The sequence below is a fragment of the Mucilaginibacter sp. P5_A4 genome (assembly GCF_056400605.1).
In genome coordinates this window covers 57,672-115,342 of record NZ_JBFUKX010000011.1, presented here as the reverse complement: position 1 = coordinate 115,342, position 57,671 = coordinate 57,672, and the positions used below count along the sequence as shown (strand labels likewise).

The 57,671-nt window shown below is 42.8% G+C and carries 47 protein-coding genes and 1 pseudogene (2 of these 48 cut by a window edge); 32 read left to right on the top strand and 16 right to left on the bottom strand.

The window, feature by feature from the left end; genetic code table 11:
* Together AC1DQW_RS09495 and AC1DQW_RS09490 are read left to right on the top strand one after the other, a co-directional pair.
* A protein-coding gene (locus AC1DQW_RS09495) for an RNA polymerase sigma factor (RefSeq protein ID WP_477453859.1) crosses the window boundary here: on the top strand, positions 1-408 show its final stretch. The gene continues 861 nt to the left of window position 1, outside the view; 408 of the gene's 1,269 nt are visible here — the last part of the coding sequence; the start codon falls outside the window, past its left edge; it ends in the stop codon at positions 406-408.
* 241 nt (positions 409-649) lie between these two features.
* A complete protein-coding gene (locus AC1DQW_RS09490; RefSeq protein ID WP_477453858.1) occupies positions 650-1,096 on the top strand; it encodes a DinB family protein in 447 nt (148 codons plus the stop codon).
* Positions 1,097-1,138: 42 nt separating this feature from the next.
* Here AC1DQW_RS09490 and AC1DQW_RS09485 read toward each other — a convergent pair whose 3' ends face one another.
* The 4 genes and pseudogenes from AC1DQW_RS09485 to AC1DQW_RS09470 form a co-directional block, all read right to left on the bottom strand.
* A complete protein-coding gene (locus AC1DQW_RS09485; protein ID WP_477453857.1) occupies positions 1,139-5,359 on the bottom strand; it encodes a hybrid sensor histidine kinase/response regulator in 4,221 nt (1,406 codons plus the stop codon).
* Positions 5,360-5,647: 288 nt separating this feature from the next.
* Positions 5,648-7,198, bottom strand: a complete 1,551-nt coding sequence (locus AC1DQW_RS09480) for an Rne/Rng family ribonuclease (RefSeq protein ID WP_477453856.1) — start codon at positions 7,196-7,198, stop codon at positions 5,648-5,650.
* Positions 7,199-7,429: 231 nt separating this feature from the next.
* Complete coding sequence (locus AC1DQW_RS09475) at positions 7,430-8,272, bottom strand: tetratricopeptide repeat protein (RefSeq protein WP_477453855.1); 843 nt, start codon at positions 8,270-8,272, stop codon at positions 7,430-7,432.
* Between the two features lie 8 nt (positions 8,273-8,280).
* Positions 8,281-8,607, bottom strand: a pseudogene (locus AC1DQW_RS09470) (HU family DNA-binding protein); the annotation flags it as partial.
* 407 nt (positions 8,608-9,014) lie between these two features.
* Here AC1DQW_RS09470 and mutY point away from each other — a divergent pair.
* From mutY to AC1DQW_RS09455, 3 genes are all read left to right on the top strand, one after another.
* The gene (gene mutY, locus AC1DQW_RS09465; RefSeq protein ID WP_477453854.1) at positions 9,015-10,061 is read left to right on the top strand and encodes an A/G-specific adenine glycosylase; all 1,047 of its coding nucleotides are present in this window, start codon (positions 9,015-9,017) and stop codon (positions 10,059-10,061) included.
* A gap of 23 nt (positions 10,062-10,084) precedes the next feature.
* Entirely contained in the window at positions 10,085-10,504 is a 420-nt protein-coding gene (locus AC1DQW_RS09460; RefSeq protein WP_477453853.1) for a single-stranded DNA-binding protein, read from the top strand.
* 140 nt (positions 10,505-10,644) lie between these two features.
* The gene (locus AC1DQW_RS09455) at positions 10,645-12,135 is read left to right on the top strand and encodes a serine hydrolase (protein ID WP_477453852.1); all 1,491 of its coding nucleotides are present in this window, start codon (positions 10,645-10,647) and stop codon (positions 12,133-12,135) included.
* A 491-nt stretch (positions 12,136-12,626) separates the two neighbouring features.
* On the opposite strand, the gene AC1DQW_RS09450 is transcribed toward AC1DQW_RS09455, so the two are convergent.
* Positions 12,627-14,810: a S9 family peptidase gene (locus AC1DQW_RS09450; protein WP_477453851.1), complete on the bottom strand. Its 2,184-nt coding sequence runs from the start codon at positions 14,808-14,810 to the stop codon at positions 12,627-12,629.
* A gap of 105 nt (positions 14,811-14,915) precedes the next feature.
* Here AC1DQW_RS09450 and AC1DQW_RS09445 point away from each other — a divergent pair, with 105 nt between their 5' ends.
* Positions 14,916-16,445 carry a serine hydrolase gene (locus AC1DQW_RS09445; protein ID WP_477453850.1) on the top strand — a complete coding sequence of 510 codons (1,530 nt, stop codon included), beginning with the start codon at positions 14,916-14,918 and terminating at the stop codon, positions 16,443-16,445.
* A 102-nt stretch (positions 16,446-16,547) separates the two neighbouring features.
* On the opposite strand, the gene AC1DQW_RS09440 is transcribed toward AC1DQW_RS09445, so the two are convergent.
* Positions 16,548-16,829, bottom strand: a complete 282-nt coding sequence (locus AC1DQW_RS09440; RefSeq protein WP_477403665.1) for a hypothetical protein — start codon at positions 16,827-16,829, stop codon at positions 16,548-16,550.
* A gap of 133 nt (positions 16,830-16,962) precedes the next feature.
* Between AC1DQW_RS09440 and AC1DQW_RS09435 the strand changes: the two genes are divergently transcribed.
* From AC1DQW_RS09435 to AC1DQW_RS09415, 5 genes are all read left to right on the top strand, one after another.
* Positions 16,963-17,256 carry a nucleotidyltransferase family protein gene (locus AC1DQW_RS09435; protein WP_477453849.1) on the top strand — a complete coding sequence of 98 codons (294 nt, stop codon included), beginning with the start codon at positions 16,963-16,965 and terminating at the stop codon, positions 17,254-17,256.
* A 19-nt stretch (positions 17,257-17,275) separates the two neighbouring features.
* Positions 17,276-17,593, top strand: coding sequence for a HepT-like ribonuclease domain-containing protein (locus AC1DQW_RS09430; RefSeq protein ID WP_477453848.1), 318 nt, complete (start codon positions 17,276-17,278; stop codon positions 17,591-17,593).
* 62 nt (positions 17,594-17,655) lie between these two features.
* The gene (locus tag AC1DQW_RS09425) at positions 17,656-19,527 is read left to right on the top strand and encodes a M61 family metallopeptidase (protein ID WP_477453847.1); all 1,872 of its coding nucleotides are present in this window, start codon (positions 17,656-17,658) and stop codon (positions 19,525-19,527) included.
* A gap of 2 nt (positions 19,528-19,529) precedes the next feature.
* Complete coding sequence (locus AC1DQW_RS09420) at positions 19,530-20,825, top strand: M20/M25/M40 family metallo-hydrolase (RefSeq protein WP_477453846.1); 1,296 nt, start codon at positions 19,530-19,532, stop codon at positions 20,823-20,825.
* An 81-nt stretch (positions 20,826-20,906) separates the two neighbouring features.
* Positions 20,907-21,431 (top strand): AAA family ATPase, encoded by a 525-nt coding sequence (locus tag AC1DQW_RS09415; protein WP_477453845.1) that lies wholly within the window; start codon positions 20,907-20,909, stop codon positions 21,429-21,431.
* Positions 21,432-21,487: 56 nt separating this feature from the next.
* Here the strand turns inward: AC1DQW_RS09415 and AC1DQW_RS09410 are convergent, their stop codons facing one another.
* Both AC1DQW_RS09410 and AC1DQW_RS09405 read right to left on the bottom strand, forming a co-directional pair.
* Positions 21,488-22,741 carry a peroxiredoxin family protein gene (locus AC1DQW_RS09410; RefSeq protein WP_477453844.1) on the bottom strand — a complete coding sequence of 418 codons (1,254 nt, stop codon included), beginning with the start codon at positions 22,739-22,741 and terminating at the stop codon, positions 21,488-21,490.
* A 60-nt stretch (positions 22,742-22,801) separates the two neighbouring features.
* Positions 22,802-23,941, bottom strand: coding sequence for an acyl-CoA dehydrogenase (locus tag AC1DQW_RS09405; protein ID WP_477453843.1), 1,140 nt, complete (start codon positions 23,939-23,941; stop codon positions 22,802-22,804).
* 400 nt (positions 23,942-24,341) lie between these two features.
* Here AC1DQW_RS09405 and AC1DQW_RS09400 point away from each other — a divergent pair, with 400 nt between their 5' ends.
* The 7 genes from AC1DQW_RS09400 to AC1DQW_RS09370 all read left to right on the top strand — a co-directional run bounded on the left by AC1DQW_RS09400 (position 24,342) and on the right by AC1DQW_RS09370 (position 30,532).
* Complete coding sequence (locus AC1DQW_RS09400; protein WP_477402731.1) at positions 24,342-24,584, top strand: helix-turn-helix domain-containing protein; 243 nt, start codon at positions 24,342-24,344, stop codon at positions 24,582-24,584.
* Between the two features lie 86 nt (positions 24,585-24,670).
* The gene (locus tag AC1DQW_RS09395) at positions 24,671-26,722 is read left to right on the top strand and encodes a M13 family metallopeptidase (protein ID WP_477453842.1); all 2,052 of its coding nucleotides are present in this window, start codon (positions 24,671-24,673) and stop codon (positions 26,720-26,722) included.
* Between the two features lie 612 nt (positions 26,723-27,334).
* Positions 27,335-27,631 carry a GIY-YIG nuclease family protein gene (locus AC1DQW_RS09390; protein WP_477453841.1) on the top strand — a complete coding sequence of 99 codons (297 nt, stop codon included), beginning with the start codon at positions 27,335-27,337 and terminating at the stop codon, positions 27,629-27,631.
* Positions 27,632-28,057: 426 nt separating this feature from the next.
* A complete protein-coding gene (locus tag AC1DQW_RS09385) occupies positions 28,058-28,711 on the top strand; it encodes a hypothetical protein (RefSeq protein WP_477453840.1) in 654 nt (217 codons plus the stop codon).
* A 425-nt stretch (positions 28,712-29,136) separates the two neighbouring features.
* On the top strand, positions 29,137-29,352 hold the full coding sequence (locus AC1DQW_RS09380) for a hypothetical protein (RefSeq protein ID WP_477402735.1): 216 nt from the start codon (positions 29,137-29,139) through the stop codon (positions 29,350-29,352).
* The gene (locus AC1DQW_RS09375) at positions 29,352-29,810 is read left to right on the top strand and encodes a type II toxin-antitoxin system VapC family toxin (protein ID WP_477453839.1); all 459 of its coding nucleotides are present in this window, start codon (positions 29,352-29,354) and stop codon (positions 29,808-29,810) included. Before AC1DQW_RS09380 ends, AC1DQW_RS09375 begins: the two co-directional genes overlap by 1 nt.
* Positions 29,811-30,208: 398 nt before the next feature.
* Entirely contained in the window at positions 30,209-30,532 is a 324-nt protein-coding gene (locus AC1DQW_RS09370; protein WP_477453838.1) for a GYD domain-containing protein, read from the top strand.
* 350 nt (positions 30,533-30,882) lie between these two features.
* Here AC1DQW_RS09370 and AC1DQW_RS09365 read toward each other — a convergent pair whose 3' ends face one another.
* Together AC1DQW_RS09365 and pdxA are read right to left on the bottom strand one after the other, a co-directional pair.
* Positions 30,883-32,067 carry a heparan-alpha-glucosaminide N-acetyltransferase domain-containing protein gene (locus tag AC1DQW_RS09365; protein WP_477402738.1) on the bottom strand — a complete coding sequence of 395 codons (1,185 nt, stop codon included), beginning with the start codon at positions 32,065-32,067 and terminating at the stop codon, positions 30,883-30,885.
* Positions 32,068-32,150: 83 nt separating this feature from the next.
* The gene (gene pdxA / locus AC1DQW_RS09360; RefSeq protein WP_477402739.1) at positions 32,151-33,206 is read right to left on the bottom strand and encodes a 4-hydroxythreonine-4-phosphate dehydrogenase PdxA; all 1,056 of its coding nucleotides are present in this window, start codon (positions 33,204-33,206) and stop codon (positions 32,151-32,153) included.
* Between the two features lie 413 nt (positions 33,207-33,619).
* On the opposite strand from pdxA, the gene rsmA reads away from it, so the two are divergent.
* The 9 genes from rsmA to AC1DQW_RS09315 all read left to right on the top strand — a co-directional run bounded on the left by rsmA (position 33,620) and on the right by AC1DQW_RS09315 (position 42,099).
* Positions 33,620-34,399, top strand: coding sequence for a 16S rRNA (adenine(1518)-N(6)/adenine(1519)-N(6))-dimethyltransferase RsmA (rsmA, locus tag AC1DQW_RS09355; RefSeq protein ID WP_477453837.1), 780 nt, complete (start codon positions 33,620-33,622; stop codon positions 34,397-34,399).
* A 284-nt stretch (positions 34,400-34,683) separates the two neighbouring features.
* Positions 34,684-35,433, top strand: coding sequence for a carboxypeptidase-like regulatory domain-containing protein (locus AC1DQW_RS09350; RefSeq protein ID WP_477453836.1), 750 nt, complete (start codon positions 34,684-34,686; stop codon positions 35,431-35,433).
* A 173-nt stretch (positions 35,434-35,606) separates the two neighbouring features.
* Complete coding sequence (locus tag AC1DQW_RS09345) at positions 35,607-36,506, top strand: helix-turn-helix domain-containing protein (RefSeq protein WP_477453835.1); 900 nt, start codon at positions 35,607-35,609, stop codon at positions 36,504-36,506.
* Between the two features lie 82 nt (positions 36,507-36,588).
* Positions 36,589-37,425 (top strand): SDR family NAD(P)-dependent oxidoreductase, encoded by an 837-nt coding sequence (locus AC1DQW_RS09340; RefSeq protein ID WP_477453834.1) that lies wholly within the window; start codon positions 36,589-36,591, stop codon positions 37,423-37,425.
* A gap of 136 nt (positions 37,426-37,561) precedes the next feature.
* Positions 37,562-38,401, top strand: a complete 840-nt coding sequence (locus AC1DQW_RS09335; RefSeq protein WP_477453833.1) for an oxidoreductase — start codon at positions 37,562-37,564, stop codon at positions 38,399-38,401.
* Positions 38,368-38,646, top strand: coding sequence for an Atu4866 domain-containing protein (locus tag AC1DQW_RS09330; protein WP_477401066.1), 279 nt, complete (start codon positions 38,368-38,370; stop codon positions 38,644-38,646). Before AC1DQW_RS09335 ends, AC1DQW_RS09330 begins: the two co-directional genes overlap by 34 nt.
* Positions 38,647-38,742: 96 nt before the next feature.
* On the top strand, positions 38,743-40,365 hold the full coding sequence (locus AC1DQW_RS09325) for an NADP-dependent glyceraldehyde-3-phosphate dehydrogenase (protein ID WP_477453832.1): 1,623 nt from the start codon (positions 38,743-38,745) through the stop codon (positions 40,363-40,365).
* A 189-nt stretch (positions 40,366-40,554) separates the two neighbouring features.
* Entirely contained in the window at positions 40,555-41,100 is a 546-nt protein-coding gene (locus tag AC1DQW_RS09320) for a peroxiredoxin (protein WP_477401062.1), read from the top strand.
* Between the two features lie 414 nt (positions 41,101-41,514).
* Positions 41,515-42,099: a carboxymuconolactone decarboxylase family protein gene (locus tag AC1DQW_RS09315; protein WP_477415752.1), complete on the top strand. Its 585-nt coding sequence runs from the start codon at positions 41,515-41,517 to the stop codon at positions 42,097-42,099.
* A gap of 262 nt (positions 42,100-42,361) precedes the next feature.
* Here AC1DQW_RS09315 and AC1DQW_RS09310 read toward each other — a convergent pair whose 3' ends face one another.
* Genes AC1DQW_RS09310 through AC1DQW_RS09295 form a run of 4 tightly spaced genes read right to left on the bottom strand, consistent with a single transcriptional unit; the run spans position 42,362 to position 47,002 of the window.
* Positions 42,362-43,912, bottom strand: coding sequence for a DHA2 family efflux MFS transporter permease subunit (locus AC1DQW_RS09310; protein WP_477453831.1), 1,551 nt, complete (start codon positions 43,910-43,912; stop codon positions 42,362-42,364).
* A gap of 4 nt (positions 43,913-43,916) precedes the next feature.
* Complete coding sequence (locus AC1DQW_RS09305) at positions 43,917-44,978, bottom strand: HlyD family secretion protein (protein WP_477453830.1); 1,062 nt, start codon at positions 44,976-44,978, stop codon at positions 43,917-43,919.
* A 19-nt stretch (positions 44,979-44,997) separates the two neighbouring features.
* The gene (locus tag AC1DQW_RS09300) at positions 44,998-46,371 is read right to left on the bottom strand and encodes a TolC family protein (RefSeq protein WP_477453829.1); all 1,374 of its coding nucleotides are present in this window, start codon (positions 46,369-46,371) and stop codon (positions 44,998-45,000) included.
* Entirely contained in the window at positions 46,355-47,002 is a 648-nt protein-coding gene (locus AC1DQW_RS09295) for a TetR/AcrR family transcriptional regulator (protein ID WP_477453828.1), read from the bottom strand. Before AC1DQW_RS09295 ends, AC1DQW_RS09300 begins: the two co-directional genes overlap by 17 nt.
* Before the next feature lie 562 nt (positions 47,003-47,564).
* Between AC1DQW_RS09295 and AC1DQW_RS09290 the strand changes: the two genes are divergently transcribed.
* The 3 genes from AC1DQW_RS09290 (at position 47,565) to AC1DQW_RS09280 (ending at position 52,190) form a co-directional block, all read left to right on the top strand.
* Positions 47,565-50,024 (top strand): PIG-L family deacetylase, encoded by a 2,460-nt coding sequence (locus AC1DQW_RS09290; protein ID WP_477453827.1) that lies wholly within the window; start codon positions 47,565-47,567, stop codon positions 50,022-50,024.
* Between the two features lie 165 nt (positions 50,025-50,189).
* Positions 50,190-50,381 carry a hypothetical protein gene (locus AC1DQW_RS09285; protein WP_477401054.1) on the top strand — a complete coding sequence of 64 codons (192 nt, stop codon included), beginning with the start codon at positions 50,190-50,192 and terminating at the stop codon, positions 50,379-50,381.
* A 108-nt stretch (positions 50,382-50,489) separates the two neighbouring features.
* On the top strand, positions 50,490-52,190 hold the full coding sequence (locus tag AC1DQW_RS09280) for a sodium:solute symporter family protein (RefSeq protein ID WP_477453826.1): 1,701 nt from the start codon (positions 50,490-50,492) through the stop codon (positions 52,188-52,190).
* 79 nt (positions 52,191-52,269) lie between these two features.
* Here AC1DQW_RS09280 and AC1DQW_RS09275 read toward each other — a convergent pair whose 3' ends face one another.
* Positions 52,270-53,118, bottom strand: a complete 849-nt coding sequence (locus tag AC1DQW_RS09275; RefSeq protein WP_477453825.1) for a DUF2911 domain-containing protein — start codon at positions 53,116-53,118, stop codon at positions 52,270-52,272.
* 202 nt (positions 53,119-53,320) lie between these two features.
* On the opposite strand from AC1DQW_RS09275, the gene AC1DQW_RS09270 reads away from it, so the two are divergent.
* Positions 53,321-54,508: a class I SAM-dependent rRNA methyltransferase gene (locus AC1DQW_RS09270; RefSeq protein ID WP_477453824.1), complete on the top strand. Its 1,188-nt coding sequence runs from the start codon at positions 53,321-53,323 to the stop codon at positions 54,506-54,508.
* A 220-nt stretch (positions 54,509-54,728) separates the two neighbouring features.
* On the opposite strand, the gene AC1DQW_RS09265 is transcribed toward AC1DQW_RS09270, so the two are convergent.
* The gene (locus AC1DQW_RS09265) at positions 54,729-57,020 is read right to left on the bottom strand and encodes a GH92 family glycosyl hydrolase (RefSeq protein WP_477453823.1); all 2,292 of its coding nucleotides are present in this window, start codon (positions 57,018-57,020) and stop codon (positions 54,729-54,731) included.
* A gap of 185 nt (positions 57,021-57,205) precedes the next feature.
* On the opposite strand from AC1DQW_RS09265, the gene AC1DQW_RS09260 reads away from it, so the two are divergent.
* Positions 57,206-57,671, top strand: the 5' portion of a protein-coding gene (locus tag AC1DQW_RS09260; RefSeq protein WP_477453822.1) for a LemA family protein. 113 nt of this gene lie beyond the right edge of the window; only the first 466 of its 579 coding nucleotides appear in the window; it begins with the start codon at positions 57,206-57,208; its stop codon lies beyond the right edge, outside the window.

Here is a 57,671-nt window from a genome sequence, read left to right as displayed (position 1 = left end):
CAGGGAAGGCATTTTTTAGACCTTTCGGCTCAGGGAAACGAATTGAGCTCGTACCATTTAGAAGCAAAAATTGCTTCCTGGCATTGCATAAAAGAAGATACTGAAGAAAAATGGGAAGATATTTTACAACTGTATAACCAGTTGTTGCTGGTTAACTATTCGCCAGGGGTTGCGCTTAACCGTACTTTTGCCCTATACAAGGCCAATGGCTGGCAGGCTGCATTAGCCGAGGCCGAAAAGCTAAAGCTGGAAAGCAATCATTTTTACTTTGTACTACTTGGCGAGCTTTACAGCAACGTTGATCATGAAACAGCGAAGCTTCATTTTCAAAAAGCTTTTGCCTTAGCCAAAACGCATACCGAGAAACAAAGCATCCAAAAGAAAATTGATACATTAATGATCTTTTAATTTAATGCCCTACCGATGTTATTGCCATAGGGTTAGGGGGTATTGAGATTTAGCCATTGCATTATCCCACAACACAAAGGCTTGCAATAAAGAGTTGCCTGGCGCTTTTTAATTCGATCTTTGTCGCATTTAACCCCTGCATTTGTCATGGCTTAAGCTATCTTTATTAGTGTTTAACAGTTAATTTTGATTAACAACGGAAGCAACATTAATTGACCTAAATTTTTATTATTTAAGCCAAATGAAAACCATATTTGACCAAACAACCAGGGAGGAATTGATTAACAGGATCAGTGCGCTTAACGAAACCAGCACGGCTCAATGGGGCAAAATGAATGTTTACCAGATGCTGAAACATTGTACCCTGTGGGAAGAAATGATGTTAGGTAAACAAAAATATGAACGGGCGTTTTTGGGCCGTTTGTTTGGTAGAATGGCTTTGCCGGATTTTGTAAAAGATGAAACGCCGATAAAGCGAAATCTACCTACCCTTGTACAACTTAAGGTAAAAGAGCCCAGTGGCAATGTAACAGCTGAAAGGAAGAAATGGATGGCCCTGCTGGAAGAATACGCTCATCTTTCAAACAATGAAGTTATTCACTCTTTTTTTGGTAAACTCACTAAAGAGCAGGTTGGGTATTTAGTTTATAAGCATACCGATCATCATTTAAGACAATTTGGCGGTTAGGTTATGGCGTTTTATAAAAAACTTACTGCCCGTTTATACTTATTATTCTTCTTTAATGTTTTTGTTTTTATTGTACATCTCGGCCAGCGATAACAATAACCGTTCAAGGTCTAATGGTTTCGACAGATAGCCATTCATGCCTGCCTTAAAACAATAGTCTTTATCTTCGGTAAGTGCATTGGCCGTCATGGCCAGGATCATTGGTTTGGCCCCGTATATCTTCCTGATCAGCCGCGTTGCTTCCAATCCGTCAATATTTGGCATTTGGATATCCATTAAAATCAATTCATATTTTTTGCTGCTCATCATATCCATTACCTCCTTGCCATCATTTGCAAGATCGGGCTGGTATCCCAGTTTGTTTAAAACCCTGGTGATAAGCTTCTGGTTCATTAAATTATCTTCGGCAATTAACATTTCAAAAGGATATGTTAACGCAAAGGTTTCGGATAACAATGTTTTTTTCTTTTCAACTCCCGGCAAAATTTCTTTTTTTAATTCGGCCTCAATTATATTATAAAAGTATTGCTGCTTAACAGGCTTGGTAAGCACCGAACTAAACAAATGGGCGTGCTTTTTTTTACTTTCATTACCAACCGAGCTTAGTAATATAATCGGGCTTGAATTAGGCAGGGCCCTTATCTTTTTACCCAGGGTTACGCCGTCCATATCCGGCATTTGCATATCTGTAATAATGAGATCTATATTGTTTTCGGTTGATAATATTTTTAAGGCTGCTTCTCCTGAGGTTACGGCAATTGTATTAATATTCCATTTTTCGAGTTGAATTTTGAGGATCCTTAAGTTGGTTGGGTTATCATCAATAACCAATACTTTTTTTCCATCACCTATTCCATTAGCCGGTAATTGGTTTACCTGTTCTAACACTGCTCCTTTTTTGCACTTAATGTTAAAAGTAAAGGTGCTGCCTATTCCCCGTTTACTTTGTACCCCGATAGTACCCCCCATTAATTTAATCAGGCGCTCGCTAATAACCAGGCCAAGCCCGCTGCCACCATATTTGCGGGTTATGGATGAATCAACCTGGTTAAATGCTTTAAATAAATTATCAATCTGATCTTCGGCAATACCTATACCGGTATCTCTTACCCGGAAGATTAATTGCAGCTCGCCGGTTGCTAATGCAGCGGATGTTACATATACAAACACTTCGCCTTTGTGGGTAAATTTGGTAGCATTACCAACCAGGTTAACAAGAATCTGGCGCAACCGCGATCCATCGGCAAAGATATGAGCAGGAACATTATCCTCGATATGGTAAACAAGGTCGATTCCGGCTTTTGCAGATTTTGAAGCAAAAAGATCAAAAACATCTTCTATACATTTTCTCAGGTCTACATCTGCCGGATCGAGCTCAAGGTTGCCCGATTCGATCTTGGAGAAATCAAGAATATCATTAATAACGGTTAATAATGATTCGCCGCTGGTGAGTATGGCATCCGTATATTCTCTTTGCTCACCATCCAATTCAGTATCGGATAACAAAGATGCCATACCCAATACGCCATTCATTGGTGTGCGTATTTCATGGCTCATGGTAGCCAGGAAAGTGCTTTTGGCTAAATTAGCTTTTTCGGCTTCTTCACGGGCCTGGTGCTCCTTTTCCTTCTGCTCTGCTAACTCTTCTGACTGGGCCTGGTATTCTTCTGCCTGTACCTGTAATTCTTCGTTAAGGGTTTGCAGATCATTGGCCTGCCTGCTTATCTGGCCGGTACGCTCATAAACTTGTTTCTCAAGCTCGTGCTTTTGTCTTTTAAAAAAACTTACCCTTAACCGGTAAACTGCATACGAACCGCCTAAAACAAAAATGGCGACTAATGTACGAAACCACCACGTTTCCCAAAATGGAGGAATTATAATAACTTTTATTGATGTTGGCTTATTATTCCACACGCCATCGTTGTTGGCCGCTTTTACCCAAAAAGTATATGTTCCGGCATCAAGGTTGGTGTAAGTTACGGTATGTTTATTTTCAATATACCTCCATTCGGGGTCAAAACCTTCCAGTTTATAGGCATACTTGTTTTCATGGGGTGCAACATAATCCAATGCTGCAAACTCAAAAGTAAATACCGACTGCCAATACTGCAATACTATTTGCTTTGCCGATAAAATGCTTTGTTTTAACGGCGAGTTTGTCGCTTGTACGCTTACCGGTTTGTTAAATAAATCAAACCCGGTTAACCGGACGGCCGGCGGGTTATTATTAAAACTTAACCTGGCCGGATCAATGATGTTAAACCCATTAACGCTTCCAACTGCAATCCTGCCATCTGCCAGTTTTACGCCGCTTGCAAGACCAAATTCAAGACTTTTAATGCCATTATTTTCACCAAAGTTTCTGAAGGTTTTATTGGCCGGATCAAAACGGGTTATGCCTTTTAATGTGGTGAGCCATAAAATACCCGCAGCATCGGCCGCTATAAAATTTATGGTGTTATTAATTAAGCCATTATCCTCTGTATATGCAGTTATCTTTTTTGTTTTAAAGTTATAGCAATTCAGCCCACCCTCCAGGGTCCCTATCCACATATGGTCCTTGTTGTCTTCGTAAAAATAACTGATCACATTACTGGTGAGACCGCTGTTTTCGCTATTTATTCTCTTGAATTTACCTGTGGATGGATTGAAAATACTAATGCCTTTTGAGTAGCCCCCCATCCAGATATTACCATCATGATCTTCATAAAACGCATTTACATAATTGTCGGCAATAGAATTAGGGTCCAGGGGGTTATTCAGATATTTTTTTATCGTATTAGTTTTAGGATCGTAACAATTGGCCCCGCCCTGATATGTTCCCATCCAAATATTCCCTTTTTTATCTTCAAGCAATGCATAAACCGAATTATTGTTGATATCTGCTGCTTGATTCCCTTTAATGAAATGTGTAAACCGTTTCGACTTCAGATCCAGCCTGTCGGCGCCATTATTATAAGTGCCTATCCACAAGGCGTCCTTAGCCCGGTTTATCAATATGCACGATATATAATTACTTAATACGCTGTTTTGTACCGCATCGTTATGGCTGTAATTGATGGAAGTATTTTTAACAACGTCAAAATAATCCAAACCGGCATCGGTAGCCAGGTAAAGACCGCATTTATCGTCTTCGGCCAGGCCCCTGATAATATTTTTTGCAGATGGGGAATTGTTTGGCGCCGATTTATAAGAGGGGAAAACGTTTAGGTATTTGCTGTACTTTAATATCCCTTCGCTAGAGGTGCCTATCCAAACCATATGCTGCCGATCGGCTAAAATCGAATAAATACCATCATTAGGCATATCTTCATTCCCGGCTGTGCCGTTGTTTATTGGCACGAAACTTTTTTTATTGACATCAAACAACTGTAACGTGGTATTGGTACCAACCCAAAGGTTCCCGGCCTTATCGCCCGATAAACAGTAAATAGGATTATAGCCGGTTGCGCTGAAACGATCAATTTCATTTGCAAAACGCCGAAATGTTCCGTTGCTCCTGTGCAATAAGTTTAAGCCTTTATTGGTGCCTATCCAAAGGTTATGATGCTCATCTTCTTCTATTGCGTTGAGAAAATTGTCGCTAATACTTTGGTTATTATTGTCGTTGTGAACAAAACGTTTAAAACCGTTTTTATTTTTGTTCAGCAAATTAAGTCCGTTTTCTGTCCCTACCCACACCTGGTGATAACTATCTTCAAAAATTGTATTCACCGAAGTACCGCTTAAACTGTTTTTATTATAGGGGTCATGAGTAAAATGCTTAAAGCGGGTTTCTCCGTTCATTAACAGGTTTAAACCATTATCTGTACCTATCCACAGGTTATTAGCAGCATCGTTAAAAAGAAATATAATATTATTGCTGCTTAAAGAATTAGGGTTTCGGGCATCTGCTTTATAATTTACAAACTCATCCGTTGCTCGATCCAGCCTGCTCAAACCACCCGTGCGCGTACCTACCCAAATGTTACCCCGTTTATCATTGCAGATAGCCAAAACATTATTGGCCGGTAAGCTTTTGTTGTTGTTTGATAAATGCTTGTATGCGGTAAATTTATAGCCATCAAACTTGTTCAGGCCATCCTGGGTACCAAACCACATAAAACCATAGCTATCTTTTAATATATAGAATATGGTATTTTGCGATAAACCGTTGGCACTGTTAAACCTGGTTAATTTTTGCCCAATATCCTGTCCGGACACTTTGCTGTATATTACAACAAAAAAAAACAGGATTAACGACAAAGGGGGCTTTTTGTACATTATTAAGAATTATCGACACCTGCATTATACGTTTTTTTTAGTTAAATGTTTAAACTTATTTGGACAGAGATTGTTGGACAAAGGATTATCGGACGAAAGACAAAGGACTTCTTTCTTTTAGACCAGTTTAATCTTATTTGGACAAAGGATTATCGGACAAAAGACAAAGGACTACTGTTCTTTTAGACCAGTATTCCGCGAAATTATATCAGCCTCAAATCTCCCCAAACAAAAAATGTGCAGACGTTTCACCAACATCTGCACATCCAATATCTGCACATTTGAAATCTATAATTTGATCTCTTCGTCTTTACTGGAGAAGAAGTGGAACTCGGTGATCTGGTAAGCGGGGTTACTTTTAACCTTAATCCACTGACCGTATTTCACAAACCACTTCATCTGGCGGGTATAAATACCCTGTTTAATAAAGGCTTCAATATATGGGTGTACGTATAAGGAAATGCCCTTTTCGTTTTGTTCATCCAATATATAATTGAAGTTATTTTCAATGTCATCCATCAGCAAAATGGTTGGCCTAATGGTACCGGTACCATTACATGTAGGGCACACTTCGCTGGTTACAATGTTCATTTCGGGTCTTACACGCTGGCGTGTAATTTGCACCAATCCAAATTTACTTGGTGGTAAAATGGTGTGCTTGGCCCTGTCCAATGTCATTTCGGTACGCAGGAAATCAAACAGTTCTTTGCGGTTTTGCGGTTTGTGCATATCAATAAAATCGATAACAACAATGCCGCCCATATCGCGCAAACGTAACTGGCGGGCAATTTCTTTAGCCGCTTCTTTGTTTACCTGGTATGCGTTCTCTTCCTGGTTTTCTTTACTGGCTGTACGGTTACCGCTGTTTACGTCAATAACGTGCAAAGCTTCGGTATGTTCAATAACCAGGTAAGCGCCGCCGGCAAGGTTTACGGTTTTGCCAAAGGCTCCTTTAATCTGTTTATCAATGCCAAAATGTTCAAATATAGGCTCTTTATGCTTATGCATGCGCACTATACTTTCCATGTCGGGCGAGATCTCATGGATGTATGACCGAATTTCTTCGAACATGCCATTATCATTTACATAGATATGCTGAAAATCGGGGTTCAATATATCCCTGAGGATAGTTGATGTACGCCCGATTTCGCCCAGAACCTTTTTAGCCGGTTCGGTTGACGGCAACCTGGTTATAAATGATTCCCACTTTGATATCAGATCAAGCAAATCCTTCTGTAATTCCTCAACGCCTTTACCTTCAGATACCGTACGGATAATTACACCAAAATGCTTTGGCTTAATACTTTCAACAACCTTACGCAGGCGGTTACGCTCTGTATTGCTTTTTATTTTTTTGGAGATAGAGATGGCTTCCGAAAACGGGACCAGTACTACATATCGCCCTGCGATAGAAAGATCAGAACTTAAACGCGGTCCTTTGGTTGATATTGGTTCTTTGGCTATTTGTACCGGTATAAGCTGGCCCTTTGTCAATATATCAGAGATCTTGCCTCCTTTATTGATATCGGCTTCCAGCTTAAAGCCATCCAAAAGCTTTGACTGATATCCCCCGCTACGTACCTGTTTGGTCAGCTTCAGCAGGCTCTGCACCTGCGGACCAAGATCAAGGTAATGCAAAAAGGCATCCTTCTCGTAGCCTACATCCACAAAGGCGGCATTTAAACTGGGCATAATTTTCTTTATACGCCCAAGGTAAATGTCTCCAACAGTATAATTATTGCTGGTTTGTTCTTTGTGAAGTTCTACAAGTTGTTTGTCCTGTAATAATGCAATGGTAGCCCCATTGGGGGATGAATCGATAATTAATTCTTTTATCAACTGCTACTCCATTTCTTAAAACGGCAAAAACCGTATGTAAATAAGTGGGTAAAAAACACTCGTAATAAAAAGTTACCCACCTTTAATAAAGGCGGGTAAAATCTGCTAACATATAGCAGCTTATTTCTTTTTATGTCTGTTTTTTCTTAAACGTTTTTTACGTTTGTGGGTAGCCATTTTGTGTCTTTTACGTTTTTTACCGCTCGGCATAGTAATAATTTTTAAATGTGATTAATTCTTTAATTCTTTTATGTATTCATCAATACGTTGCCCAAACACAGGGTCGGGCATCATTTCTTTGCATTTTTGGTAAGCGTCAATAGCTTCCTTTTTCATGCCCAGTTGTTTGTAACTTTCGGCCAGGTAAAATGTTGGCTCCAGTTCAGTTTTTTGGGCAAGTAATGTTTTAAACCTTGTAACCGCTTTTTCGTACTGGCCCGATTTCATGGCAAACATCCCTAAATTGAGGTTTGCGTTCCAGTTCTTCGGGTCTTTTTTTACTACTTCAAGCAATAAGGCTATACCTTGCATAGGGCTGGCAGCGCCATTTACATATGCTATGCCTAATCCTGTTTTGCCTGCAAGGCTTTCAGGTTGTAACTTTAAGGCGTTTTGAAAAGCCTCTGCAGCGTTACTTACAAAAGCGGGCTGCAATAAAGTATCCTGGGTAAGTTTGTATGCATCGTTAAAACGATTACCTGCATTTAACCAATCTTCGGCTTTATTTTGCTTACGGGCCAATGCCTGGTAGTAAAATGCTGCTGGTGCAGGCTGGTTATCATCATCCCACTGTTTTGCCAGTTGCTGTTGCAACTTATTGGCATCAGTGCCCGATGCGTTTTTCAATTGCCCTTCAAGGTCGTTTATCTTGGCTGCCAAACCCGCCCCAATCGCGGTTTTGGCCGGTTCTGATACCATATCAACCGTTACTGTGGTGGCCTTGCGGCTGGTAAGTACGTTTGTTTTATCGCTTTTGGCCTCTTTGGGTTTTATTAAACCTTTAACAGGTAAATAATACAAATAGCCCATAACAATAACTATTGCTACACTAACGGCTATTTGTTTTTTATACATATCTTAAATTATTTGCTGGCTTTGTTGCCTGTTTTTACTTTCTCAACAAAAGTTTTTGCTGGTTTAAAGCTTGGCACAAAATGCTCCGGAATAATGATGGCAGTGTTTTTTGAGATGTTACGAGCAGTCTTTTTTGCTCTTTTTTTCACTACAAAACTACCGAATCCTCTGACGTAAACATTTTCGCCACCAACCATTGAGCTTTTAACAACTTTAAAAAATGCCTCAACAGTTTCCTGCACGTCTACTTTCTCAATACCTGTCTTAGATGAGATTTCAGTTATAATTTCTGCCTTAGTCATATCTGATTTACTTTTATTTTTTATATAAATACTTAACTGTTTTGGGGTTGCAAAAGTATCGCTTTAAAATTTAAGAGCGAAATATTTAACATATTTTTTTTACCCAGTACTAAAAACGTACATTCCTGTTACAAAGTATAGGGTAAAGCACCTATTTACAACTAATTAGGAAGGCGGAATAAGGGATGGGAGGTGAAAGGCGAAAGGTAAAAGGCGAAAGGCAAAAGAAAGGGTGCAAATACTATTAAAACTCTCGCTTTTTACCCTTTACCAAAGCTACCTCTTTCAATCTGATGAAGCAACCTTTTGCCTTTAACCTAATTTTTAGGCTGTTGAAAACTACTAATCAGGGAAACCTATTTTTTTAAAATGCCATCTGCATCGAAATACCTTTCGCCTTTTACCTTTAACCTATAACCTAAACCATTACTTTTACCCCAATGAACTTTACCGACGAACTGGTGCAATGGTACCTTAAAAATAAGCGCAATTTGCCCTGGCGAAACACCACCGATGCCTATACAATTTGGCTTTCTGAAATTATTTTACAGCAAACGCGTGTTGAGCAGGGTATGCCTTATTTTAACCGTTTTATCGAAAAATATCCTACTGTAAGCCATTTTGCCACCGCCCATGAGGATGAAGTGCTTAAATTATGGCAGGGTCTTGGTTATTATTCACGGGGGCGCAATATGCTTAAAACGGCCCGACTGGTGCAGGAGGCGCATAAGGGGGTATTCCCGCAAAGCTATGATGAACTTATTAAACTGAAGGGTATTGGCGAATATACTGCCGCGGCAATTGCTTCCTTTTCATCAAACCAGGCCAAAGCTGTTGTTGATGGAAACGTTTACCGGGTACTGGCCCGCTATTTTGGAATCTATGATGCTATCAATTCAACCACCGGCAAAAAAATATTCCAGAACATAGCAAATGATTTGCTTAATACTAAAAACCCCGGGCTGCATAACCAGGCCATGATGGAGTTTGGGGCGATGCTTTGCAAGCCTAAAAATCCGGCCTGCGGTATTTGCCCGGTACGTACCGGTTGCGTTGCTTTTACCAGCAATGCAACGGCCAGTTTACCCGTAAAATTGAAAACGGTAAAAGTTAGAGAACGTTTTTTTAACTACTTTTTAATTACCGATGGCAACAGCATTTTAATGAATAAAAGAGGCGATAAAGACATATGGGCCAATATGTACGATTTACCGATGGTTGAAACCGCATCTTTACTACCCGCAGATGAACTGGTTAAATTACCCGAAGCCCTTGCGATTTTTGGTGACGACATAAACATTGTAGAAGACACATCAGTATTAAAACACATCCTTACCCATCAGCGATTATTTGTACGGATGATTAAAACGGATAAAAAACCTTTAAAAACCGAAACAAACTGGATTTACGTATCAGTTGAAAATTTGCCTGAACTGGCACTTCCACAAATTATTTTTATATTATTAAAAAACATTTTTAATTTGTAGATTAATTTTCGTTAATTTAGGGCATGTCAGGAATAAATAAAGTTATCCTTGTTGGCCATTTAGGCAAGGATCCGGAGTTGCGAATTTTAGATGGAGGCGTGTCTGTAACCAGCTTTCCTTTAGCTACTTCTGAAAGTTTCAATAAGGATGGCCGCAAAATTGAACAAACCGAATGGCATAATATTGTAATGTGGCGTGGCCTTGCAGATGTGGCTGCCAAATTTTTACAAAAGGGAAAACTGGTTTATATTGAAGGTAAGCTGCGAACCCGGTCGTTCGAGGATAGGGATGGCGTTAAGAAATACACCACCGAGGTAGTTGCCGAAAACTTCACTATACTTGGCCGCAAAAGCGATTTTGATACCGACCTGGTTAAATCTGCAAAAGCAAGCGAAGCCTTCAATTATACGGAAAATGGGGAAGACGCAACCACCAGTTATTAATCATAGTTTTTTAACCAATTATAAATGAATACTCCTTGCGCTTGCAAGGGGTATTTTTTTGCGCCTTACTTGCATATGAAATTTGGATGCGAATTATATTTTATGTCTATATTCATGGCTTAAAACCTTACCATAATACCATGAAATTTTTAAATGGCTTTCTCTTTGCATGCCTGCTCCCAGCCATATCACTGGCGCAAACTACTCCCGATATTAAAGCGTTTGACAATTATGTACAACAGGCCGTTACCGATTGGCATGTACCCGGCCTGGCCATTGCAGTGGTAAAAGATGGGCATGTAATATTTGCCAAAGGTTATGGTGTGCGCGAGCTGAACAAGCCCGGCAAGGTTGATACACAAACCATTTTTGGCATTGCATCCACAACAAAGGCCATGACAGCTGCCTGCGCTGCAATACTGGTTGATGAGGGCAAGCTGCACTGGGATGATAAGGTTATTGATTACCTGCCCGATTTTCGGCTTTATGATCCTTATGTTACCCGTGAGCTCACCGTTCGCGACCTGTTTTTGCATGACAGCGGTGTAGGTAATACCGATTATTTATGGGGAATCATGGATATATCATCTGACGAAGTTTTGCACCGTATGCGGCTGGTGAAGCCCCAGTACGGTTTTAGGGCAGGCTTTGTTTATCAGAATATATTTTACCTGGCCGCGGGCAAGGTAATTGAAAAAGCCAGTGGCATGCCATGGGAAACTTTTATACAGAAAAGGATCTTTACGCCACTAAAAATGACCCGTACGGTGCCTACTTTTGCAAAATCTAAGGGCATACCAAACCAAACTTCCACGCATGTTAAGATTGATAGCGCCATTATTGTAGTGGAAAAAGACACTAACAACGCAATTGCCCCGGCAGGGGGCGTATGGTCATGCGTGGATGATATGGCCAAATGGGTAAATTGCATGCTGGATAGCAGCAAATATGGAAATCAGCGCCTGCTGAAGCCCGAAAGCTGGGCTATGCTGCTTAAGCCACAGGCATTTGTATCCGAAGGTGACTTTTATCCCACCGCGCGCATTACCAAACCACATTGGGTAACATACGGCATGGGCTGGTTCCAGCAGGATTACCAGGGACAGAAGATAGATTTTCATACCGGAAGCCTTACCGGGCTGATAGCTATCAATGGGATGATAGTAGATAAGAAGATAGGCGTATATATACTGGCCAACCTGGATCATGCCGAGCTTCGCCACGCGCTGATGTTTAAAACATTTGATTATTTTTCATTGGGCGGCAACCGTGATTGGAGCAGGGAATTTCAAACCCTGTATACCGACATCAGGGCCAAGGGTGAAAAGGCCGAAAAAGATTACGAAGCAAAAAGGGTGATGGGGACACATCCAACGCTGGATATTAAAGCTTATGCGGGCACCTATTCCGATCCGCTTTATGGTTCGGTAGTTATCACTGTAGCCGGCGAAGTATTATCGTTTAATATAAATCAATTCCTTACCGCCCAGGCCACCTGCTGGAATTATGACACCTTTAGGGGGCCGTATGCGCGTAAGGAGTATGGTAAGGTTACCGCCAGTTTCAGCATTGATGAGCTTGGTAAAATAAGTACAGTTACGGTGGATGGATTGACATTTGCCCGGCAGTAGGGTAAGCCTATTTATTTCATAAATTGTATTCTTCGAGGGCAAAGTCAACAGTAAACATTTGTAAATCTTGCAAGATTTGCTTAATGGAAGTAACTTACGATGAATGCTAACAATAGCTTTCCAACAGAGGCCGCTATTACAGCTTTTAAGCATGCTTTTCTGCTCCAGCGGAGCAAAAGCTTTGTAGAAAAACAAACAAATTTGATTTTAGAGCTCCGGAGGAGCTCAACATATTGAATATTACATGCTATATCTGCCAACAAACCTATACACAACGCTACTATCTGCAAAGCTTTTGCACACCTGGAGACGGACTCGTCTATATTTAACTAAATACCTGCAGAAATGAAGCCGTATCAAAAGTAAATTGGGATTCAGAGAATTTCCTATATAAAAACGTTCTTCACCATCCCTCCTTCCCCGATAAATGGCAAAAAAAAGAGGCTGTTCACAACCTACGTGACAGCCCCTTTTTTTTTAAACCCAACGGTCTATCTTCCTCCCGGAGGGCAATGCTCTTTTAAATATTTGGTGAACATGGTACGCAGGTGCAACGTTGTGCCCGGTCCTTCAAAAATACCATGCGTACGGTTGGGGTATGCCATCAGCTCAAACTGGCGGTTGTATTTTACCAGCTCGTTTATCAGCTCTTCGGCATTTTTGTAGTGCACGTTATCATCGCCCGTACCATGAATGTACAGCAGGTTGCCACGCAGGTTTTTAGCATACGTAACCGGCGAACCTTTAATAAACGCGGCACGGCCTTCGTCGTTAACCGGCACACCCATGTAGCGCTCCTGGTAAATATTATCATAAGTTAACTGGTCGCCTACAGCCGCAACAGCTATCCCTGTTTTGTAAATTTCCGGAAACTGGAACATCAGGTTAAGGGTTGATGATCCGCCGCCGCTCCAGCCATGTACTGCTATACGGGTTGAATCAACAAAAGGCCATTTCAGGATCTCTTTGGCAGCCATTGCCTGGTCGCGAATGTTGATGATGCCGATGTTTTTGTAAATCGCCTTGCGCCATGCCGTGCCCTTTGGAGCAGGTGCACCACGCCCCTCAACTGACATGTAGATGTACCCGTCATCGGCCATGCTGCCCACGTATAAGCCATTGCGGCCCGCACCCCAGGTATCGGTAACGGTTTGCCCGGCAGGCTCGCCATAAACGGTAAATACAACCGGGTATTTTTTATTAGGATCAAAATTGGTTGGTTTCATCATCCAGCCATCCATCTCGATGCCATCAGCCGTTTTTACTTTGAAAAATTCGGGCTTGTTTTTGGCATCTTTGTTTAGCACAATAACATTGCCGCCAATATGTTTATGGTTGGGCAGGCTTACCACCTCGCTAACCGGCTGGGTATAGCTGTTACTAAAATTGTGCAAAGCAACCTTTCCGTTTGGCGAAATATCATAACCATGCGTTCCCGGTTCATCGGCAGGCGAAACGCGCTCAGCTTTGCCGCCGGCTATTTTTATGCGGTATAAATATTTTTGGGTAGCATTATCCGGCGAAGCCATAAAATAGATATAGCCTCCGGCCTCATCAATCAAACTCACGGTTATTACATCATAATCGCCTTTGGTGATCAGGGTTTCTTTGCCTTCGCGGCTAACACGGTAAATATGTTTCCAGCCGTCTTTTTCGCTCACCCACAAAAAGTCTTTCCCTTTGTTTATCCACTCCCAGCCAATCGGGTCGCCATTGTTCCAGCGTTCCTTGCCATCAATCCATGAATCACTTTTTTCTTCGCGGACGATGCGGGTTTTTCCGTTTGATACATTGCCGATGAACACACGGCTCTCGGTTTGCGCCCGGTTCAACTGCTCCAGGATAATTTCATTCGGGTTTATGCTCCACTCCATACGGGGGATATAATGCTGTACGGCATCGCCGGGGATATCTATCCATTTGGTTGCAGCCGTGCTGATATCAACCACGCCAATTTTTGCCGAGCTTGGATCTTCGCCCGCAACAGGGTACTCTACCGGCACCACAAATGGGTATATAGAATCTGTGGTGTTCAGCATTAAGTAGCTTTTAATTTTGGTGGCGTCTATTTTCCAGTAAGCGATGTTGCGGCTATCCGGCGACCAGCGAAACCCATCACGGCAGCCAAATTCTTCTTCATACGCCCAATCAAAAGTACCATTGATTACATGGGTACTGCCATCGGTTGTTAATTGTTTAACAGTACCAGCCGCCAAATCCTCTACATAAATATTATGCCCGCTTACATAAGCCGCCTTGCTGCCATCCGGCGAAAGCTTGGCAAACATCAACGATGATTCGGGCAGGCTTTTACCAAGCTGCCAAAGCTTTTGTGTACCGGTATCAAAAACCCAGTAATCGCCCCGGGTATCATAACGCCATACTTTTTTTGTATTGGTGTTGATGAGCACTTTTTTACCATCATCAGATACAGTAAATCTTTTTATGCCAATTGGCTTGCCTCCGTTGGGTGTAAGCATGGCGCTGCTTATCCAAACTGATTTTTTACTGGTATCACGGGTATCATAAACGGCTATTTCGCCGCCTGTAATTTTATAATACTGGTAGCCATTGTTTGCCCAATGGGTAAGCGCGCGTTGTGCTTTAACCCAACTGCTGCTAAAAACGAACAAAACGATCAACAGGAATAATGATCCTGAACGGTAAAATCTCATATAATTATACTTTGAATGATGTGTGCGGCATTATTTTGAGAATAAGCAATGCCGCCGTAAATTTTGCGTTAATTTAGTACATTAACAAAGTATAAAAACTGTGTAATGAAAAAAATACTTCTACCTGTCATCTTTTGCATTTCGTTTATAAACATTACCCTGGCACAACATGCCAACAGAAGCAAATTTATTAAGGATAGCCTTGATCTGTATGTAAGCCGGGCGCTAACCAACTGGCGTATTCCGGGTGTTGCGGTTTGCATTGTTAAGGATAACAAAATAGTATTGATGAAAGGCTATGGCATCAAAGAGCTTGGCCTGCCCAATAATGTTGATATAAATACGCTGTTTATGATAGGCAGCAACACCAAAGCTTTCACAGCTACCGCCCTGGCCATGCTGCAGGCCAATGGCAAGCTTTCATTGGATGATAAGGTAACCAAATATATACCCGAATTTAAACTTGATAATAAACCGGCCGGTGAGGAGGCAATAGTGCGTGATCTGCTGTGTCACCGCCTTGGCTTACGAACCTTCCAGGGCGATTTTACTTTTTACAACACTAACCTTACCCGCGATGAGGTTATTAAAAAATTAGGGCAAATTAAGGCGCCCTATGCCTTTCGTACCAAATGGGGATATACCAATGCAGCATTTTTAACCGCCGGGCAAATCATCCCGAAGGTAACCGGCAAACCCTGGGAAGTGTACCTCAAAGAAAACATTTTTGCCCCGCTGGGTATGAGCAACACCCTTGCCCTAACGGCAGATTTGCCCAAATCATTAAATCGCACTGTACCGCATTCGCTTACCGATGGCCGCCTTACTGCCATACCTTATTGCCAGATAGATGGGCTTGCACCCGCGGGGGGTATCAGTTCATCGGTAAATGATATGAGCAAATGGGTGATGGCTTTGCTGAATGACGGTAAAGTTGGCAACAGGCAGGTGATTCCATCGGCGGCGATACAAGCCACCAGGCAGCCGCAGGATATTGTTAGCAGTGTTCATCATTTAAATGGCGAAGATAACTTTGAGCTATATGGTTTGGGCTGGTTTATCCAGGACTACTCGGGTCACCGCCTGGTGATGCATGATGGAGGGGTAAACGGTTACCTGTCGTCGGTAACACTATCGCCAAAGGATAATTTGGGTATCATCATACTAACCAATACCGATCAGAACCTGTTTTTTGAGGCGCTGCGCTGGGAAATTCTTGATGCCTATTTTGGGCAGGGTTACCGTAATTATAGTGATGCTTACTTAAGAGACTTTAAAACCAGGGCAGCCAATGCCCAGGCAACAGACAAGAAGTTACGCGATTCGGTATTGTTAAATCTTCGCCCATCATTATCTGCAGGTGATTATACCGGCAAATACACCAACAGCCTTTATGGTACAATGACAGTTACGCAGGGCGAAAACAATGACCTGGAGATGCGTTTTGAACACCATCCAAAAATGTTCGCCAAACTGCAGCCATTAGGGGGCAACCGCTTTTACGTTACTTTTTCGGATGTTACTTTGGGTAAAGCTGTTTTCCCGTTTACAGTGCAAAACGGCAAGGTAACAGGGGTAAGGGTTAAAGTAGCCGATTTTGTAGAGTATAACCCTTATGATTTTAAAAAGGAGTGAGCTGGTGAGTAGTGAGTGGTGAGTGGTGAACAGTGAATGGTTAAAATGTGGGCTATTTGAAGCATAAACCAACTTAACAACCATTCACCTAATTAACCAACGCTAAAACTTCAGATTTGCTTTTAGCCATAGTTGCACGTCCTCCTGGGTAATAACTTCTGGCGGCAATTTATCGTGAATGAGCTTTTCCATTTTATTGCCGGTATTAGCAAAACGGTAATCCCATAATATCATTAGTTTATTTATTAAGTACACAATTTCGTTACCCTCATCCTTAGCAAAAGGAGTTGCATCCGGTTTACCGTTCACGCGCGGATCGTTTGTGGTATAGCTTGTCCACTTGTAATCGGAATAATGTAAGTTTCTTCTTGAAAAAAGGATCATGAGATTAAAGAATTTCTTTAAAGGTACGCATAATTAGCCCGGTATTCTGTTAAAGCCGTTTTTATGTAGATTGATAACGTCTATATGTGATTAACAAAAAGTTATGTGATGTGTTTATTATATTTGTGATGAGATGCAACTTTCAACAAAAGATATAAACCTGTTAAAGGATTACTTTTCGGGACAGCCGGTGATAAAGGCCTATCTGTTTGGTTCTTATTCGCGTGACGAAGCTAACCAGGAAAGTGATGTAGATATATTGGTCGACCTGGACTATTCAAAACACATCGGACTTGGTTTTGTAACTATGCAATTTGACATCGAGCAAAGGCTTAATAAAAAGATTGATCTCGTCTCATCCAGGGGAGTATCTGAATATATTGCTCCGTTTATCGAAAAAGACAAAATCTTAATTTATGAAAGATAAGACGGGTGATTAGCAAAGATTGCTTCATATCCTAAAAGCTATCGACGAAATTAATGTATACACTTTAAATACAGACATAAAAGCCTTTCTCGCAAATTCCATGATGCGATTCGCATGCATTAAGCAAATCGAAATAATTGGAGAGGCCGCAAATTACATCAGTCCTGAAACCAAGTCACTATTTACCGATATGGAATGGCAGCAGATAATTGGAATGAGGCATGTGCTTGTTCATGAATATTTTGGTATCGACTTCGATCTGATCTGGCAAGTGATTATCAATGATTTACCTATCTTGAAACAAAAGATACTCCTCGAGCTAAATTTCCCTTCGTAATAATATTGATATAATACATTTCCACGATTAGTTGTATTTTCAGCCCTGTTAACCAGGATTACATGAAAAGATCATTTCTACTCGCCTTTGCTACCTTGTTTGCTACCGCAGTCAGCGCACAGCAGGATGCACCAAAAGCCATTTATTATTCCATCTCGTTCCCTAACGCTGCCCACCACGAGGCGGAGGTAACCATAACCATTCCGCAAGCGCCGGATAAGATGCTGTTGCGCATGAGCCGTTCGTCAGCCGGGCGCTATGCCACCCATGAGTTTGGTAAAAATATTTATAACGTAAAAGCTACCGATGTAGAGGGTAAGGCACTTGAACTTAAGCAGCTGGAAGGTGACCTGTACGAAATAGATGAACACCCGGCAACCGTAAAAGTAAGTTATACCCTGTTTGGCAACTGGACAGACGGAACCTACGCCAGTATTGATCCCAGCCATGCCCACCTCAATATGCCGGCCACTTTTATGTGGGTTGTAGGCCAGGAGAAAAGACCGGTAACTTTCCAGTTTAATGACCTGGAAAAGTACGGATGGCATGTTGCCACCCAGCTTAAGCACGAAGGCAGCAACGTTTACAGCGCGCCCAACCTGCAATACATGATGGATTGCCCTACCGAGCTATCAGATCATAAAGTTAGCAGCTGGGATGTAGTGAACACCGATAATAAAAAACTGAAAATAAACCTGACCGTCCACTCCGACGACAATCAGCAGGTGATTGATAACTTCGGGAAAATGGTGGCTAAAATGGTATTGGAAGAAAAAGCCGTTTTTGGCGAACTGCCTGCCTATGACTATGGCGAGTACACTTTCATCAGCGATATTTACCCAACCACATCGGGCGACGGTATGGAACACCGCAATTCTACCTGTATCACTATCCCCGCGCCAAAGGTTGAAGGGTTGGAGAAAAGACTATTGGGTGTATACGCCCACGAATACTTCCACAGCTGGAATGTAAAGCGCATCCGCCCAAAATCATTGGAGCCATTTAATTTTGAGCATGCCAACATGAGCAGTGAGCTTTGGTTTGCCGAAGGGTTTACGCAATATTATGGCGAACTGCTGCTGGTACGCTCGGGTTTTGTTGATCTTGATGATTATACCGTTACTTTGGCTGGCTTAATCAACCAAATACTCAATACCCCCGCTGCCGCTAAATATCCGGCTACGCAAATGAGCCGCTACTCGGTATTTGCTGATGCAGGGGTATCTATCGACCCAAACAATAATGCTAACGATTTTACAAGCTATTATACTTACGGCGGCGCTATAGCTCTCGCCCTTGATTTACGCCTGCGCAGCGATTTTAATATGACACTGGATGATTACATGCGCCAGGTTTGGCTAAGCCGGGGCAAAATTATGAAACCCTACACCGTGCCGGATTTGCAAACCGACCTTGCCAAAGTAACCAACAACCCTAAATTCGCGGCCGATTTTTTTAAGAAATATATAACCGGCATCGAAAAAAATAATTATGAAGAACTGCTGGCTAAAGGCGGTTTGGCATTGCGCAAGGCCGATCCCGGTAAAGGATGGGCAGGTTCATTGGCAACCACCGCCGGTCGCGGAAGGTCGGGGCAGGCGCGTGCCGCAAATGCCGAGGGTTTACCTATATTATCGAGCACCATAATCGGATCGCCGGTTTACAAGGCAGGGCTTGATGCAGGTGATGTTATTTTAAAAGTTAACGGTCTTGATATTAAAGATCAGAAAGGGTTTGACGATCAGCTAAGCGGGAAAAAACCGGGAGATAAGCTTACCGTAAATTATAAAAACCGCACCGGGAGTCATGAGGCAACCATTGTATTAGAAGAAAACCCTAATTTTGAAGTAGTACCTTTCGAAAAAGCAGGTAAACAACTATCAAAAGAGCAGGAAACCTTCCGTAACAATTGGTTGCAATCAAAAGTCAAATAGCCATGAAAAAAACCTTATTAGCAGCAGCTTTATTAGCTGTATCAACCTGCGGCTTTGCGCAGGACGTAAATAAACTGATCGGTCAGGATGATGTTGCCCGCATCATTAAAACCTTATCTGCCGATGATATGCAGGGCAGGGCCACCTTTACTCCGGGCATTGAAAAAGCAGCTAAATTTATTGAGGGCGAATATACCCAGGCCGGTTTAGTGCCATTAAAAGGCAACAGCGGTTTCAGGCAAAATTTTACCATGGTACGCACCACCCCTGTTAAGCTCACGGTGAGCATAAATGGCAAAAGCATAGTGGCCGACAGCGCGTTTGCCACAGGCGGCGAATCATTTAGCTGGGCAACCAGTCCGGATGTGCAGGTGGTAGTAGTAACTGCCGATAAAAATTTCAGGCAGGAATATGGCGCTATCGCCCGCAGTAGTAAAAAAACACTGGTGCTGGTTGACCCTAAGTTTAATGATCTGTTTAAACGTGTGCGGGGGGTTAGCGGCAGGGGCAGCGTTACCTTCAAAGGTAAAAAAAACACTCCTGTTGTATTTGTGCTGGGCAGGTTTGATGCCGTAACAGCATTTGATGTAAGCTTTGAAGCCAAAAGTGAAGAGTTGCCTTTATTTAACGTTGCCGGCATGATTCCCGGTAAAACCAAGCCGGATGAATATGTAGTGTTCTCGGGCCACTATGATCACCTGGGCATCATAAAACCTATGGAAGGTGATAGCATTGCCAATGGCGCCGATGATGATGCATCGGGTACAACTGCTGTACTATCATTAGCCAAATATTACAAAAAACTAAACAACAATGCCCGTACGCTTATTTTTGTGGCCTTTACTGCCGAAGAGATTGGTGAATATGGCTCGCAGTATTTTGCAACCCAGGTTGAGCCTGATAAAGTGACGGCGATGTTTAACATCGAGATGATAGGCAAAGCCTCAAAATTTGGCACAAACTCGGCATTCATTACCGGCTTTGAACGGTCTGATTTCGGTAAGATCCTGCAAAAAAACCTGGAAGGAACTACCTTTAAGTTTTACCCTGATCCGTACCCCGAGCAAGACCTGTTTTATCGCAGCGATAACGCCTCACTGGCCGAAGTAGGTGTGCCTGCGCATACCATTTCAACAGATCAGATAGATATTGATAAGCTTTACCATACCGTAAAAGATGAGTTCAGTTCGTTGGATGTAAACAATATCACATCAACCATAAGGGCAATTGCTTTAAGCTCGCGCAGCATAGTTGCAGGTACAGATACGCCAACGAGAGTGCCAAAGCTGGAAAGGTAATCTGTTTTTAATTTAAAGCGGGTAGTCATGCCGAACTTGTTTTCAGCATGACTACCCGCTTTTGCATCGGTAAACTCGTTCATGAACAACATCCTCAAAATAGCAGTAGTAGGTCCCGAATCAACAGGTAAATCAACCATGTCTGATTATTTGGCTGCGCATTATCATACCATTGCAGTACCAGAGTATGCACGTGGCTATTGCGAAAAACTCACCGATGCCTGCACCTGGCAGGATGAGATCAATATGTTTTACGGTCAGCTGGCGTTAGAAGATGAACTGCTGCCAAAGGCCAATAAGATCCTGATCTGCGATACTACTTTCATCACCGTAAAAATCTGGAGCGACGCGATGTTTGGCCGCTCGCCACAGGAGGTACTGGATGAATTGCCCAAACATCCTTATGACTTATATTTATTATTAAATATCGATCTGCCCTGGCAGGACGACCCCTTGCGTAACTTCCCCACCATGCGCGAACACTTTATGAATGTTTGGTACAAGGAACTGAACGCCCTCAACGCAAGATATGTGCTCATCTCGGGCACAGGAGATAACCGGTATGAGAACGCGGTAAAGGCCGTGGATGAGTTTCTTAAAGAATAATTATTCTTTGATCGTTAATCGTTCTGTAATTAAAGGATTATAATCACACTCTTTTATTACTTCCCCTTTATTGCTCCGGAAGGCTCGGCCAGCAGATCGTCTGTCAGTTTCTCAAACTCATTAATAAACACGGTATAATACTCACCAGTACCCGGGCCGTTAAAGCCGGTGTGGATCTTACGTACATCGCCGCTTTTATCAATAATAATGGTTGTGGGGAAACCTACCACTTTCGAGAGCATGGGCAAACTTTTTGACGTCTCGGCCCTATCGCTGGTGTAGCCGGTTATCAGCAATTCATAAGGCACGTTGAAACGGTTTTTAACCTGCTGTAAGGCCTTTTGCGATTTGGCAAAATCGGTAGTTCTTTCATAGGCTAAACCAACTACTTCTACGCCTTTAGGCTGGTATTTTTTGTAGTAGTTAACCATATAAGCGGTTTCATCCATGCAGTTGGGGCACCACGAGCCGAGGATCTGCACAATAACTACCTTGTTTTTGTATTTATCATCCTGTAAAGAAACTGTTTTGCCGTTGATGTCCTTAAAACTAAAATCTATCTTTTTAAAGCCTGGCTTAAGCGCGGTTAATGAATAGGCATCCGGCAATTTGGCGTTTGCATCCTTTACCGCGGCCCATGATTGTACAGAGGAGTAACCCGCGTAAAACTTACCATCGGTAATGGTTTGTTCATCTTTTATTGTTGCGGTAAAAGTATAGGCATGACCACCGTCAAAGCAGGAAAGGTAAAGCTTATCGCCCGATACAATTCCTTCCAGGTAACGGTAATCGCCGGTGGTGGTTAAAAATGTGCCGGTTAGCTTATCGCCCACCTGTTTAAATTCACCTACGGTGGTATCCCGCCCCTCACCTTCGCCAATGATGGCCGACCATCGGCCGCCTGCATTAAAAGCAGGTTTTGCAGGGTTCTTTAAAAACCGCCAGGCAGTATTGGGTTCGGCAGCAAATGGCACCAGCAAATCCTGGCTGGCCAGGTGCCTTACCCAGTTACCTTTCAGCTTACCACCATCCAGCTTCAGTTTAAATTCCGAATTAAAAAGGGGCATTTGTATAAAAACAGAATCGCCCCTGGAGGTAACATCAGTTACCTTAAACCTTTCGGCACCATTAATTATAGCAAGCTGTTGTTTACCGGCGGTATCTTTAACCTCAAAATTAAAAGGGATCTCGTTAGCCGATTTTGTTGTAAGCGCTCCGCGCCAAACACCTGTTTTAAGTTTTGTTTGAGCCGATGCAGCCTGCAAAAGCACAGCGCATGATAGGGTTGCTATAATGGTTTTTAAATTCATGTTGATTTAAAATAGTCTACTAATTTAATATACTTTTTCAAAAGTATAAAAATCGGCCCATTATTTCAACACCTCGCGCGAAATGACAATCCGCTGAATTTCTGATGTACCCTCATAAATCTGGGTAATTTTAGCATCCCGCATTAAACGTTCTACATGATATTCCTTTACGTAGCCGTATCCCCCATGAATCTGCACGGCTTCAACAGTAACCCGCATAGCTACATCCGATGCAAAAAGCTTGGCCATTGAGCTGGCCTGGGCATACGGCAATCCCTTATCTTTTAGCCAGGCGGCTTTAATGCAAAGTAAACGCGCAGCTTCAATTTCGGTAGCCATATCGGCCAGTTTAAATTGAATGGCCTGTAAATCGGCTATGGTTTTACCAAAAGCCTTCCGCTCTTTTGCATATTGCAAAGCCAGCTCGTGTGCTCCCGCAGCTATCCCTAAAGCCTGCGCGGCAATACCTATCCGCCCACCGTCCAGCACAGCCATCGCGAATTTAAAACCGAATCCTTCTGCCCCGATCCGGTTTTCCTTAGGCACTTTAACATCAGCAAACATGATTGAATGCGTATCAGACCCACGGATGCCCATCTTATTTTCTTTGGGGCCTATTGTAAAGCCTTCCATGCCCTTTTCAACAATAAGGGCATTAATACCATTATGCTTTTTTGAAACATCAGTTTGGGCCATTACAATATAGGTAGAAGCGGTGCCGCCATTGGTGATCCAGTTTTTTACACCATTAAGCAGGTAATAATCGCCCATGTCAACAGCAGTGGTCTTTTGCGATGTGGCATCAGAGCCCGCTTCCGGTTCCGAAAGGCAGAAAGCGCCTATCTTTTCGCCCCTGGCCAGGGGGACCAAATATTTTTCTTTTTGAAATTCACTTCCAAATTTCTCCAGTCCGCTACAAACCAACGAGTTATTTACAGAAAGCACCACGGCGGTGGAGGCATCTATCTTCGAGATCTCTTCCATGGCCAGCACGTATGATATGGCATCCATACCACTGCCGCCATATTGCGGCGAAACCATCATCCCTAAAAAGCCAAGCTCTCCTAATTTTTTTATTTGTGCGGCCGGGAATTTCTGGTGATCATCGCGCTCAATTACGCCGGGTTTTAATTCGGTTTGGGCAAAATCACGGGCAGCCTGCTTAATCATCAGCTGCTCATCTGTAAATTTAAATTGCATAGTATTATAAAAATCTAAATATAGTAATTACTATGCATGCATAGTAAAAAATATTAAACAAAAAAAGAGAGCCTTTTTGGAAGCTCCCTTTCCCCTAATTAATTTAAACTATTGATTAAACCCAAAACAAAGAACAAAAAATCTCAACTTGGGCGTCTGAGAATTCAAAAAAAGTTTTTCACAGGTAGGTGATTTAATTTTTTTTCACAGAACATATGCAGGGCACAACTTAATAAACAAATTCGCTGCCAGTAATTGTTGCGCGGTACAAATTTTTACCTAAATAAATAGTTACTTACACCTTATTATTGCAAATATTTTTCACGAACTTTAAATACTAACGCTAATTATTTTTGAATCCCCTGTCAAAAATCAGTTTTTTTATTAATTTTATTAAATCATGTTACTTACTGACTTTGAATACCTTACTAACTCCGACGAGGCATTTAAGAAGAAAATTGCGCTCCAGATCAAAAATCTGCGCAGGCAAAACCAGGTTACACAGGAAAAGTTTCTGGCCGAAACCAATATTAATATCGCCAGGCTCGAGTCGGGAAAAATTGATATCAGGCTGGATACGCTCAGAAAAGTGTGTTATTATTTTGATGTTTCTTTAGCAGGTTTTTTTCAGGGTATTTATTAAGACTGCCTTTTTTAATAAATTTGTTGTCCTGCATTCTATTATTCCATACAACCGTTGTATTTTTTTTTATACACCTAATTAATTTTATGATCAAAAAAAATTCGCCTCCTGCGTTGTTAGCCGGAGCATTAATGCTCGCCCTGTTTGCCGCCTGCGAGAACAAAACAAAAATTTATGCTGACAACGATCCGGTGATTAAAAACATGGATACCACCATAAGGCCCGGCGACGATTTTTTTAAATATGCCAACGGAACATGGCTCAGGAAAAACCCCATCCCCGGCGCCTACGCGGCATGGGGTATAGGTAACGTAGTACAGGAAGAACTGCGCGACCGTATGAAAAAGATCAACGAAGACGCACTTAAAGCCAATGCCCCCAAAGGCAGCAACACGCAAAAAATAGGCGATTTTTATTACAGCGGGATGGATACCGCTGCTATTGAAAAGCAGGGCCTTTCTCCGCTTCGGGAAGAACTGAAAAAGATAGATGATATAAAAGATATTAAGAGCCTGGTTGAGGAGTTTGCCCACCTTGACGGAATTGGCGTAACTACGCCTTTAGGTACTTATGCCGGCCAGGATAGCAAAAACAGCGATAAGATTATGCTGCAGTTAGGCCAATCGGGGATAGGGTTGCCAAACCGCGATTATTATTTCAACAAAGATGCACACAGCGTTGCCATCCGTACAGATTATCAGCAAAAACACTTACCAACCATTTTTAAATTGAGCGGACTACCTGCCGATGCTGCAAATGCCGCTGCTAAAAAAACCTATGCCTTAGAAACAGCTTTGGCCGATAGCAGCCGCAAACTGGAAGACCTGCGCGATCCTTATCTTAACTATAATAAAATGACCCTGGCCAGTTTAACCAAGCTGGCGCCGGATGTTGACTGGAAATCGACATTTGAAAAGATGAATTATAAAAATGTGGATACTGTTATAGTTGGCCAGCCGGAGTATTACCGCGCTTTCAACAAGGCACTGCATAATTATAGTATTAACGATTGGAAAAATTACCTGCGTAAAAACCTGGTAACAACCTTTGGCTCCTATTTAAGTAAACCTTTCGACCAGGAGCTTTTTCGCTTTTATGATATGGTGATTTATGGCAGCAAAGAACAGCTGCCCCGCTGGAAACGCGTGCTTGATACCGAGAACGGTTTAATGGGCGAGGTATTAGGACAAATATTTGTAAAAGAATACTTTCCCGAAAAAACGAAGGAGCGTTATGTAAAACTGGTGGAAGCCATGCGTGAAACCTTCAGGGAACACATCGAAAAACTGGATTGGATGAGTCCGCAAACCAAAGAAAAGGCGTATTACAAGCTAAACAAGGTAATGCCGAAGGTTGGTTACCCAGATAACTGGAAAGATTTTTCGAACCTGGAGATTAACCGCGGGCCATATGCTTTAAATGTAATGCGCGCCAATAACTGGTGGCACAAGTTTAACGCTGCCAAATTAGGCAAACCTGTTGACCGTACCGAGTGGGGAATGACCCCACAAACCTACAACGCTTATTACAACCCATCAAATAACGAGATAGTGCTGCCTGCCGGGATCTTTACCATTCCGGGTTTTAAGGATGAAAATATTGATGATGCTATCATTTACGGCTATGCCGCCGCATCCACCATCGGCCACGAAATGACCCATGGGTTTGACGACCAGGGCAGGCAGTTTGATGCCAAAGGAAATTTAAAAGCCTGGTGGTTACCGCAGGATTCGGTAAAGTTTACGCAGCGCGCGCAAATGCTCATTAACCAGTTTAACGGCTATAGCATTTACGGCCTGCATGTGAATGGCAAAGCAACCCAGGGCGAAAACATTGCCGATTTGGGCGGTATAGTGATCGGCCTGGATGCATTCAAGAAAACCGATCAGTATAAAGAAGGCAAACTTATCAATGGCTTTACACCATTGCAACGCTATTTCCTGGGTTATGCTTTAGGCTGGCTGGGGCAAGACAGGCAGGAATCATTATCCAGCCAGATCCTTACCAACGAACACTCCCCCGGCTTTATGCGCGTAAACGGACCATTTACAGATGTACTTGAGTTTTACCAGGCTTTCCACATTAAAAAAGGTGATAAAATGTGGCTGGATCCGGAAAAAAGAGTGAAGATTTGGTAAGTTAAGCCCCCGGCCCCCTGAAGGGGGAGTAAAATGAGCAATGTAATCATAGGAAAAAGAAAAACAAATATAGCTATGTCATTGCGAGCGCAGCGCGGCAATCGCGGACTGTGCAGATCCGCCCTGTATAGTCTATGTCATTGCGAGCGCAGCGCGGCAATCGCGAATAGTACAGGTCCGCCCTGTATAGCTTGCGATTGCTTCGTCCCTCGCAATGACATAGATTATATTAAAAAATAGCGCTGACAATAAGCGATTTACGAACACGTCATTATAAGGGTGAAGATTTGGTAGGTGCCCCCCAGCCCCCTGAAGGGGGAGTAAAATGAGCAATGTAATCATAGGAAAAAGAAAAACAAATATAGCTATGTCATTGCGAGCGCAGCGCGGCAATCGGGAACTGTGCAGATCCGCCCTGTATAGTCTATGTCATTGCGAGCGCAGCGCGGCAATCGCGAATAGTACAGGTCCGCCCTGTATAGCTTGCGATTGCTTCGTCCCTCGCAATGACATAGATTATATTAAAAAATAGCGCTGACAATAAGCGATTTACGAACACGTCATTATAAGCGCAGCGCGGCAATGACATAAGATACGAATGCATTAACATATATGAAAATACACCAATACTATGTTTACATTTTAACCAATAAGGCAAACACAGTGTTATATGTTGGTGTAACAAATGATTTGGTAAGTCGTGTATCCCAGCATAAACAAAAACTATTCAAAGGGTTTTCAGCTAAGTATAACTGTAACAAACTGGTCCATTACGAAGATTTCCAATGGATACAGGATGCCATTGCAAGAGAAAAACAATTGAAAGCCGGCTCAAGACAAAAAAAGATCGAACTGATAATCGGCAACAATCCTCTATTGAACGATTTGAGTGATGGTTGGTACGATTAAAATCTATCATTGCGGAACGAAGCAATCGCATACTATGCAGAGCGGACCTGTACTGTTCGCGATTGCCGCGCTGCGCTCGCAATGACATGGTGTTGCTGGGTTCTAAAATCAACATGTCACTAATGTTTTTTCCAGGATTTTCCTGGTGGGCTCCTTATAATGACGCGATTATAAAACATTGACTACCAGTGCTAAATCTATGTCATTGCGAGGAACGAAGCAATCGCGAACTACACAGAGTGGATCTGCACTGTTCGCGATTGCCGCGCTGCGCTCGCAATGAGATAGATTATATGCCCGATAACACCCACCACAGGCGTAACAGCACCTTTCTTACACCCTTTTTTTCTCTTCAAAACAGGTGTTTTTTACCCTGTTATGTAAAATGGCAACACGCTACCTTGCAGCAACTTAAAAATTTTTATTATGACGACGCCCACAATTAAATTATTGCCGGATCCACCAGCCCCTAACGGAATTAATGACTTTCCATTTCCGCCGCCTGCAAAGGTAATCATGAAAATACCCTTGCCCGATCAAACCATAGTTTTAGGCGAAAACAATATTGGTGGCATAACGTTTGTTTCAATAAAGCGGCTTACTAATCAGCAATTAGAATTCAAGCAACAATGGGTACGCGTAACCAGTTGCACCATTACGCCTGGTACACCTTTTTCACAGGAAGAGTCGGTGAGCATTGGCGTGGCACTAAGTGTTGGAGTGCGCGGGGAATTTTCTGCCTCACTTGGTTTAAAGGTGGACTCGCTGATTGATATAGGTGCAAAACTGTCGCTGTCGCTTTCGGCAGAAGTGTCGCTTGCTGAAGTGGTTACTAAAAAGAAAACCTTTAATGCCAAAACAGAAGATCCACAGGCATCTTATATGTGGTGGCAGCTCAAAAGTACCTACACTATTACCGGACATCGTCTTGTGGGTGCATTCTGCCCTCCAAGAGATAGGATAGTCTTGACTAAAGAAGATGTTGACTTTGAAAGTCCGCTGGTGTGCGACGAAGATGTTAGCATGAGTACTCAATTTCCAGCTTCGGTAAAAGCAAACTTTTCGGTTTCCGACATCTAAATAACCCTGTACGGGTTAATAGCCTACTACCGGGACCGCAAAACAATGAAAGCCTTTGGTTGAAAAATTAAAGGCTTTCATTGTCCAAACAAATCTGAGCGCGTTAAAATAAGAATGTTTGATTTGACAGCGAGGTTTAAAAATGGTCATCGAACGCGATAACTAAAACATTATTATTCCGTCCCCTCGGGATCTCTCGCAGAGGCCGGCCAATTTGGCTAAGACCTCTGCAGTATGAACGAACAGCACAGCCCGCAGGGAACGCCGTAATTAGATTTCGAATATGAGATTTGAGACAGGAAAAAAGTATCAAGTATCAAGGTTTTTGAGTTGGAAATTGAAAGCATGCAGACTCGTCAGAACGTAAATCTCCACTTTTTTAACGCTGAAATATGCGTATATTTGGTAATAGAAAGGAGGCAAATATGAAAACGAACCTAACAGGTAAAGGCGCATTCAAGACTCACAAAAGCGTGTCTCCAGAAGAAATTATTGCTGCCGGAGGAACTACAGCTTTTGGGATAAAAGCAGGCAAGAATAACGAAACACTTAAGAAAGCGCTTAAAAAATCGCCTAAACCAGAGCCTTTTACAGAAGAAGAATGGGCGGATTTATTAAAACAAATGGCCAACGATAAGTAATGAATTTATTACTGGATACCAATATTCTTCTTTTTATTTCAAGGACAAGGAACACGGATAGTTTTGTAGATTTTATTAATCCTGATAACTCAACCTTATATATCTCAGTAGCATCCGAAGCCGAAATTAAATCGTTAGCGCTTAAAAATAATTGGGGTGCTAAGCGTGCTGACATTCTACATGATTTTTTAGATGGGATCAATATTGTAGAGATTAGCCAGTCTTACGTCGATATTTATGCAGAGATCGACGCATACTCGCAAAGGTTAAATCCAAACTTTAAGGAATATCCGTTTGAAACTCCAAGAAATATGGGGAAAAACGATCTGTGGATCGCGTCATTAGCAGCCTTATTAGGCTTACAGTTAATCACAACGGACAACGATTTTGACCACCTGCACAATGTATTCTTCCCGGTAAGGAAAATATTACCGGAAGATTTCCGGCAATTCTTTTAATAATGATGCCCGTGCAGGCATTATCACTATTTAGTAATCCCTTTAATTTCCATACTAACAGGTTTTTGACTTGCTTACTTATATTCCGTCGCCTCTGGATCTCTCGCAGAGAGACCCTGCGGGGAAGGAATTTCTTGTCTTCCAATTTGGCTACATATCGGGCTGGATGTTAATAATTTAGCTGCATATCATCAACTTTTATTTATAAATTTAGCTTTATTAACCGGGCTAGCGGATTTCTATTTTCCCGCTTCGGCAAGCCCTAAACCTCATGTGCTATACTACAAGCATTCTCTAAACTAATATTGTTTCTAAATACGAATGGAGACCAGAGACCATTCTAAAAACGGGGCGCTTCCGAAAAGCCATAAGAGTAGGGAAATTCAAAAATAACAAACATGAAAAAGTATTTGATTAAAGGAACTTATAACTCCGATGGAGCAAAGGGGTTAATTCAAGAGGGCGGGTCTGGACGCAGAACTGCCATTGAAAAAATGCTGGAAGGACTGGGTGGTAAAATGGAATCATTTTATTTTGCCTTTGGCGAGGAAGATGTGTATGTTATTGTAGACCTCCCTGATGATATTTCTGCGGTGGCCGTTGGGTTAACAGTTAATGGTTCAGGTCTTGTCAAGATTTCAACCACTGTATTACTTACAGCAGCCGATATTGACGCAGCATCCAAAAAGTCTGTCAGTTACCGGGCTCCTGGTAAAAACTAATAATAGTATTTTGCTCAATAAATTATATTCATTTGGTTACCAGGAAAGTACAGCACATAACAAAAGGTTTGGCAAAAGCGGGGGCAATACAATGAAACTGGTATTCCGTCCCCTCGGGGTCTCTCGCAGAGGACCCTGAGGTAAACACGATCACCACGCATAAACGCGGCTTTCGTGAACAATACGGGCTTAGTACAACCGCAGGGTCCTCTTTGCGAGACCCTGCGGGGACGGGACCTTGCAAATCGAATATCATATGTTATAATTGCAAGGCTGATCAAGAGAAAGAAGCCAAACCTTTTGCCTTTGACCTTTCGCCTTTAACCTTTTCCCTTTCGCCCTCCAAAAACCTAAATCTTCAGCCTGATATTGATCTTATCCAGCAGCCCCGTTAGCCACACCATCACAAAAGCAAACACAATACATTTAATAAGCCCCCCGGTGCCCTGGCTCAGGTATTCGGGATAGCCAATGTTGCTCATTTCATACATGGGGTAAAACAAAAACGGCACTATGTAGCAGGTAAAAGTATTGGTCCCCGCGGGTTCAATAATCTTAAACCACTTGTACTTATGCTTAAAATCGACTATGTAAATAAATATAGCATATACAATAAGGCTTATCCCTGTACATATCAGTACCCAGGAAGGGGTATCACGCGCTTTGGAAATCCCCCCGCTAAAATATCGCACAATAAAGCCCATATTAAACAGGATAATGGCAATAAGCACAAGAGCCGCCCACAGCATTTTAAGCTCGTTATTGACCTTTAGGCGCATATACAGCACCGAGACAAATACCCCTGCCATAGTAAAGGCCTGCATAGCGCCATTACCGGCTATCCATACATATTTTTGCACAGGAGCCAAAAAGTTAAGGAACCCAAAGTGCACATCCATATTAAAAAACATGAAGAAGATCCATGCGGCGGCCTGGATCCATAAATGCCCGCCCGAGTAATAGTAGATAAGCGCGCACAGGAGGTAAGCCCAGCCTATAAGCCCTAATATTCCCCACCAGGTAAAGTGCAGCCAGGTATGCCCCGGATCGTTGGTTTTGTACAGGATAGACATGGCTATCAATAACACAACACCTACGCCCTGCAGCAGGTAGCGCTTAAGGTTGCTGGTTTCTTTACCGTAATCTAAAAATATAAAAAAGAAGCTGAAAGTTACCAGGCTTTCCCATACCGGTTTGGGCAAAACGGCGGTATGCTCATTATAAGTTTCCATATTGGCATGGAAAAATCCTATAAATACCAGCGCGAACGACCGGCTTGCTATGCGCGATAGTATTTTATAATTACCACTTTTTAACCTGTTTTGAAATGCAAAAGGAATAGATAGCCCTACAATAAATAAAAATGCAGGAAAAATAGTATCGGCAAGACCCAGCCCGTCGGCATTTTCTGCAACATGTTTAAGCCATTGTGGTGTACCCGGGATGCCATCAAGGTCATTCACAAATATCATGAGCAACATAGTAACAGCACGAAGGGCATCTATAGAGCGTATCCGGTCCGTGAAATTATTCATTATGGGAGTAAATGCATTATCAAAGCAAATGTTTTAACTTAACGGCAATTAAATTGAAACATTATAGTTACCCGCCCGTTTTTTTAGTCCCTATCGCGGCTTAACTTGGCAAATACAAGTGGGTTTTCGTTCAGTTCCAGTGTTTCCTTCCGGTGTTTTACAATGTGGATAGCAGTAAATAGCGCCTCGCGGAATGAGATCTCTGATGCCAGGTTTTTGCCGGCAATATCATACGCGGTGCCATGATCTGGCGAGGTGCGTACAAAGTTTAATCCCGCGGTAAAGTTAACGCCGGTTTCAAATGCTATCTGTTTAAAAGGGATCAAACCCTGGTCGTGATACATAGCCAATACAGCATCAAACTGCAAATATGTCCCGTTGGCAAAAAAGCCATCGGCCGAGTACGGGCCAAAAGCCAGTATATCATTATTACGTGCTTCTTCAATGGCCGGGATAATGGTATCTTTCTCTTCGTTACCAATAAGGCCGTTATCGCTGGCATGCGGGTTTAAGCCCAGCACTGCTATTTTGGGTTTACGAATCCAGAAATCATTTTGCAAACTGTGGTTCATCAGCTTTAGCTTGGCCACAATTTTATCGGCAGTAATGCTTTCAGATACTTTTGAAATCGGGATATGTCCCGTAACCACACCAACGCGCAGGGTATCGCTCACCAAAAACATTAATGATTCGGCCGCGCCATCCTTTTGCTGCAAGTATTCTGTATGGCCGGGGAAATTAAACTGATCGCTCTGGATATTATCCTTATTGATAGGCGCTGTAACCAGGGCATCAATATAGCCCTCCTTTAAATCATAGGCGGCACGCTCAAGTGATTTAAAAGCGTACTTGCCACCCGCTTCTGATACTACACCCGGCTCAATCTTTACATCCTCTTCCCAGCAATTAATCATGTTGGGTTTTTTAGGCTGTGCCTGCGAAGGATCATTTATAACATGAAAATTAAGCTCGCTAACATTGGTAGCACGACGGTGGAATGATGCTACTTTGGTATGGCCATAAACAATGGGCGTACAATAATCATAAATTTTACTATCGGCCAGGGTTTTTATAATAATCTCTAAACCTATGCCATTCACATCGCCTATGCTGATACCTACTTTTATTTTATCGCTCATTTCTTTATTTATGATTTCACCGATTTTTTGTGATTTCACCGATTCTCCTGGTGATTTCGCTGATCAAAATTAGTGATTGAATTTATATTGGGTTACCCGAAATTACGTTCAGGCTTATTTTATTCTTTTGTACTTATTGTTCTATCCAAATATCTTCCTGATGCTTTCCGGGGCGTTCCCTGCGGGCGGGCTTTACGTTCATACTGCTCGTGGCCTTAGCCACCGGGCCGGTATCCACTTCAATCCCTAACGCAATCTGGCTAAACCATGATTTTTACCCTGTTAAACATCAAATTCCTAGTCTCAAATCTCACATCTCATATCTCAAATCTGCCATTTCTCCTTGCAAATAAAAGATTTGTTCCTGATTAAAGCACAAATATGACGTTATTTGCTCAAATATTTGATTAATAATGACATTGGTAAGGGCAAAAAAACATTTAGGGCAACACTTTCTTACTGATAAAAATATAGCAGCTAAAATTGTCGACAGCCTTAAACCCGAAGGCCGGTACAACCATGTGCTCGAAGTTGGCCCGGGTATGGGGATCCTGTCGGATTTTTTATTGCAGAAACCGGAGTATGAGGTATCGCTGATTGATATTGATGAAGAATCGTTTCACTACCTTAAAAAGAAATACCCGCAGCTGGGCACCCGCCTCATCAATGCCGATTTTTTGGAGATGGATTTTAAAACCGTGGTTGATGGTCCGCTGGCCATCATCGGTAATTTCCCTTACAACATATCGTCGCAGATACTGTTTAAAGTGCTTGATAACCGCCGGCAGGTAATTGAAATAGTTGGCATGTTTCAGAAAGAAGTTGCCGAACGCTGCGCGGCCAAACCGGGCAGCAAGGAGTACGGCATCCTGAGCGTGTTTTTGCAGGCTTATTATAAGGTTGAGTATCTGTTCACGGTAAAGGCCGGTGTATTTAACCCACCGCCAAAAGTGCTCTCGGCAGTTATCCGCCTTACCCGTAACGATGCCGAAAACCTGGACTGCGACGAGAAATTATTTTGGCAGATAGTAAAAGCCGGTTTTAACCAGCGCCGCAAAACCCTGCGCAACGCCATATCGTCCCTCATCAACAAAGAAAAAATGACCGATAACACCACCCTCGACTTAAGGGCAGAGCGTTTGAGCGTGGATGATTTTGTGAAGCTGACCAATGCGGTAATGGCGGCAAGGTAGCGCTGAGAGTAACCGGTTTTGGCTAAAGCCAGAATCTGTTACTGATTATAATCTCCGTTGGCTGAAGCCGACGGCAATGAATAGTAAATGCATCAAACGGCAAAACCGATTTCATTGCCGTCCCATTTATGGGACGGGTAAACAGAGCTTCAAGGTGGCTTTAGCCAAAACACTTCCTGGTTATAAGTACCTCCCTTTCGTTAAAAGATGTTAAACCCTATCCATCAAACCTTCCTGCCGGTTACATTTGTAATGTACTGATCACTAAACCAATCGTTACAAATATGCGGTACCTGCTTATTATACCTTGTATATGTATCTGCCTTTGCTCATACGGGCAAAAAATAAGCGGCATCGTAACCGATAAAGCTACCGGGCAACGCATCAGCGGGGCATGGGTAACATCAACAAACTCAAGCGCCATCAGCGATATGGCAGGCGGGTTTAGCATCAATATATCAAAACCGACGGATACCCTTAAAGTAAAGATGCAGGGCTATAAGTTGTACACCCTGCCTGTTGATGCAACAAAAATCAAAGATGTGGTTGTGCAACTCGAACAGGCTACTATCGAACTTAACCAGGTAAACATAAGCGCCCGGCGCAACAGGGTGAAGGACTCTATCAATAACCGGAAGGAGTTTGCTAAAGATTTTAATAGTGCGCCGCCAAAGCTCAAAGATATCATCAGGCCCTCCATAGGTTCGGGGCCTATACCTATAGCGGGTGTTACCATTAGTTTAAGCCCGCTGATAACTGCCCTCACCTACAAACACAGCAGGGCCTATAAATTTAAGCAGGTATTGATAAGAGATGAGCAGGCAAAGTATATCGATAGCCGCTTCAGCGACGAAAGGGTAGCCCAGCTTACCAGCCTGCAGGCCGATTCGCTGTATAGCTTTATTAACATGTACCGCCCCGGTATAGGCCAGGTGAAAAAGATGAGCGATTACGATATTTTCACTTATATCAAAAAGTGCCTGGTAAAATTCAGGAAACCCCACCCGGATTCGGTCCGCGAGGTAGAATTTTAAGTTTTACCATTAAATACCCCGTTTTATTGCCATTGGCGACCGGCTTTATAAAATTGATTAAAAGTTACCTAAAAGTTGATAAAAGTGCATTAAACTAAAATAAAAGTACTGCAATATTAATGTAAAAATGGCATTACTACTTGACATGCGGTTTGAATTTTGTAATTTTGAGTATGACCACCGAAACACTTGAAGATTTTTACAGGCATAAGTTTGATTGGCTGCCCGATAACCTGCAGCAAAACATGGGTCATTTTAATGTTTTCAGGATTGAGGATTGTATTGGCCCCAATGCCAAACCGGTTACCTATAGCCGCAGAAGCTTTTACAAAATCAGCCTGATGCATGGTGAAAATATTATTCACTATGCCGATAAAAGCCTCAACCTTTCGGGCACTTCGCTGATGTTTTTTAGTCCGCATGTGCCTTATACGTTTGAGCACATGAGTAATGATCGCACGGGTTTCTTTTGCATATTCACCGAGTCGTTTTTTGCTGATCGGTTCAGGGGCGGCTTAAGCGAACTACCTATGTTTGGCCTGGGCGCCAAACCGGTTTACGCTTTAGATGCCACCCAAAGCGAATATGTAACCGGTTTGTTTTTAAAGATGACCGAGGAGATCAACTCCGATTATCCCTTTAAATATGATCTGATCCGCAATTACGTTACCGAGCTTTGCTACTACGCCCTTAAAACCCAGCCATCAGAAAACGTATACAAGCACGCCGATGCCAAATCAAGGATCACATCTGTTTTTACCGAATTACTGGAGCGGCAATTCCCGATAGAAACGCCTTCCCAGCGATTTGCACTGCGGTCTGCCAATGATTTTGCGCAGCGGCTGTCGGTCCATGTAAACCACCTCAACCGCGCCATCCGCGAAACAACCGGCAAAACCACCACCGACCACATTGCCGACCGCCTGCTAAGCGAAGCCAAATCCCTGCTAAGGCACACCGACTGGAATATATCCGAGATTGGCTACTGCCTGGGCTTTGAGGAGCCTACCCATTTCAACAACTTTTTCAAAAAAAACACCCGGCTTACCCCCTCCTCGTTCAGAAATGTTTGAATTTTGTAACCATTGGTTTGATTAGCGTAATGCTTCGCCCTGGCTGCCATATTATCTTTGTTATATCAAAACAAACAATAATATGGACAACAACAAAGTATGGTTTATCACTGGCGCTTCAAAGGGATTTGGGCTCAGTTTAGTAAAACAATTACTGGAAGCTGGTCAGCTTGTTGCCGCCACCTCCAGAAATCAACAGGAGCTAACCAAAGCAGTTGGCTCAAACAGCAATAACTTTTTACCCCTGCAGGTCGATCTTGTTAACGAGAGCAGTGTATCACTGGCCCTGCAGCATACCTATGAAACATTTGGCCGGATAGATGTGGTTATCAACAATGCCGGCTATGGTATTGGTGGTGCTATTGAAGAGGTTACCGATAAAGAAGCCCGCCAGGCCTTTGATGTAAATGTGTTTGCTACGCTTAACGTAATCAGGTTTGTAATGCCTTACCTGCGCAAACAACGTTCGGGGCATATCATTAATATAGCATCCATCGCTGGTATTACCGGCGGCATTGGCTGGGCGGTTTACGCGGCGGCTAAGCATGCGGTAATCGGCCTGTCAGAAGTTTTGGCCGGCGATGTTAAAGCATTGGGTATCAAAGTTACGGTGGTTGCTCCCGGCGCGTTCCGTACTAATTTCCTTGATCCTGGCTCGTTAACTATTACTGATAACCCCATTGCCGATTATGAAGATGTAAGATTATCGCACTGTAAATACCGAAGCATGAACGGCGAACAGGCCGGTGACCCCGAAAAGGCCGCTACCTCTATTATTAACGTAGCATATGAAGAAAATCCACCGCTTTACCTGTTATTAGGTGGCGATGCCTTCAACAGGGCATTAACCAAGCTTGATGGTTTGTATAAAGAGATTCACCAATGGGAAGATATTACCTGCGCAACTGATTTTCAATGATAAAACATCTACCAAAAATATACCCAGATGGAAACATTAAAGATAAGGTTAAGCACAATAATTAAAAATCAATCACAACTTTAGTAATCAGTGAAATCACCCTTGAAATCGGTGAAATCAAAAAATATACAAAGAAATGGAAAATCAAAAAATATGGTTCGTAACCGGGGCCTCAAAAGGATTGGGCCTTACCCTAACAAAAAGGTTATTAAATGAAGGCTATAAAGTAGCTGCAACATCAAGAAATATAAGCGATCTTGAAAATGCTGTTGGTGTTAACAACGATCATTTTTTACCGCTTGCCGTAAACATCAAAAGCGAAGAAAGCGTACAGGAAGCTATCGAAAAAACCATCAGCACCTTTGGCAAAATTGATGTGGTAGTTAATAACGCGGGCTATGGTATGCTTGGAGGCCTTGAAGAAGCAACCGACCAGGAAGCACGCGACAATTTCGAAGTAAATGTATTTGGGGCTTTAAACGTTATCCGTAAGGCATTACCTTATCTGCGCGGTCAGCAATCCGGGCATATTATCAATATTTCTTCAATAGGAGGCTTGGTTGGGGGTTTTCCCGGTTTCGGAATATATTGTGCTACCAAATTCGCGGTCAATGGTTTTTCTGAAGCTTTGGATGCAGAAGTAAAACCATTCGGCATAAAGGTGACCATAGTTGAGCCGGGCTATTTCCGCACCAACTTCCTTTCACAAGGATCATTAGTTACCCCAAAAAATCCTATAGCTGAATACCAAAGTATCCGCGATTCGCAAAACCTGCACCAAAACCAAATGGACCAGCAACAGGCAGGCGACCCCGAAAAAGCCGCGGCGGCAATGATAAAAATAGTATCAGACCCAAATCCGCCGCTGAATTTATTTTTAGGGGCCGATGCATACCAGCTGGCTAACCAAAAAATAACGTCGTTACAAAACGACCTTGAAACATGGAAAGAATTAACAACATCAACTGGCTTTTAACAATGAAAAACAATGAGCATATAGGCGTTTGGGTAACCAAAGACGGTTATATACGCCATGAGTTTTTACCAAACGGCCGCTATAACGAGGCCCGCGGAAATAAAAAAAGTGCCTACACCGGCTATTATAACATTTTGGGTAAACACGTTGAATACCTGGACGATACCGGTTTTACTGCCAATGGGGATTTTAAAGACGGAGCTTTTTACCATGCCGGTATGGTACTATATAAAGAGAGCGCCTGAATTGCAAAAATGGCAATAATTCATATTCTTTATAAAAAAGCTTGCTTATTAAAGCAGGCTTTTTTTATCTTTAAGAAAATCTAATCCCTGAAAAATATGAGTTTTAACGACCAGCTCAGTTCAATATTTGTAGCAGAAGACCAAATTCCTCCCGAATTTCGGATAACAGAAGTACACCAGCGCGAATATTTAAGCAATGGTAAAATGAAGCCGTGGCACGGCGAAGTAAGCGAAGTTTACTCGCCCGTTGGCTTTCTTTCTGCGGATGGCTTTACCCGCAAGTTGATAGGAACCTACCCGGTTTGTACCGAAAAGGAAGCTTTTGAATCATTAGATGCCGCTTTGGCCGCTTATGATAGCGGTCGCGGTGAATGGCCAACCATGAGCATTGCCGACCGCATTAAATGCATGGAACATTTTATTTATAAAATGAGCGAGCAACGCAGCCTGGTTGTGAAACTACTGATGTGGGAGATAGGCAAATCATACGGCGATTCGGCAAAGGAGTTCGACCGTACTATCGAATACATCAACGCCACCATAGATGCATTAAAAGATATCGACCGCCAGTCATCCCGCTTTGAAATGGCCGAGGGACTGGTAGCCCAGATTCGCCGCTCGCCATTAGGTGTAGTGCTTTGTATGGGCCCGTTTAACTACCCGCTCAACGAAACTTTTACCACCCTGATCCCCGCTTTGATCATGGGCAATACTATATTATTTAAACCACCCAAGCATGGTACATTGTTGCATTACCCATTGCTAAAGGCCTTCCAGGAGTCTTTTCCAAAAGGAGTAGTGAATACCATTTATGGCCGGGGAGCGGTTGTTACACCGGGCTTGATGGCATCCGGCAAGGTAAATGTGCTGGCTTTTATCGGATCGAGCAAAGTGGCTAATGATCTTAAAAAACGTCACCCTAAAATAAATCGTTTACGCGCGGTTTTGAGCTTGGATGCCAAAAACGCCGCCATAGTTACAAAAAATGCCGATCTGCCGCTTGCTGTAAGTGAATGTATTTTAGGTGCGTTATCATTCAACGGGCAACGTTGCACGGCCATTAAAATGATATTTGTACAAAAGGAAGTTGCCGATGAGTTTTTAAAATTATTGAGCGAGGCAATAGCCAAACTAAAATTTGGTTTACCCTGGGATAAAGATGTAAAGCTTACTCCCCTGCCCGAGCCTCATAAACCTGCTTACCTTACCGATATTGTTGAAGATGCCATTGCCAACGGCGCCAGTATCATCAACGAAAACGGCGGTGAAACTGTAGCTTCATTTTTTTACCCGGCCATTGTGTACCCGGTTAACGAGAAAATGAAGCTGTACCGCGAAGAACAGTTTGGCCCGGTTATTCCCGTAGTTCCGTTTGATTCTATTGAGGAACCAATTGACTACCAGATAGATTCGCCGCATGGCATGCAGGTGAGTATTTTTAGTAACGATGCCAAAGAGATCGCTTCGCTGATAGATCCGTTTGTGAACCTGGTAAGCCGGGTAAATATCAACAGCCAATGCCAGCGCGGGCCCGATGTATTCCCCTTCACCGGGCGTAAGGATAGCGCCGAGGGCACACTTTCGGTACATGACGCCTTAAGATCATTCTCTATCCGCTCACTTGTTACCACAAAAATGACAGAGACTAATAAGCAGATCATCAACGAAATTGTAAACGGCAACGAATCAAATTTCCTGAGTACGAAGTTTATACTCTAACCGGGCTTTGTTACATACTATAAGGTGGCATATGTAAATGTGCCACCTTTTTTGTACAAACCCACCAAATAGCTAATTTAAATAATACTTTTTATTTATATCAATAAAATCTATATCATATAGATTTTTAGTATGAAAGCCTGTCTTTTAAATCAGTATATTTGCATAAACAATAAAAAAAGAGCACTTATGTTAACGATAGGACAAAAATTCCCTCAATTTTCTAAAACAGCCGTAATAAGTATTGAAAAAGGAAAAGAGTTTGAAACACTTACTTCTGAGTATCTTGTGAATGACGATAATGTTTGGACAGTAATGTTCTGGTGGCCAAAGGATTTTACTTTTGTTTGCCCTACTGAAATTGCTGAGTTCAACAAAAACTATGGTGAGTTCCGCGACCGCGAAACCCGTTTAATTGGCGCTTCTACAGATTCTGAATTTGTTCATGCTGCCTGGAGACGCGATCATGATGATCTGCGCGACCTTAAATTCCCGATGTTGGCCGATACTTCAAAATCATTAGCCGAAGACCTTGGTATATTGGAGCCAAACGAAAAGATCGCCTACCGTGCAACTTTCATCATCGATCCTACCGGAATCATCCGTTGGGTATCTGTTAACGACCTTAGTGTAGGCCGTAACGTTAAAGAAGTTTTACGTGTACTTGATGGCTTACAAACCGACGAGCTTTGCCCATGTAATTGGGAAAAAGGACAGGAAACACTTACCGTTTAATTCCCCCTATAACATATGTCCCCGTACAGTTAATTATTGTGCGGGGCTTTTTTATAAGCCGATAGTAAGCTAAAAGCTTAAGGCATAAAGCCGAAAGCTTGAAATAGACCGTCAAAAATAGACTGCCATTGCCTCCTCGTGATCGTCATTGCGAGGAGGTACGACGAAGCAATCCCCGAAATACAGATCAGATTTGCACAGTTACTCTGTAAGTTGGGGATTGCTTCGTACCTCGCAATGACGGGTGAGAGGTTTGCTTGTAAAAATGCACGTTGATAATCAGCAACTTACAATCATGCCATTATAAGGCGCAAAGCAATGACGGTGAGGGTTAACCCAAATAGAAATACAATGATAACCGCTTTTTAAGCTTTAAGCCCTCGGCTTTCTGCTTTAAGCACAAATAATAAAAAAATGAACGAAAGTACCGAAGTGATCCAGGAAATACTGCAAAGTGTTGGATTAGATAAAGATTACCGTACCACAAGCCTTACGCTTTTAGAAAAAGGCGAATCGCGCTACCTGCGCGATTTGAAGCTTAACTTTACCAGTACGCTTACATCAGCCCATTTAACGGCTAAGGAATGTGCATTATTAGGTTTAAGCATTGCTGTGAACAACAATAATACACCACTTACCACTTATTTTACCAAATACGCCGAAGAGCAGGAAGCTACAGCTGCAGAAATTGGTGAAGCCGCAGGTTGTGCATCATTGCTGGCATCAAACAATATATTCTACAGGTTCAGGCATTTTACCCAAAAGGAAAAATACACGCAGATCCCTGCCCGTATCCGCATGCAGCTGATGATGAAACCCGTAACCGGCAAAGAATTTTTTGAGCTCATGAGCCTTGCTGTATCAGCCGTGAACGGCTGCGAAATGTGCGTGAATGCCCATGAAGATTCACTTATAAAAATGGCTACAACCGAGGAACGTATTTTTGATGCCGTACGTATTGCATCACTGGTAACAGCTACCGGTAAAGTTATTTTTTAAGCAGTTTAACAAATATTAACAACAAAAAAGACATGAGATGCAGAAATTTCATGTCTTTTTCATAAATAACAGTTTATTAATCAATTAAATTTGCGTTTGTTAATTAAAAACTTCTAAATTTATGCCTAAGATTAAACAAACCTCAACTACACTAAATTTTTATTGAAATCAAAATGTAGCTCGGGGAGAGTTATTAAATTTTAATTGTTAATTTTTTTTGGGGAAAGCCGTTCCAGGTAATAGTGGAACGGCTTTTATCGTTTTAATGCGCATCGACCGGCATTTTAACATTAGATTTTTTGAAGGGCTGCAGGTAAAGCAGCGGGATAGAAAACAACATCACCAAACCCGAGATCCAGTAAGCATCATCATAGGTTAACAACAATACCTGTTTGGTTAGGGCGCCTTCAATAGCGCCATAGGCCATGCGGGTAGCATCTATCATAGAGTGGCCTTTGGCCATAAATGAATGCATCGAGTTGTTGAGCCGCTCAACCAACGCCGGGTTGGTTGCCGTAATATTTGTTAACAGGTTATTACGATGCACACCCTGGCGTATGTGTATAATGGTAGTTAGCGTAGCTATACCAAATGATCCGCCCAGTTGGCGCATCATGTTGTTTAAACCTGTTCCCTGCCCCACTTCCGCGCCCTTCAAATCGGCAATGGCCAGCGTTGTTAAGGGTACAAATAACAAAGCCATACCTACGCCCCTTACCATTAGTGGTAAAAAGAAATTATGGGGGCCCATGACCAGGGTAGAGTTGCTGAGCATAGTGGTAAACACAAAGAACAGGAACATACCCGCGGTAGCCATAAACTGGGCCGGGATACCTTTATTGAGCATTTTACCAATAAAGGGCATCATTACAATGGTACACAACCCGCCGGGAAATAAAATCTCGCCGGTTTGCTGCGCGTCAAATCCTAATAAATTTTGGCAAAATATCGGGAACACAAACACTGAGCCGTACAGCCCGAAACCCAGAATGAACGAGGTAAACATACCTACTGCAAAGCTACGGTGTCGCAATATGGCAAAGTTAACAATTGGGTAATCGATACTCATTTCGCGCCAGATAAAAAGTATTAAGCCTAAAATAGCGGATATGGTTAACACGGTTATATAAGGTGTGGCAAACCAATCTTCCGATTCGCCTTTTTCCAAAATGGTTTGTAAGCTGCCCACGGCCACCGCCAGCAAGGCAATTCCCCACCAGTCTATCGGTTTTCCCTTTGCCTCCTTTGGTGTTTCCCTAACATAGGTATAGGCTAAAAAAGCTGCCATTGCACCCACAGGTATATTTACATAAAATATCCAGCGCCAGTTCATGTGCTCTGTAATATAGCCTCCAATAGTGGGGCCTACAGTTGGGCCAACTACCGCTCCTAAACCAAACAGGGCTGTAGCAGTGCCAATTTGTTCACGGGGCCAGGTTTCAATCAAAATAGCCTGCGATGTGGATATTAAACCACCACCCGCTAAACCCTGCAGAATACGAAATAGTACAAGCTCGTTAAGGCTGGTTGCATTACCGCATAAAAACGATGCTATGGTAAATACAATTATTGATGTAATGAAGTAATTTTTCCGTCCGAATTTACTGCCCAGCCAACCCGACATGGGGAGTATAATTACATTTGCCACTGCATACCCGGTAACCACCCAGGCCACATCCTCGAGGGTTGCACCCAGGTTACCCTGTATTTTGGGCAAGGAAACATTCACAATAGTAGTATCAATAAGCTCCAGTAGCGAAGCTGTGATCACTGTAATTGTGATGATCCATTTTTTAAAGCCTGTTTCAGCCATTTTATTATCCTTTAATTACAGAAACACTTACACTCATACCTGGGCGTAATTTATCCATAGTTGCCTTTTCGGCGGTTATTTTAATTTTAACGGGTACGCGTTGTACTACTTTTACAAAGTTACCGGTAGCATTATCTGGCGGCAGCAATGAAAATTTAGCGCCTGTAGCCGGAGAGAAGTTATAAACTTCGCCTTCTACCTTCAAATCAGGGTAGGCATCAACTTCAACCTCAACTTTTTGACCGTTTTTCATGTCGGTAAGCTGGGTTTCTTTAAAATTGGCAGTTATATACAAGCTGTTATCGTTTACTATGCTGAACAATGTTTGCCCGGCTTGTACCAGCTGACCCAACTGAACGCTTTTTTTAGCGGCAAGGCCGCTTGATGGCGCTTTAACAGTGGTATAGCTTAACTGCAGTTTGGCGTAATCAATATCAACCTGCTTTTGGCTAACACCTGTATTGGTAACTTTTAACTGGCTGCGTGTGGTACCAATTTGTTCAACCGCTGCTTTATACTGATCCTGTGAAGCCCTGAGGTTTGCTTTAGCCACGTCAAGATCGGCTTTAGCCTGGTCAAACTGTTGTTGGGTTACAGATCCGTCTTTTATAAGGTTTGCATAACGTGCGTAATCCTTTTGCACTTTATCTAAACGGGCAGCATTTGATTCAACTGTTGCCCTTGCACTTGCCGAATTTGCCTGTGTAGCATAGATCTGCGATTGGTTAACATTAATGCCTGCACTTGCACCAACCTGTGCAGCCTGTGCCTGCTCTAATTTAACCCGATAATCATGGTCGTCTATTTTAACCAATGTTTGACCAGCGGTTACGTGTATGTTGTCTTCAAAAAATATCGAATCAACGTAGCCGCCTACGCGGGCCACTACGGGGCTGATGTCGCCGTCAATCTGGGCATCATCGGTATCGATGTGTTTGCCGTAGTATATATATTCTTTGATCCCGAAAATGATACCGAAAACCAATAGTAAACCTAAAATGATAGGGATAACTTTATTGGGTTTCTTTTTTGGTTCCTGTTCCTGTGTTTCTTGTGCCTGTGCCATTGTATTATGTGGTTTAGTATTATTTGTTGTTGATTTTTCCTGTTGATTTTAATAAAGTATAGTAAGCAAGGCCTGCATCGGCTTTAGCTAACTCCAGGTTGATCTGGGCCTGGTAAAGCAATGTTTCGGCATCGGCCCGGTCTGTAGCTGATGCGATATTGCTTTTATATTTCGAATCGAGGATCTTGTTGTTCTCGCCCGCCTGCTCAATGGATGTCTGTAAAAGTTTTATCTTATCAAGTGCCATGGTCCAGTTCTGGTAATTTTGGTTCACCTCGTCCTTAATGCGGTCAACAGTGATACTTTTATTGATAACTACCTGCTCGCGCTGGATATGGGCTTCGGTAACCTTGTTTTTGTTGGTCCATAAATTACCAAAGTTCCATGAAAGTGTTAAGCCTACAGATAGGGGGGTAATAAACTTACCGCTCTTTGGAATTGGGTTGGCACTTACATCAACATAATAAGCACTGCCCGATGCTGCCAGGGTTGGTAAAGTATTGGCCTTTATGTTTTTGATCTCGGTTTCTGCAACCTTGGTACGCAAATCGGCCTGCTGTAACTCAGCCCGGCTTGCATATGCCGAATCAAGGTAGTTACTCAAAGGCGCCACCTGCCTGTCGGCTTCGGTTATCTGATCAATGTTTAGCTGTGTGCCTTCTGGTAATCCCAACAAAACATCCAGGTTGTAATTGATGATCCTACGGTTAGTTTCCAGGTCGATACCATTCAACTCAACATTTGAGCGTTGCAGCTGAAAACGCAACACGTCATTTTTGGTAACCAGGCCCTGTTCAAAAAACCTTTGCGATTGCTTGATCTGTGCATCAATGGTTGATAAGTTTTGTATTACTACCTTTTTGCTTTGCAGTACCTTGTAAAGGTTATAGTAGGAGTTAATAATATCGTAAGTTATCTGATCCTTATCATTATTTACATCCAAACGGGCAACCTGGGTAAGCAGTTCGGTTGATTGGCGGGCATATTTAAGTTTACCACCTGCAAAAATAGCCTGGCTTAATGATAGTGTACCTAAATAAGCATCGGCCCTGTTTGGTAAATTAAAGCTGCTTTCGCCAAGTGCAAGCCTGTTTGCAGGAATTTCGGCATGGTTATAACCATAGCTTACTTTACCGGTTGGCAGCGCCTGGTCTTTGGCCTGGTTGTATTCAGATACAGCCTGGTCAATTTTTGATTGGGAAAGCTTTAAAACCTTACTGTTATCAAGGCCAAGTTTAATGGCCTCGTCTAAGGTAATTGTGCGATCCTGGGCAGTTGCTGTTCCTGCAAACAGCAAACCAGATACTGCAAGGGCAGTACCATACCTCCAAAACACGCGAACTGTATTTATTAACAGCTTAAGGTGGTCGGTTTTATTATTTCGAGTTGTCATTTTCATTAACTAAATAAGCTTTTAAAAGTCTTTTCATGTATGTTTTGATCCTGGGTTTCAGATCTTCTTCCATAAATTTTTCATCGCGAACATCATGGCCTAATATCAGGGACGATAATTGCGGCATATTGATTACATAGTTTTTAGTGCCGAATATGGTTGCTATCACCATCGGAACATCAATGTCCTTATAAAAGCTGCCATTATTAACGCCCTCTTCAATTATCTTCCTGATCTCAACAACATTTACCATCAATATATCGATGATCTTATCGGTGAGCTCCCAGCGTTTGTTCATCGATATTTCGCGGCTGATGAGCTTTTGAAAACAGTTATTCACGATAATGCGCTCTACATAATTGTCAATACATTTATCGAGCTTACTCCAGGCCGACATGCTGTCGTCATTACCGATATTTTGCAGCAGCGTACGGAATGAAGAAATTTTCCGCTCAAAAATTGCCAGGAAGAGCCCTTCTTTCGATCCGAAGTAATAATTGAGCATGGCCATATTTACGCCGGCCTCACCCGAGATCACCCTGGTGGAGGCGCCATCAAACCCATAGTCGGCAAACACGCGTTCGGCGACGTCAAGGATGTGGTCTTTTTTGTCTATTTTATCTTTGTCCATTGTTTTAACGGTACAAAATTAATCAAACGATTGATTAATCAAGGATGATCGACACTAAAAACTAATCGTTTGATTAATCATTACTGTTGAATGACAAAATTGTTTTGAGTGGTTTTATTTTTCTGGATTTAGTTTGATAATTATTGCATAAACTGTTATAATTCTTTACAATTCAGGTTAAGTGAAACATATTATACAAGAGCTTAGCCCGTGTTGTTAACTGATGGCATGTTGTAAATCAGCAAAAATAAAAAATCATAACTCGTTGTATATCAAACACAAATGTGTTCCACCCCTGTTTTTTACGAAAACTTAGTTTGTTGACTATCAGACACAAAGGTGTTCCACCCGTTCCGGTGCGTTCCAGCGTTCCGATGGAACACTTTGTGTATTGTATCGTCCTGAAAAAAGTTAACACTATTGGTGCTTAATCCTGTGGTTACTTCACATACCCTATCCGGGTTAAAGCTCAAAATATGCTAACGCCCACTCTCTATCATGCCTCTGTTATATTCTTGATACATCAAATTGTAAATTGGTATCTTTCAATATATTTGTTTCCATGAAGCGTTTCAACCTGGTTATTGCCTTATTGTTAGTATATAGTTGTGTAATTGCCCAATCCTCGCCACCTACGGACATGGGCACTATTCAGCAGAATTTAAAAAAGCTGAACACCCTGGGCAGTGTTTTATACCTGGCTGCGCATCCCGACGACGAAAACACCCGCCTGCTGGCCTATCTGGCGCAGGAAAAACATTACCGAACGGGTTACCTATCCATTACCCGCGGCGATGGCGGGCAGAATTTGATAGGTAACGAGCAAAGCGAGCTGTTAGGATTGATCCGCACGCAGGAACTGCTGGCTGCCCGCAAGGTTGACGGCGCCGAACAATTCTTTACACGTGCAAATGACTTTGGTTTTTCAAAAGGGCCTGACGAAACGCTGAAGATCTGGGATAAGGAAAAGGTATTGGGCGATGTGGTTTGGGTGATCCGCAAATTCCGTCCGGATGTAATCATTTGCCGTTTCCCTACAACAGGCGAGGGCGGTCATGGTCACCATACTTCATCTGCAATATTAGCCCAGGAGGCTTTTACCGCAGCAGCAGACCCAGCCCGTTACCCCGAACAATTAAAATATGTAAAACCATGGCAGGCCAAACGCCTGATGTGGAACACCTTTAACTTTGGCAGCACAAACACCACAGCTGCCGATCAGTTTAAGATAGATGTAGGTGTTTATAATACCACCCTGGGCAAAAGCTATGGCGAAATTGCTGCCGAAAGCCGCAGCAATCATAAAACCCAGGGGTTTGGCTCGGCCAAACAACGTGGCGAGTCATTTGAATTTTTCAAGACGATTTTAGGTGATGCCCCACAAACCGACCTGATGGATGGCGTTGAAACCTCCTGGAAACGCGTTAAGAATGGTGAGGGTATAGGCGAATCTATCAGGATCATCAACAAGAATTTTAATGCGGAAGAACCCGAAAAATCCGTACCGGCTTTGGTAGCACTTTTGAGTAAAGTTGAAAAGATATCTGATATTTACTGGCGTGAACAAAAAACAAAGGAGCTGAGCAATTTGATAGCGGCCTGCGCGGGTTTATGGTTTGAGGCTTACGCCAGTACGCCTACTTATGCTATTGGTGATACTATTAGATTTACCGCGCAAGTGGTGAACAGGTATAACGATAAAGTAAAAATTAATACAATAGATGCAGGGCACAATACTTTAAGTTTAAATTCAAAAGTGATACCGGCCAATCAACTGCAGGTCTTTAACGGATCAACCATTGCCAATAAAATTACACAGCCATATTGGTTGGAAACACCACACAAAATTGGCACCTATAGCATTCCTGATACACTGGCCGGCAACCCCGAAAACCCCGACCTTACCAAAGTCGGCTTTCAGTTCATTATTGAGGGCAAACCGGTAAATTTTGAGCGCCGCTTGTTATACAAATATGTTGATCCTGTTAGGGGTGAGATTTATCAGCCACTTGTTATAGCCCCCCCTGTTACAATTAATATTACCGACCATGTATTCATATTCTATGGACCAACATCGCAAAGCCTGCAGGTAAAGCTAAAAAGCTTTAAAAACGTACATACCGGAAATATCCGGTTGAAATTACCAAAAGGATGGAAGGCTAATCCTGAAATGATCAGTTTTACGGATAAAAACAGGGGGGATGAATGGACAGCCCGATTTGCCATAACACCAACTTCTAACGCCCAGGATGGCCTTGCAGTAACCGGCGTTGCGGTTGACGTTGACTCGCGTTTATATGAGTACGAAATAAGGGAGATAAAGTACGACCACGTGCCTGCTATCACCCTATTCCCACCAGCTGAAGCCAAGCTGGTGAGCCTCGATTTGAAAACAACCGGCAAAAAATTAGGTTACATAGCCGGTGCCGGCGACCAGATGCCGGAGGCCCTGCACCAGGTAGGTTATGATGTACATATATTATCAGAAAATGAGATCATGAACGCCGACCTATCGGTTTATGATGCCATCATCACCGGGGTACGTGCCTACAACGTGAACGAGCGCCTGGCTTTTGAACAATCCAAACTGATGGAATATGTAAAAAACGGCGGCAACCTGGTAGTACAGTACAACAATAACTCGGGCCTGGTAACCAAACAAATCGGCCCCTACCCTTTTACGGTTGTAAACCGCCGCGTTACGGATGAAGAAGCTGTAATCACTGTGTTAGATCAGCAAAATCCTGTGCTCAACTACCCTAACAAAATAACCCAGGACGATTTTAAAGGCTGGATCCAGGAGCGTGGCTTATATTTTGTAAGCGATATTGATCCTCAATACAAATCCATCTTCCAGATGAATGATAAAGGTGAACAGCCCCTTAATGGCTCATTAATAGTGGGCAATTACGGCAAAGGCCGGTTTGTGTACACTTCGCTGGCTTTTTTCAGGGAATTGCCTGCCGGTGTGCCGGGCGCTTACCGCCTGTTTGTGAACTTATTGAGCAAACCAAAAGGTTAGTATAATATGCCTTTGAAATTTTCGAAGTTTTAAAACAGCGAGGCCGTCAACGAGGCTAAAAACAATATTACCGGGTTAAACCCCGCAAGTTTGATATACATCAAATAAACTGTTGCTATAATTCAATTAATCACCTATTTTTGTCACCGTTATAATACAACAAATATGAAACATCACGAAGAAGAAAAAGAAAACTTAGATTATATATACTACTTAGTAGCATTAGTATCGGGTATGTTTGTAGGTGCAATAATTGATAAAGGTTATACCTGGATTTTTGTTGGCGGTGTATTAGGCTTATTAACTGCCGCATTCTTCATCAATGTTTTGGTTAAAGGCCGTGGTGAAAGGGCGTGATCCTGATCTGCCATCGTTTATAAGTAATTGGAACCAGTTTTACGGCATCGTAGTCGCATGGCTGGTTCTTTTGGTTTTTGTATTTTGGCTCATTACAAAGTATTTTGAATGAGCTTACCCGACTGGATAGTTTTAGGCTTAACCCTTCTCTGTATAGTGCTGTATGGCATATGGAAAAGCGGCAACAATAAAAACATCGACCAGTTTTTAATGGGTAACCGCTCCCTGCCCTGGTACCATGTAGGATTTTCGGTTATGGCCACCCAGGCCAGCGCTATCACTTTCCTCTCAGCCCCCGGCCAGGCCTACTCCGATGGGATGCGCTTTGTGCAGTTCTACTTTGGTTTGCCGCTGGCCATGATTGTGCTTTGCATTACTTTCGTCCCTATCTTTCACCGCCTTAAAGTTTACACCGCTTACGAGTTTCTTGAACAGCGCTTTGATCTTAAGACACGGGCATTCACCGCCTTCCTTTTCCTGGTATTACGCAGCTTATCTACCGGGGTATCCATTTATGCTCCAGCTATTATTTTATCAACCATTTTAAACATCGATACTGTTTATACAACGGTGTTTATTGGCGGTTTGACGATATCTTATACCGTATATGGTGGCAGCAAAGCAGTGTCATACACCCAGCTGTTGCAGATGAGCATCATATTTGCCGGCATGTTTTTAGCCGGGATCTTAGTAGTAAGCTTCCTGCCACAGGGAGTTGGGTTTACACATGCCATTAAAATGGCTGGCAAGCTGGGCCGCATGAACGTGATTGACTGGAAATTTGATTGGGATAACCGCTATAATGTTTGGAGCGGATTAATAGGTGGTTTCTTTTTGCAGCTATCCTATTTCGGTACCGATCAAAGCCAGGTTGGCCGTTACTTAACCGGCAGCTCCATAGGGCAAAGCCGACTTGGCCTTATCATGAACGGATTGATCAAAATCCCGATGCAGTTCCTGATCCTGTTGATAGGCGTACTGGTTTTTGCTTTTTATCAGTTTAACAAACCACCTATGTTTTTTAATAATTACGAGGTGGACAATGTAAAAAAAAGCAGTTATGCAACGGAATATAACCAGCTCGATCAGCAATATACCCTGGCTTTTGAGCAACGAAAAAAAAAAACAGATGACCTTATAAAAGCCTTTGATAGCAAAAACCAGGATGAGGTAAATAAGGCTCAAACTGCTTTAAAAGTGGCAGAGAAGCAAGCTAAAGACATCAGGAAGCAAGCCGTTGAGGTGATGAAAAAGCACAACGCCGGCGCCGATGACAATGATACCAATTACGTATTCCTAACCTTTGTTAAACAGTATCTGCCCCGGGGGCTTGTAGGCTTACTCATTGCTATTATATTCCTGGCTTCCATGGGTTCAACTGCAAGTGCATTAAACTCGCTTGCTTCAACAACGGTAATCGATATATATAAACGGACTATAAATAAAGATGCCTCAGATAAAAACTACCTGCTTGCCTCGCGTTTAGCGACCATATTTTGGGGAATTGTGTGTGTAATTATGGCTTTATACGCCAGCAAACTGGGCAACTTACTGGAGGCCGTAAACCAGTTAGGCTCCTATATATATGGAACCGTATTAGGTGTATTTGTGGTAGCTTTTTATATGAAGCGGATAAACGGAACTTCTGTTTTTATTGGCGCCCTCATCAGTGAAGCGGCAATATTGTACTTAGGATTAAGCAAAACAGTTGCTTACCTATGGCTTAACCCTATCGGATGCTTTTTGGTGATGATTGTTGCTTACATTATGAATAAAGCAGTCCCTTCTAAACGGCCAAGCCTTCAATAACTCCTAAAAAAGGCCTTTTTGCTCATTGCAAAAAGGCCTTTTTAAAGTCTTTCCTCCGGGGAGGTTTTGGATGAGGCTTTTAATCCTTAGCGTGATCCAATGCTTCTTTATTCAAACGCTCGTACTCATCATCTTTACTGGCTTTTGCAAGGGCAACACCAGCTTCGGCAGCGGCAATGGCGCCCGCTTTATTGCCTTTACGTAATAACAGTCGCGATTCCCAAAGCTTGTACCAGGGGCCCTTAGGATCAATCTTTTCTGCTTCATAAACCCAGCCTAATGCTTTATCAACATCTTTATTGTTTTCATAATAGTATTGAATGGCGTTAAAGTAATAGGGCTTCCTGTCGCCTTTCATCAGCTCGTCAATATTGGCGGTGATCTTGGCATCATCATCTGTTTCCAAATGGATCGCTGCCGCAGTATGGTCCCAAACCAGGTAAAGATCTGTCGCCTTGGTGGTTGAATTGGCAAAAGCCATAGTAAAGGTTTCCCTTTTTTCGCTTACGCGCAAAGGTTTTATTTTAAACCTTACAAAATCCTCACTTTGTTTGTAGCTATAGGCTCCCCACTGTTTAACCACCTTATTTAATATAATGGTCCACTCATTTTTTTCGGGAATACTGAAAAGCGAGTAAGTACCAGCTGGTACGCTGTTACCTTCAACAAGCACTTTTTCGGTAAAGGTGATGGTTGTTGCCGCATTGGCACCTGTGCGCCAAACTTCGCCCCAGGGAATGATACCGCCAAATGTTTTACGGTCCTTCACATTCGGGCGCGAATAGGTGATAGTGATCTTCCCTAATCCAAAATCCTGGATAATGGTTTGCGTTGAACTGGCCTCAGGAATGCGCGGAACCTGGGCATAGCTTTTATAGCTCAAACACGCTAACAGCATGGTGGCTACCAGTAAGTAAGTTTTTCTCATGTTATGTTTTCGATACTAAGATACCAAATGTTTTTAATCGGGAAATATTGTGTTGGAGTAATAAAATTAGTAATAGTTTAATGGGTTGTAAGCATAAAGCTAAAGGCTTAAAGTCAAAAGCTAAAACATCACAGATGTTGATCATATTTGGAGCTTTGAGCCCTCCGCTTTAGGCTTTCAGCTTTTTATTACCTTTGCAACCATGATTGATGTTGTATTAAGTAAAGGTAAAGAGAAAGCTGTTGTACAAAGGCACCCCTGGGTATTTTCCGGCGCTATTGATAAGGTAAAGGGCAAGCCAGCCAATGGCGATGTGGTACGCCTGCTCAATGCAAAAGGCGACTTTATGGCCTATGGTTTTTACAACGATCAATCGCGCGTTGCCTTACGCCTTTTGGAGTGGGACGAATCGGTTGAAATTAATGACGACTGGTTCCGTCGTAAACTGGCTACCGCGGTTAAAAGCCGGGCCAACGTGCTGGAAAATGGTACCAATACCTGCCGGTTAGTTTTCAGCGAATCTGATTATTTACCTGGGTTAATTGTTGATAAATATGCAGGCCACCTGGCTGTGCAGGTACTTACATCGGGGATGGAACGCATAATGCCGGTAATTATTGATGAGCTGAAAAAACTGCTGAACCCCGAAAGTATCTCTGATAAAAGCGATGCTGCATCCCGCGCCCACGAAGGTATGGGCGAAACGGAGAATAAAGTATTATCCGGTAACCCGCCACCCGAAATTGTAGAAGTGTTGGAAAACAATATAGTATACGGCATTAATATCACTGAGGGTCAGAAATCGGGCTTTTATTGTGACCAGCGCGATAATCGCCATATACTGGCCTCCTACGCCAAAAATAAAAAAGTATTGGATTGCTTTTGTTATACCGGTGGTTTTACGCTCAACAGCCTGAAAAATGGGGCCGCTTTTGTAACCAGTGTGGATAGCTCTGCATTAGCCATTGAAACATTAAAGGAAAACATCCTGCTTAATAAACTTGATGCCGATAAACATACAGCCATTAAATCCGATGTAAACGCTCAACTGCGCAAATTCAGAGATGATGGCGAAAAGTTTGATATTATCGTACTCGATCCGCCTAAATACGCGCCATCCCGTTCGGCACTTACACGAGCTTCGCGCGCGTATAAAGACCTCAACCGCCTGGGCATGCTTTTACTGAATGAAGGCGGTCTGTTGGCCACCTATTCCTGCTCTGGCGCTATGGATATGGAAACCTTTAAACAAGTAATTGCCTGGGCCGCCCTTGACGCCGGTAAACAGGTACAGTTTATTTATCAATTTCACCAACCCGAGGACCACCCTGTAAGGGCCTCATTCCCCGAAGGGGAGTATTTGAAGGGGCTACTGTGCCGGGTATTTTAGGAGAAAGATAAAGGCCAAAGCTTTGTTGATAGCAAAGATCAAAAAGCTTTGGCCAAGAATGATTTTCTTCCCCAGGAACTACGCTGTACACAATTCTGCTATAGAAATCAGCCTTTTGTAGGATGGTAATGAAAGTTTGACTTCATTTTCAAATCTTCAAATTGCCAAATCATCAAATTTCTTCCATCTGCACATCTGAAATTTGAAATCCTTACATCTATTATTTATGTTTCGCTCCCATGTAAAAAGTAATCTCGCCGCCATTCATGATGTCGGCATGGCTGATAAATAAGCTGTCCAGCGGTTTGCCGTTCAATACCATCTTTTGCACATAAACATTCTTAGGGCTTTGGTTTTTTACATTGATGATGAACTTTTTGCCGTTGTCCAGGTTAATGATGGCCCCGTTCACCGCCGGGCTGCCTGTCGAGTATTGGTCTGATCCGGGCGCTACCGGGTAAAAGCCCAGTGTGCTGAAGATATACCAGGCGCTCATTTGCCCCGTATCATCGTTACCGCCAAGTCCGTCGGGCGTTGGTTTGTACATTCTTGGTAATATCATTCTGATCCTTTCCTGTGTTTTCCAGGGTTGGCTTGTCCAATTATATAAATACGCTACATGGTGCGATGGTTCGTTGCCGTGCACGTAGTTGCCGATGATACCATCCCTGGTGATGTCTTCTGTCTCGGCAAAGTATTTGTCGGGCAGGTCCATCGTAAACAACGAGTCGAGGTAGGTGGTAAATCTTTTGTTACCGCCCATTAATGCAATCAGGCTTTTGGGGTCCTGCGGGGCAAAAAGCGTATAGTTCCAGCTGTTGCCTTCTATAAACCCTTCGTTAATGGTGCTCAGCGGATCGAACTTTTTGCGGAAAGTGCCGTCGGTTAGTTTGGGGCGCATGAAGCCTATCCTTGGGTCGTAAACGTTCTTATAGTTTTCTGACCTTTTGATGAATTCGTCGTAGATGTCCATGTGGTTCAGCTTTTTGGCCAATTGGGCGATGGCCCAGTCGTCAAAGGCATATTCAAGGGTAGAGGATACCGATACACCGCTTTTTTCATCTGGAATATAGCCTTTATCCATGTACTCGCCTATGCCTTCATAATCTTTATGCCTGGCGGTGGCTACACAGGCGTCCAGTGCCTTGCCGGCATCAAAGTTTACGTTTCCTTTGACCACGGCATCGGCTATTACGGCAACGCTGTGATAACCGCTCATACACCAGTTCTCGTTACCAGAGTTGGACCATACAGGTAGCATATGTTCCGGGCTCTGGTCATAATGAGCCAGCATCGATTTTACCATATCTGCATTCCTTTTAGGTTCGATGATATTGAACAGCGGGTGCAATGCCCGATAGGTATCCCAAAGAGAAAATGTGGTATAGTTTGTAAACCCTTCGGCTTTGTGTACGTTTTGGTCAATTCCTTTATACTGGCCGTCGGCATCCATATACATGGTGGGGTTGATCATCGTATGGTACATCGAGGTATAAAAGTTCTCCTTGATCTCCTGGTTACCCTGGATCACTATTTTATGCAGCTCGGTTTCCCAAAGCTGTTGTCCATCCGCTTTTACTTTGTCAAAGTCCCAGCCGGGGATCTCGGTTTGCATATTATTCAGCGCCCCTGCCATGCTTACCGGCGATATGGAGAACTTGATCTTGATCTTTTCTCCCGCTTCGGTCTTGAAGTCGAAGTAGCTCCTGATCTGCCTGCCTGCTATCTCAGGGAAGTTTTTGGTTTGATTGAACTTGCCCCAGAAACCGCCGTATACTTCCCGTTTATCATATTTTTTATAGCCGTGCTGGTAAAAAGCTTTGTTAAAGCTCATTGCAAAGTACAGGGTTCTTGTTCTGGCCCAGCCGTTGGTTTGCCGGTAACCAATTACAGTACTATCATTTACCACCCGCAAATACGTCCATACGTTTTTATCGGGATAATTATAGATACCTGCCATCAGATCGAGCACTATATGCGCGTTGTCTGATTTTGGAAATGTGTATTGGTGGAAGCCTACTCTGGCTGTTGTGGTCATCTCGGCTGTAATATTGCTTTCGTCCAGCTTTACTTTATAATAATTGGCCTGGCTCACCTCGTTCTGATGCGAAAATCCGGAGCGATAGCCACTGCCGGGTTTATCGGCGGTGCCGGGGTTTAGTTTTAAAGTGCCTACCGTTGGCATGATTAAAAAATCGCCCAGGTCTGAGTGCCCTGTGCCACTAAAGTGGGTATGACTGAAGCCTACTATCGTTTTATCATCGTACTGGTAGCCCGCGCAGTATTTGTATACATCTGGATTGTATTTGCCATTCAGCTCATAACCTGCAGTATCCGTTTCGGGGCTCAACTGCACCATCCCGAAAGGTACTGTGGCTCCAGGATATACGTGCCCCATCCGCTGTGTGCCAATGATCGGGCGTACATATTGTACTAATTGCTCCGGCGAGGCGGTTTGTCCATGTGCTCCAAAAGAGACAAGAGCTAAAAAAACATAAAATATCTTCTTCATTTTAATGAATGGGGTCAGTTGGTAAAACGTTTTAAGTCCCCAAATATAAAGCATAACACTTAAATGTTTCTATAACGGTAATAAAAACTGTACCTTGACATAATGTCATTAAACCGTACCTTTTGTAACAACGGTATGCGTTTTGTAATCTAAATCGAAAACATATCTAAAAAAACAAACCATCAATGAAAAAGCTATTATCAGTAATATTAGTTGTCGCGGTTGCCATGTCCCTAAGTTCGTGCAGCTACAACAGCATGGTTAAGCTCGACGAAAATGTAAAAACTCAATGGGCCGCTGTACAAAGCCAATATCAACGCCGCAGCGACCTGATACCAAATTTGGTAAACACTGTTAAAGGTGCAGCCAACTTTGAAAAAAGCACGCTTACTGCCGTTGTTGAGGCCCGAGCCAAAGCAACATCAGTTCAGGTTGATCCTACTAAACTAACCCCGGAGTCTATCAAAGCTTTCCAGGCTGCCCAGGGAGAATTAAGCTCGGCATTAGGCAGGTTGCTGGCAGTTACAGAAAATTATCCTGATCTGAAAACTAACCAGAATTTTTTGGGACTGCAGGCGCAGATAGAAGGTACAGAAAACCGCATACAGGTTTCCCGCCAGGATTTTAATACTGCCGTACAGGAATTCAATA

What these genes read in the sequence shown, in the direction of transcription:
- AC1DQW_RS09385 (WP_477453840.1), top strand. Translation starts at nt 28,058, where the DNA reads ATGACGACGCCCACAATTAAATTATTGCCGGATCCACCAGCCCCTAAC.
- AC1DQW_RS09305 (WP_477453830.1), bottom strand. Translation starts at nt 44,978, where the DNA reads ATGGCACAGGCACAAGAAACACAGGAACAGGAACCAAAAAAGAAACCC.
- AC1DQW_RS09325 (WP_477453832.1), top strand. Translation starts at nt 38,743, where the DNA reads ATGAGTTTTAACGACCAGCTCAGTTCAATATTTGTAGCAGAAGACCAA.
- AC1DQW_RS09445 (WP_477453850.1), top strand. Translation starts at nt 14,916, where the DNA reads ATGAAAAAAATACTTCTACCTGTCATCTTTTGCATTTCGTTTATAAAC.
- AC1DQW_RS09280 (WP_477453826.1), top strand. Translation starts at nt 50,490, where the DNA reads ATGAGCTTACCCGACTGGATAGTTTTAGGCTTAACCCTTCTCTGTATA.
- AC1DQW_RS09490 (WP_477453858.1), top strand. Translation starts at nt 650, where the DNA reads ATGAAAACCATATTTGACCAAACAACCAGGGAGGAATTGATTAACAGG.
- AC1DQW_RS09270 (WP_477453824.1), top strand. Translation starts at nt 53,321, where the DNA reads ATGATTGATGTTGTATTAAGTAAAGGTAAAGAGAAAGCTGTTGTACAA.
- AC1DQW_RS09315 (WP_477415752.1), top strand. Translation starts at nt 41,515, where the DNA reads ATGAACGAAAGTACCGAAGTGATCCAGGAAATACTGCAAAGTGTTGGA.
- rsmA (WP_477453837.1), top strand. Translation starts at nt 33,620, where the DNA reads ATGACATTGGTAAGGGCAAAAAAACATTTAGGGCAACACTTTCTTACT.
- AC1DQW_RS09340 (WP_477453834.1), top strand. Translation starts at nt 36,589, where the DNA reads ATGGACAACAACAAAGTATGGTTTATCACTGGCGCTTCAAAGGGATTT.
- AC1DQW_RS09295 (WP_477453828.1), bottom strand. Translation starts at nt 47,002, where the DNA reads ATGGACAAAGATAAAATAGACAAAAAAGACCACATCCTTGACGTCGCC.
- AC1DQW_RS09450 (WP_477453851.1), bottom strand. Translation starts at nt 14,810, where the DNA reads ATGAGATTTTACCGTTCAGGATCATTATTCCTGTTGATCGTTTTGTTC.
- AC1DQW_RS09425 (WP_477453847.1), top strand. Translation starts at nt 17,656, where the DNA reads ATGAAAAGATCATTTCTACTCGCCTTTGCTACCTTGTTTGCTACCGCA.
- AC1DQW_RS09475 (WP_477453855.1), bottom strand. Translation starts at nt 8,272, where the DNA reads ATGTATAAAAAACAAATAGCCGTTAGTGTAGCAATAGTTATTGTTATG.
- AC1DQW_RS09455 (WP_477453852.1), top strand. Translation starts at nt 10,645, where the DNA reads ATGAAATTTTTAAATGGCTTTCTCTTTGCATGCCTGCTCCCAGCCATA.
- AC1DQW_RS09265 (WP_477453823.1), bottom strand. Translation starts at nt 57,020, where the DNA reads ATGAAGAAGATATTTTATGTTTTTTTAGCTCTTGTCTCTTTTGGAGCA.
- AC1DQW_RS09290 (WP_477453827.1), top strand. Translation starts at nt 47,565, where the DNA reads ATGAAGCGTTTCAACCTGGTTATTGCCTTATTGTTAGTATATAGTTGT.
- AC1DQW_RS09285 (WP_477401054.1), top strand. Translation starts at nt 50,190, where the DNA reads ATGAAACATCACGAAGAAGAAAAAGAAAACTTAGATTATATATACTAC.
- AC1DQW_RS09300 (WP_477453829.1), bottom strand. Translation starts at nt 46,371, where the DNA reads ATGACAACTCGAAATAATAAAACCGACCACCTTAAGCTGTTAATAAAT.
- AC1DQW_RS09460 (WP_477453853.1), top strand. Translation starts at nt 10,085, where the DNA reads ATGTCAGGAATAAATAAAGTTATCCTTGTTGGCCATTTAGGCAAGGAT.
- mutY (WP_477453854.1), top strand. Translation starts at nt 9,015, where the DNA reads ATGAACTTTACCGACGAACTGGTGCAATGGTACCTTAAAAATAAGCGC.
- AC1DQW_RS09405 (WP_477453843.1), bottom strand. Translation starts at nt 23,941, where the DNA reads ATGCAATTTAAATTTACAGATGAGCAGCTGATGATTAAGCAGGCTGCC.
- AC1DQW_RS09310 (WP_477453831.1), bottom strand. Translation starts at nt 43,912, where the DNA reads ATGGCTGAAACAGGCTTTAAAAAATGGATCATCACAATTACAGTGATC.
- AC1DQW_RS09485 (WP_477453857.1), bottom strand. Translation starts at nt 5,359, where the DNA reads ATGTACAAAAAGCCCCCTTTGTCGTTAATCCTGTTTTTTTTTGTTGTA.
- AC1DQW_RS09275 (WP_477453825.1), bottom strand. Translation starts at nt 53,118, where the DNA reads ATGAGAAAAACTTACTTACTGGTAGCCACCATGCTGTTAGCGTGTTTG.
- AC1DQW_RS09320 (WP_477401062.1), top strand. Translation starts at nt 40,555, where the DNA reads ATGTTAACGATAGGACAAAAATTCCCTCAATTTTCTAAAACAGCCGTA.
- AC1DQW_RS09365 (WP_477402738.1), bottom strand. Translation starts at nt 32,067, where the DNA reads ATGAATAATTTCACGGACCGGATACGCTCTATAGATGCCCTTCGTGCT.
- AC1DQW_RS09390 (WP_477453841.1), top strand. Translation starts at nt 27,335, where the DNA reads ATGAAAATACACCAATACTATGTTTACATTTTAACCAATAAGGCAAAC.
- pdxA (WP_477402739.1), bottom strand. Translation starts at nt 33,206, where the DNA reads ATGAGCGATAAAATAAAAGTAGGTATCAGCATAGGCGATGTGAATGGC.
- AC1DQW_RS09400 (WP_477402731.1), top strand. Translation starts at nt 24,342, where the DNA reads ATGTTACTTACTGACTTTGAATACCTTACTAACTCCGACGAGGCATTT.
- AC1DQW_RS09330 (WP_477401066.1), top strand. Translation starts at nt 38,368, where the DNA reads ATGGAAAGAATTAACAACATCAACTGGCTTTTAACAATGAAAAACAAT.
- AC1DQW_RS09415 (WP_477453845.1), top strand. Translation starts at nt 20,907, where the DNA reads ATGAACAACATCCTCAAAATAGCAGTAGTAGGTCCCGAATCAACAGGT.
- AC1DQW_RS09395 (WP_477453842.1), top strand. Translation starts at nt 24,671, where the DNA reads ATGATCAAAAAAAATTCGCCTCCTGCGTTGTTAGCCGGAGCATTAATG.
- AC1DQW_RS09435 (WP_477453849.1), top strand. Translation starts at nt 16,963, where the DNA reads ATGCAACTTTCAACAAAAGATATAAACCTGTTAAAGGATTACTTTTCG.
- AC1DQW_RS09375 (WP_477453839.1), top strand. Translation starts at nt 29,352, where the DNA reads ATGAATTTATTACTGGATACCAATATTCTTCTTTTTATTTCAAGGACA.
- AC1DQW_RS09440 (WP_477403665.1), bottom strand. Translation starts at nt 16,829, where the DNA reads ATGATCCTTTTTTCAAGAAGAAACTTACATTATTCCGATTACAAGTGG.
- AC1DQW_RS09345 (WP_477453835.1), top strand. Translation starts at nt 35,607, where the DNA reads ATGACCACCGAAACACTTGAAGATTTTTACAGGCATAAGTTTGATTGG.
- AC1DQW_RS09380 (WP_477402735.1), top strand. Translation starts at nt 29,137, where the DNA reads ATGAAAACGAACCTAACAGGTAAAGGCGCATTCAAGACTCACAAAAGC.
- AC1DQW_RS09350 (WP_477453836.1), top strand. Translation starts at nt 34,684, where the DNA reads ATGCGGTACCTGCTTATTATACCTTGTATATGTATCTGCCTTTGCTCA.
- AC1DQW_RS09420 (WP_477453846.1), top strand. Translation starts at nt 19,530, where the DNA reads ATGAAAAAAACCTTATTAGCAGCAGCTTTATTAGCTGTATCAACCTGC.
- AC1DQW_RS09410 (WP_477453844.1), bottom strand. Translation starts at nt 22,741, where the DNA reads ATGAATTTAAAAACCATTATAGCAACCCTATCATGCGCTGTGCTTTTG.
- AC1DQW_RS09335 (WP_477453833.1), top strand. Translation starts at nt 37,562, where the DNA reads ATGGAAAATCAAAAAATATGGTTCGTAACCGGGGCCTCAAAAGGATTG.
- AC1DQW_RS09370 (WP_477453838.1), top strand. Translation starts at nt 30,209, where the DNA reads ATGAAAAAGTATTTGATTAAAGGAACTTATAACTCCGATGGAGCAAAG.